General features: G+C 60.9%; 58 protein-coding genes and 10 pseudogenes (2 of these 68 running past the window's edge). 36 read left to right on the forward strand and 32 right to left on the reverse strand.

Features of this window, described 5'->3' with window-relative positions; translation table 11 throughout:
* The 3 genes in view from FJ970_RS32205 to FJ970_RS32215 are tightly spaced (each overlapping or abutting the next) and all read left to right on the forward strand, a layout consistent with a single transcriptional unit that may run on beyond the window.
* Positions 1–146, forward strand: the 3' end of a protein-coding gene (locus FJ970_RS32205) for a DUF6119 family protein (protein ID WP_140761710.1). 1,522 nt of this gene lie to the left of the window's left edge; 146 of the gene's 1,668 nt are visible here — the last part of the coding sequence; the start codon falls outside the window, past its left edge; its stop codon occupies positions 144–146.
* Positions 143–3,361, forward strand: coding sequence for a type I restriction endonuclease subunit R (locus FJ970_RS32210; RefSeq protein ID WP_140761713.1), 3,219 nt, complete (start codon positions 143–145; stop codon positions 3,359–3,361). Before FJ970_RS32205 ends, FJ970_RS32210 begins: the two co-directional genes overlap by 4 nt.
* Positions 3,358–4,074: a M48 family metallopeptidase gene (locus FJ970_RS32215; protein WP_140761716.1), complete on the forward strand. Its 717-nt coding sequence runs from the start codon at positions 3,358–3,360 to the stop codon at positions 4,072–4,074. Before FJ970_RS32210 ends, FJ970_RS32215 begins: the two co-directional genes overlap by 4 nt.
* Before the next feature lie 363 nt (positions 4,075–4,437).
* On the opposite strand, the gene FJ970_RS32220 is transcribed toward FJ970_RS32215, so the two are convergent.
* Positions 4,438–4,608 (reverse strand): hypothetical protein, encoded by a 171-nt coding sequence (locus tag FJ970_RS32220; RefSeq protein WP_227792342.1) that lies wholly within the window; start codon positions 4,606–4,608, stop codon positions 4,438–4,440.
* Positions 4,609–4,618: 10 nt separating this feature from the next.
* Between FJ970_RS32220 and FJ970_RS32225 the strand changes: the two genes are divergently transcribed.
* The 3 genes and pseudogenes from FJ970_RS32225 (at position 4,619) to FJ970_RS32235 (ending at position 6,874) form a co-directional block, all read left to right on the forward strand.
* A complete protein-coding gene (locus tag FJ970_RS32225; RefSeq protein WP_181178718.1) occupies positions 4,619–4,948 on the forward strand; it encodes a hypothetical protein in 330 nt (109 codons plus the stop codon).
* Between the two features lie 824 nt (positions 4,949–5,772).
* Positions 5,773–6,123: pseudogene (locus FJ970_RS32230) on the forward strand (sigma-70 family RNA polymerase sigma factor); the annotation flags it as partial.
* Positions 6,124–6,181: 58 nt separating this feature from the next.
* Positions 6,182–6,874, forward strand: coding sequence for an amidohydrolase family protein (locus tag FJ970_RS32235; protein WP_265336244.1), 693 nt, complete (start codon positions 6,182–6,184; stop codon positions 6,872–6,874).
* A gap of 201 nt (positions 6,875–7,075) precedes the next feature.
* On the opposite strand, the gene FJ970_RS32240 is transcribed toward FJ970_RS32235, so the two are convergent.
* The 11 genes and pseudogenes from FJ970_RS32240 to FJ970_RS32290 all read right to left on the reverse strand — a co-directional run bounded on the left by FJ970_RS32240 (position 7,076) and on the right by FJ970_RS32290 (position 20,266).
* Positions 7,076–8,059, reverse strand: a complete 984-nt coding sequence (locus FJ970_RS32240; protein ID WP_140761725.1) for a beta-ketoacyl-ACP synthase III — start codon at positions 8,057–8,059, stop codon at positions 7,076–7,078.
* A pseudogene (locus FJ970_RS32245) lies at positions 8,056–9,305 on the reverse strand (adenosylmethionine--8-amino-7-oxononanoate transaminase). Before FJ970_RS32245 ends, FJ970_RS32240 begins: the two are co-directional and overlap by 4 nt.
* Complete coding sequence (gene bioD / locus FJ970_RS32250; protein ID WP_140761728.1) at positions 9,302–9,940, reverse strand: dethiobiotin synthase; 639 nt, start codon at positions 9,938–9,940, stop codon at positions 9,302–9,304. Before bioD ends, FJ970_RS32245 begins: the two are co-directional and overlap by 4 nt.
* The gene (locus FJ970_RS32255) at positions 9,937–11,079 is read right to left on the reverse strand and encodes an 8-amino-7-oxononanoate synthase (protein WP_140761731.1); all 1,143 of its coding nucleotides are present in this window, start codon (positions 11,077–11,079) and stop codon (positions 9,937–9,939) included. The genes bioD and FJ970_RS32255 overlap by 4 nt, the downstream gene beginning before the upstream one ends.
* Positions 11,080–11,402: 323 nt before the next feature.
* Entirely contained in the window at positions 11,403–12,656 is a 1,254-nt protein-coding gene (gene alc / locus FJ970_RS32260) for an allantoicase (protein ID WP_210243059.1), read from the reverse strand.
* Positions 12,653–13,432 carry an aspartate/glutamate racemase family protein gene (locus tag FJ970_RS32265; protein ID WP_140761733.1) on the reverse strand — a complete coding sequence of 260 codons (780 nt, stop codon included), beginning with the start codon at positions 13,430–13,432 and terminating at the stop codon, positions 12,653–12,655. The genes alc and FJ970_RS32265 overlap by 4 nt, the downstream gene beginning before the upstream one ends.
* Before the next feature lies 1 nt (position 13,433).
* Positions 13,434–14,807, reverse strand: a complete 1,374-nt coding sequence (gene allB, locus FJ970_RS32270; RefSeq protein WP_140761736.1) for an allantoinase AllB — start codon at positions 14,805–14,807, stop codon at positions 13,434–13,436.
* Between the two features lie 102 nt (positions 14,808–14,909).
* Positions 14,910–16,364: a hypothetical protein gene (locus FJ970_RS32275; protein ID WP_140761739.1), complete on the reverse strand. Its 1,455-nt coding sequence runs from the start codon at positions 16,362–16,364 to the stop codon at positions 14,910–14,912.
* 174 nt (positions 16,365–16,538) lie between these two features.
* Positions 16,539–17,477, reverse strand: coding sequence for a LysR family transcriptional regulator (locus FJ970_RS32280; RefSeq protein ID WP_140761741.1), 939 nt, complete (start codon positions 17,475–17,477; stop codon positions 16,539–16,541).
* 683 nt (positions 17,478–18,160) lie between these two features.
* The gene (locus FJ970_RS32285) at positions 18,161–19,354 is read right to left on the reverse strand and encodes an IS91 family transposase (protein ID WP_140761747.1); all 1,194 of its coding nucleotides are present in this window, start codon (positions 19,352–19,354) and stop codon (positions 18,161–18,163) included.
* A gap of 3 nt (positions 19,355–19,357) precedes the next feature.
* Positions 19,358–20,266 carry a site-specific integrase gene (locus FJ970_RS32290; protein ID WP_140761750.1) on the reverse strand — a complete coding sequence of 303 codons (909 nt, stop codon included), beginning with the start codon at positions 20,264–20,266 and terminating at the stop codon, positions 19,358–19,360.
* A gap of 508 nt (positions 20,267–20,774) precedes the next feature.
* Between FJ970_RS32290 and FJ970_RS32295 the strand changes: the two genes are divergently transcribed.
* Complete coding sequence (locus FJ970_RS32295; RefSeq protein ID WP_140761753.1) at positions 20,775–21,353, forward strand: sigma-70 family RNA polymerase sigma factor; 579 nt, start codon at positions 20,775–20,777, stop codon at positions 21,351–21,353.
* Here the strand turns inward: FJ970_RS32295 and FJ970_RS32300 are convergent.
* Together FJ970_RS32300 and FJ970_RS33760 are read right to left on the reverse strand one after the other, a co-directional pair.
* Positions 21,338–21,676, reverse strand: coding sequence for a hypothetical protein (locus tag FJ970_RS32300; protein ID WP_140761756.1), 339 nt, complete (start codon positions 21,674–21,676; stop codon positions 21,338–21,340). The genes FJ970_RS32295 and FJ970_RS32300 overlap by 16 nt on opposite strands.
* Before the next feature lie 46 nt (positions 21,677–21,722).
* Positions 21,723–21,851: a hypothetical protein gene (locus FJ970_RS33760; RefSeq protein WP_265336242.1), complete on the reverse strand. Its 129-nt coding sequence runs from the start codon at positions 21,849–21,851 to the stop codon at positions 21,723–21,725.
* A 226-nt stretch (positions 21,852–22,077) separates the two neighbouring features.
* Here FJ970_RS33760 and FJ970_RS32305 point away from each other — a divergent pair, with 226 nt between their 5' ends.
* From FJ970_RS32305 to FJ970_RS32320, 4 genes are read left to right on the forward strand one after another with little or no spacing between them, the layout of a single operon-like run.
* A complete protein-coding gene (locus FJ970_RS32305) occupies positions 22,078–22,581 on the forward strand; it encodes a hypothetical protein (RefSeq protein WP_227792242.1) in 504 nt (167 codons plus the stop codon).
* A complete protein-coding gene (locus FJ970_RS32310; RefSeq protein ID WP_140761758.1) occupies positions 22,578–23,798 on the forward strand; it encodes an NRAMP family divalent metal transporter in 1,221 nt (406 codons plus the stop codon). Before FJ970_RS32305 ends, FJ970_RS32310 begins: the two co-directional genes overlap by 4 nt.
* On the forward strand, positions 23,798–24,157 hold the full coding sequence (locus tag FJ970_RS32315) for a hypothetical protein (protein ID WP_140761761.1): 360 nt from the start codon (positions 23,798–23,800) through the stop codon (positions 24,155–24,157). Before FJ970_RS32310 ends, FJ970_RS32315 begins: the two co-directional genes overlap by 1 nt.
* Complete coding sequence (locus FJ970_RS32320) at positions 24,157–24,492, forward strand: hypothetical protein (protein WP_227792243.1); 336 nt, start codon at positions 24,157–24,159, stop codon at positions 24,490–24,492. The genes FJ970_RS32315 and FJ970_RS32320 overlap by 1 nt, the downstream gene beginning before the upstream one ends.
* Positions 24,493–24,865: 373 nt before the next feature.
* On the opposite strand, the gene FJ970_RS32330 is transcribed toward FJ970_RS32320, so the two are convergent.
* Both FJ970_RS32330 and FJ970_RS32335 read right to left on the reverse strand, forming a co-directional pair.
* A complete protein-coding gene (locus FJ970_RS32330; RefSeq protein WP_227792245.1) occupies positions 24,866–25,540 on the reverse strand; it encodes a hypothetical protein in 675 nt (224 codons plus the stop codon).
* Between the two features lie 96 nt (positions 25,541–25,636).
* Positions 25,637–25,864 (reverse strand): hypothetical protein, encoded by a 228-nt coding sequence (locus FJ970_RS32335; protein WP_227792247.1) that lies wholly within the window; start codon positions 25,862–25,864, stop codon positions 25,637–25,639.
* Positions 25,865–26,192: 328 nt separating this feature from the next.
* On the opposite strand from FJ970_RS32335, the gene FJ970_RS32340 reads away from it, so the two are divergent.
* Positions 26,193–26,339 (forward strand): hypothetical protein, encoded by a 147-nt coding sequence (locus tag FJ970_RS32340; protein ID WP_181178719.1) that lies wholly within the window; start codon positions 26,193–26,195, stop codon positions 26,337–26,339.
* Between the two features lie 53 nt (positions 26,340–26,392).
* Here FJ970_RS32340 and FJ970_RS32345 read toward each other — a convergent pair whose 3' ends face one another.
* Both FJ970_RS32345 and FJ970_RS32350 read right to left on the reverse strand, forming a co-directional pair.
* Positions 26,393–26,959, reverse strand: coding sequence for a GFA family protein (locus FJ970_RS32345; protein ID WP_321575748.1), 567 nt, complete (start codon positions 26,957–26,959; stop codon positions 26,393–26,395).
* A 108-nt stretch (positions 26,960–27,067) separates the two neighbouring features.
* Positions 27,068–27,289: a hypothetical protein gene (locus FJ970_RS32350; protein ID WP_140761767.1), complete on the reverse strand. Its 222-nt coding sequence runs from the start codon at positions 27,287–27,289 to the stop codon at positions 27,068–27,070.
* Between the two features lie 494 nt (positions 27,290–27,783).
* Here FJ970_RS32350 and FJ970_RS32355 point away from each other — a divergent pair, with 494 nt between their 5' ends.
* Complete coding sequence (locus FJ970_RS32355) at positions 27,784–27,987, forward strand: CsbD family protein (RefSeq protein WP_140761770.1); 204 nt, start codon at positions 27,784–27,786, stop codon at positions 27,985–27,987.
* Positions 27,988–29,583: 1,596 nt separating this feature from the next.
* Positions 29,584–30,960: pseudogene (locus FJ970_RS32360) on the forward strand (ISNCY family transposase).
* Positions 30,961–31,310: 350 nt separating this feature from the next.
* On the opposite strand, the pseudogene FJ970_RS32365 reads toward FJ970_RS32360, so the two are convergent.
* From FJ970_RS32365 to FJ970_RS32380, 4 genes and pseudogenes are all read right to left on the reverse strand, one after another.
* Positions 31,311–31,498 (reverse strand): annotated as a pseudogene (locus FJ970_RS32365) (low affinity iron permease family protein); the annotation flags it as partial.
* A gap of 113 nt (positions 31,499–31,611) precedes the next feature.
* Positions 31,612–32,124: a ferritin-like domain-containing protein gene (locus FJ970_RS32370; RefSeq protein WP_140761773.1), complete on the reverse strand. Its 513-nt coding sequence runs from the start codon at positions 32,122–32,124 to the stop codon at positions 31,612–31,614.
* Positions 32,125–32,261: 137 nt separating this feature from the next.
* Complete coding sequence (locus FJ970_RS32375) at positions 32,262–32,858, reverse strand: cysteine hydrolase family protein (RefSeq protein WP_140761777.1); 597 nt, start codon at positions 32,856–32,858, stop codon at positions 32,262–32,264.
* A 7-nt stretch (positions 32,859–32,865) separates the two neighbouring features.
* Positions 32,866–33,408 carry an inorganic diphosphatase gene (locus FJ970_RS32380; protein ID WP_140761780.1) on the reverse strand — a complete coding sequence of 181 codons (543 nt, stop codon included), beginning with the start codon at positions 33,406–33,408 and terminating at the stop codon, positions 32,866–32,868.
* A gap of 24 nt (positions 33,409–33,432) precedes the next feature.
* Here FJ970_RS32380 and FJ970_RS32385 point away from each other — a divergent pair, with 24 nt between their 5' ends.
* Positions 33,433–33,951: a hypothetical protein gene (locus tag FJ970_RS32385; protein WP_140761783.1), complete on the forward strand. Its 519-nt coding sequence runs from the start codon at positions 33,433–33,435 to the stop codon at positions 33,949–33,951.
* 1,146 nt (positions 33,952–35,097) lie between these two features.
* Here FJ970_RS32385 and FJ970_RS32390 read toward each other — a convergent pair.
* Together FJ970_RS32390 and FJ970_RS32395 are read right to left on the reverse strand one after the other, a co-directional pair.
* Complete coding sequence (locus tag FJ970_RS32390; RefSeq protein WP_181178720.1) at positions 35,098–35,268, reverse strand: hypothetical protein; 171 nt, start codon at positions 35,266–35,268, stop codon at positions 35,098–35,100.
* A 108-nt stretch (positions 35,269–35,376) separates the two neighbouring features.
* Positions 35,377–35,691 carry a hypothetical protein gene (locus tag FJ970_RS32395; RefSeq protein WP_140761786.1) on the reverse strand — a complete coding sequence of 105 codons (315 nt, stop codon included), beginning with the start codon at positions 35,689–35,691 and terminating at the stop codon, positions 35,377–35,379.
* 89 nt (positions 35,692–35,780) lie between these two features.
* On the opposite strand from FJ970_RS32395, the gene FJ970_RS32400 reads away from it, so the two are divergent.
* Entirely contained in the window at positions 35,781–36,002 is a 222-nt protein-coding gene (locus FJ970_RS32400) for a DUF768 domain-containing protein (RefSeq protein WP_140761789.1), read from the forward strand.
* A 159-nt stretch (positions 36,003–36,161) separates the two neighbouring features.
* Complete coding sequence (locus FJ970_RS32405) at positions 36,162–36,461, forward strand: DUF1236 domain-containing protein (protein WP_140761792.1); 300 nt, start codon at positions 36,162–36,164, stop codon at positions 36,459–36,461.
* A gap of 1,010 nt (positions 36,462–37,471) precedes the next feature.
* On the opposite strand, the gene FJ970_RS32410 is transcribed toward FJ970_RS32405, so the two are convergent.
* Positions 37,472–37,714, reverse strand: a complete 243-nt coding sequence (locus tag FJ970_RS32410) for a hypothetical protein (protein WP_140761795.1) — start codon at positions 37,712–37,714, stop codon at positions 37,472–37,474.
* Between the two features lie 410 nt (positions 37,715–38,124).
* On the opposite strand from FJ970_RS32410, the gene FJ970_RS32415 reads away from it, so the two are divergent.
* Positions 38,125–38,367 (forward strand): hypothetical protein, encoded by a 243-nt coding sequence (locus tag FJ970_RS32415; RefSeq protein ID WP_140761797.1) that lies wholly within the window; start codon positions 38,125–38,127, stop codon positions 38,365–38,367.
* Between the two features lie 184 nt (positions 38,368–38,551).
* Positions 38,552–39,307 (forward strand): class I SAM-dependent methyltransferase, encoded by a 756-nt coding sequence (locus FJ970_RS32420; protein ID WP_140761800.1) that lies wholly within the window; start codon positions 38,552–38,554, stop codon positions 39,305–39,307.
* A gap of 38 nt (positions 39,308–39,345) precedes the next feature.
* On the opposite strand, the gene FJ970_RS32425 is transcribed toward FJ970_RS32420, so the two are convergent.
* Positions 39,346–39,678 carry a hypothetical protein gene (locus FJ970_RS32425; RefSeq protein ID WP_140761803.1) on the reverse strand — a complete coding sequence of 111 codons (333 nt, stop codon included), beginning with the start codon at positions 39,676–39,678 and terminating at the stop codon, positions 39,346–39,348.
* Positions 39,679–39,869: 191 nt separating this feature from the next.
* On the opposite strand from FJ970_RS32425, the gene FJ970_RS32430 reads away from it, so the two are divergent.
* Positions 39,870–40,145, forward strand: coding sequence for a hypothetical protein (locus tag FJ970_RS32430; RefSeq protein WP_140761806.1), 276 nt, complete (start codon positions 39,870–39,872; stop codon positions 40,143–40,145).
* A 319-nt stretch (positions 40,146–40,464) separates the two neighbouring features.
* On the opposite strand, the gene FJ970_RS32435 is transcribed toward FJ970_RS32430, so the two are convergent.
* Entirely contained in the window at positions 40,465–41,769 is a 1,305-nt protein-coding gene (locus tag FJ970_RS32435; protein WP_140761809.1) for a tetratricopeptide repeat protein, read from the reverse strand.
* A gap of 220 nt (positions 41,770–41,989) precedes the next feature.
* On the opposite strand from FJ970_RS32435, the gene FJ970_RS32440 reads away from it, so the two are divergent.
* Positions 41,990–43,096, forward strand: coding sequence for a tetratricopeptide repeat protein (locus FJ970_RS32440; RefSeq protein WP_140761812.1), 1,107 nt, complete (start codon positions 41,990–41,992; stop codon positions 43,094–43,096).
* Positions 43,097–43,159: 63 nt separating this feature from the next.
* Here the strand turns inward: FJ970_RS32440 and FJ970_RS32445 are convergent, their stop codons facing one another.
* The gene (locus FJ970_RS32445; RefSeq protein ID WP_140761815.1) at positions 43,160–43,360 is read right to left on the reverse strand and encodes a hypothetical protein; all 201 of its coding nucleotides are present in this window, start codon (positions 43,358–43,360) and stop codon (positions 43,160–43,162) included.
* Positions 43,357–43,749 (reverse strand): ParB/RepB/Spo0J family partition protein, encoded by a 393-nt coding sequence (locus FJ970_RS32450; RefSeq protein WP_140761818.1) that lies wholly within the window; start codon positions 43,747–43,749, stop codon positions 43,357–43,359. Before FJ970_RS32450 ends, FJ970_RS32445 begins: the two co-directional genes overlap by 4 nt.
* A gap of 47 nt (positions 43,750–43,796) precedes the next feature.
* On the opposite strand from FJ970_RS32450, the pseudogene FJ970_RS34035 reads away from it, so the two are divergent.
* The 5 genes and pseudogenes from FJ970_RS34035 to FJ970_RS32470 form a co-directional block, all read left to right on the forward strand.
* Positions 43,797–43,985, forward strand: a pseudogene (locus FJ970_RS34035) (DUF2612 domain-containing protein); the annotation flags it as partial.
* Between the two features lie 153 nt (positions 43,986–44,138).
* A complete protein-coding gene (locus FJ970_RS34040) occupies positions 44,139–44,255 on the forward strand; it encodes a DUF2612 domain-containing protein (protein WP_415752057.1) in 117 nt (38 codons plus the stop codon).
* Between the two features lie 10 nt (positions 44,256–44,265).
* The gene (locus FJ970_RS32460) at positions 44,266–45,309 is read left to right on the forward strand and encodes a hypothetical protein (protein ID WP_140761824.1); all 1,044 of its coding nucleotides are present in this window, start codon (positions 44,266–44,268) and stop codon (positions 45,307–45,309) included.
* 39 nt (positions 45,310–45,348) lie between these two features.
* Positions 45,349–45,525: a hypothetical protein gene (locus tag FJ970_RS32465; RefSeq protein ID WP_181178721.1), complete on the forward strand. Its 177-nt coding sequence runs from the start codon at positions 45,349–45,351 to the stop codon at positions 45,523–45,525.
* Between the two features lie 323 nt (positions 45,526–45,848).
* Positions 45,849–46,069: pseudogene (locus FJ970_RS32470) on the forward strand (hypothetical protein).
* 9 nt (positions 46,070–46,078) lie between these two features.
* Here the strand turns inward: FJ970_RS32470 and FJ970_RS32475 are convergent.
* Positions 46,079–46,273, reverse strand: coding sequence for a hypothetical protein (locus FJ970_RS32475; protein WP_140761827.1), 195 nt, complete (start codon positions 46,271–46,273; stop codon positions 46,079–46,081).
* A gap of 203 nt (positions 46,274–46,476) precedes the next feature.
* Here FJ970_RS32475 and FJ970_RS33765 point away from each other — a divergent pair.
* From FJ970_RS33765 to FJ970_RS32505, 6 genes and pseudogenes are all read left to right on the forward strand, one after another.
* Positions 46,477–46,659, forward strand: a pseudogene (locus tag FJ970_RS33765) (DNA ligase); the annotation flags it as partial.
* A gap of 55 nt (positions 46,660–46,714) precedes the next feature.
* Positions 46,715–46,835 (forward strand): annotated as a pseudogene (locus FJ970_RS32485) (NADH-quinone oxidoreductase subunit D); the annotation flags it as partial.
* Between the two features lie 519 nt (positions 46,836–47,354).
* Entirely contained in the window at positions 47,355–47,660 is a 306-nt protein-coding gene (locus FJ970_RS32490) for a DUF982 domain-containing protein (protein WP_140761830.1), read from the forward strand.
* Positions 47,661–47,680: 20 nt separating this feature from the next.
* Positions 47,681–47,965 carry a DUF982 domain-containing protein gene (locus FJ970_RS32495; RefSeq protein ID WP_140761833.1) on the forward strand — a complete coding sequence of 95 codons (285 nt, stop codon included), beginning with the start codon at positions 47,681–47,683 and terminating at the stop codon, positions 47,963–47,965.
* A gap of 293 nt (positions 47,966–48,258) precedes the next feature.
* A complete protein-coding gene (locus tag FJ970_RS32500; protein ID WP_140761836.1) occupies positions 48,259–48,735 on the forward strand; it encodes an Hsp20 family protein in 477 nt (158 codons plus the stop codon).
* Between the two features lie 116 nt (positions 48,736–48,851).
* Positions 48,852–49,361, forward strand: coding sequence for an Hsp20/alpha crystallin family protein (locus FJ970_RS32505; protein WP_140761839.1), 510 nt, complete (start codon positions 48,852–48,854; stop codon positions 49,359–49,361).
* Between the two features lie 44 nt (positions 49,362–49,405).
* On the opposite strand, the pseudogene FJ970_RS32510 reads toward FJ970_RS32505, so the two are convergent.
* A pseudogene (locus FJ970_RS32510) lies at positions 49,406–49,646 on the reverse strand (Crp/Fnr family transcriptional regulator); the annotation flags it as partial.
* A gap of 480 nt (positions 49,647–50,126) precedes the next feature.
* Here FJ970_RS32510 and FJ970_RS32515 point away from each other — a divergent pair.
* The gene (locus FJ970_RS32515; protein WP_246682484.1) at positions 50,127–50,363 is read left to right on the forward strand and encodes a DUF982 domain-containing protein; all 237 of its coding nucleotides are present in this window, start codon (positions 50,127–50,129) and stop codon (positions 50,361–50,363) included.
* Between the two features lie 413 nt (positions 50,364–50,776).
* On the opposite strand, the pseudogene FJ970_RS32520 reads toward FJ970_RS32515, so the two are convergent.
* A pseudogene (locus FJ970_RS32520) lies at positions 50,777–51,112 on the reverse strand (DDE-type integrase/transposase/recombinase); the annotation flags it as partial.
* A 539-nt stretch (positions 51,113–51,651) separates the two neighbouring features.
* Here FJ970_RS32520 and FJ970_RS32525 point away from each other — a divergent pair.
* The 3 genes in view from FJ970_RS32525 to FJ970_RS32535 are tightly spaced (at most 17 nt apart) and all read left to right on the forward strand, a layout consistent with a single transcriptional unit that may run on beyond the window.
* Positions 51,652–53,661 carry a CocE/NonD family hydrolase gene (locus FJ970_RS32525; RefSeq protein ID WP_140761847.1) on the forward strand — a complete coding sequence of 670 codons (2,010 nt, stop codon included), beginning with the start codon at positions 51,652–51,654 and terminating at the stop codon, positions 53,659–53,661.
* Between the two features lie 17 nt (positions 53,662–53,678).
* Positions 53,679–54,629 carry an ABC transporter permease gene (locus FJ970_RS32530; protein ID WP_140761850.1) on the forward strand — a complete coding sequence of 317 codons (951 nt, stop codon included), beginning with the start codon at positions 53,679–53,681 and terminating at the stop codon, positions 54,627–54,629.
* Positions 54,613–54,670, forward strand: partial view of an ABC transporter permease gene (locus FJ970_RS32535; protein ID WP_140761852.1) — the beginning only. It continues 830 nt past the right edge of the window; 58 of the gene's 888 nt are visible here — the first part of the coding sequence; its start codon is at positions 54,613–54,615; its stop codon lies beyond the right edge, outside the window. The genes FJ970_RS32530 and FJ970_RS32535 overlap by 17 nt, the downstream gene beginning before the upstream one ends.

Here is a 54,670-nt window from a genome sequence, read left to right on the forward strand (position 1 = left end):
ACGGCTCCCTCGGCCTCCCTTTTTTCAGCAAGGTAAGTTTTCAGACCGCCGCCCTGCGCATCCAGCAATTCGGCATCCCGGTTGCGATCGAACTGATCGAAAAGCCTGCATCTGATGCGGCCGACGAAGATGGGGGCGATGAATGAGCTTTAACGCCGCTGAGAAGTATCAGTCGCAGATTCCGGCGCTTCAGCTGCTTGTTGCCTTGGGCTTCCGCCCACTTTCGCAAGCCGAGGCCGACCAGAAACGTGGGGGGCGTCAGCGCAATGTGACTCTGGACGACGTGCTCGTAGAGCAGCTGCTGAAGATCAACCGTTTTACCCATCGGGGGCAGGATTATCCGTTCAATCTTGAGGACGCACATGAAGCGATCAGGCGGCTAAAGCCGACGCCGGACCGCATCAAGGGCCTTAAAGGCACCAACCAGGACATTTACGACACGCTGGTTCTCGGAACTACGATCACCAAGACGATAGACGGAGACTCAAAGAGCTATTCATTCAAGTTCATCGATTGGGAGCGACCCGAGAACAACGCGTTCCATGTTACGGCTGAAGTCTCATTTGAGCGCGCGGGTACGACACAAACCAGGCGATGCGACATCGTTTGCTACGTGAACGGTGTGCCTTTCGTGGTGATCGAAAACAAGCGGCCAACCGAGAGCCTAAAGAAAGCCGGGAGTCAGCTGATCGGCTATCAGAACGAGGACAACATCCCTCATCTGTTTCATTTCGCGCAGCTCCTCATGACGATGAACAGACAAGAAGCGCGCTACGCGACCGTGGGTACGCCTCAGAAGTTTTGGCAGACTTGGCGCGACGAGGAGGATCGGGACGAGCTCATTCTTCCCTTGGCTAACCGGTCGCTCACTCCAGCGGAGAAGTCGGCTGTCTTTTCCGGTGATTTCGCCGAAGCGCGCCCGTTCTTTGAGGCATCTGAAAGTGAAGGTCCGCGTGCGGTTTCGGCCCAGGATCGAACAATCTACGCGCTCTGCCGCCCCTCACGGCTTCTTGATCTGATCCGACGCTTCACCGTCTTTGACGGCGGCGTCCGCAAGGTCGCACGTCATCAACAGTTTTTCGGTATCCGTCTAGCTGTCGAGCGCGTCAAGAGGACTGACCTCAATGGCATTCGCAAAGGTGGCGTGATTTGGCACACGCAGGGCTCGGGCAAATCGCTGACAATGGTCATGTTGGGCCGCGCGCTCGCTCTTGATCGCGACATTGTCAACCCGCGCATCATAATCGTCACTGATCGCGATGATCTCGATAAGCAGATCAAGGGAACATTCAAGTCCTGCGACATGGAGCCCGTTAGGGCGAGCAGCGGCACGCACCTACTAAGCCTCATCCGTAACAAGGCTTCGCTGATTACCACTATCATCAACAAGTTCGACACCGCGTCCAAAGGGGATCATGCGGCTGACGACGATGCCAGCATCTTTGTCTTAGTTGACGAAAGCCATCGTACGCAGACCGGGCGCTATGGCGGACATGGCAAATTCGCTATGAAGATGCGGCGCATCCTGCCCAAGGCCTGCTATCTCGGGTTCACTGGCACGCCTCTCCTCAAAAAGGAAAAGAACACGCTGTCGACGTTCGGCGGCCTCATCCATAAGTACGCGATCGACGAAGCCGTCGCCGACGGCGCGGTCGTGCCGCTCCTTTACGAGGGGCGGATGGTCGAACAGCAGCTTACGGGGAACGTCATTGATCGGTGGTTTGAAAAAATCAGCGAAGGGCTAACCGACAAGCAGAAGGCGGACCTGAAGCGCAAGTTCTCACGCATGGATGCCCTGTCGAAAACAGGGCAAGCCATTCGGGCGAAAGGCTACGACATTTCCGAACACTACCGGCAGTTCTGGCAGGGTACCGGATTCAAGGCGCAGCTCGTTGCGCCGTCAAAAGCGGCTGCCGTTCGCTTTAAGGAAGTTCTCGACGAAATCGGGCATGTGTCGAGTGAAATCATAATCTCTACGCCCGACGACAATGAAGGAAACGAAGAGGTCGACAAGGAGTCCAAAGACCTGGTCCGCAAGTTCTGGGACCGGACAATGGCCCGCTTCAATAGATCTGAGGATGAGTACAACCGCCAGATTACGGAGAGCTTTAAAGGCTCCGGTGATCCTGAGATACTCATCGTGGTATCTAAGCTGCTGACAGGGTTTGATGCACCGCGCAATACGGTGCTTTACGTTTGCAAAACGCTGCGCGAGCACAACCTTCTGCAGGCGATTGCCCGTGTCAACCGGCTGTATGAGGAAGACGGGCAAGAAAAGCAGTTCGGCTTCATCATAGACTATGAAGGGCTGCTGGGTGAGCTGGACAACGCACTTACGACCTACAGCGCTTTCGATGGATTTGAGGCTGAAGACCTGGCTGGTACCGTCCACGACGTGCGGGAGGAAATTAGAAAACTCCCCCAGTTGCACAACCAGCTTTGGGATATCTTCAAGAACATTCGCAACAAGCGCGACATGGAGCAATTCGAACAATTTCTTGCTGACGAAGGGGTTCGCCAGGATTTCTACGAACGCCTTCGGACTTTCACGCGGTGCCTCCATATCTCGCTTTCGTCAGACAAGCTTTTCGACGTGTTTGCGGAGGACAAGGTTGATGCCATGAAGCGCGACTGGAAGCAGTTTTCCGAACTCAAGCGCTCGGTTCAGTTGCGCTATCAGGAAACCGTCGACCTCAAGGAATTCGAGCCAAAGATTCAGAAGCTTCTGGACGATCACGTCGTGGCAATGCCTGCCGAGACGATTATTGAGGTCGTCAATATCAACGATCCGGAGGCTCTCAGAGCCGTTGTCAATGAGACCGGCGTTTCACAGGCATCAAAGGCGGATCGTATCGCCAGTGCGACGCGGCGAAAAATTACCGAGAAGATGGATGAGGACCCAGCACTTTACCGACGCTTTTCTGAAATGCTGGAGGAGACCATCCGTGAGTATCGGGACAAGCGGATGTCTGAGAAGGATTATCTGAACAACATTATCGATCTAGCGAGCAAAGTCGCCAGCAGAGATCATGGCCGAGCCGTACCCTCCATCATCAAAGGCAATGATGACGCTCAGGCATTTTTCGGGCTTCTTCAGCCGGTCCTTTCGCGGTCCGGGAATGGGCAGGACGTCGACGCTGCGGCTGCCGACATCGCCCTAAAACTGATCGAAATTGTAAAGGCCCATCATATCGTCGGTGTATGGGCGAACGACATCGCTCAGAACAAGATGCATAACGCGATCGATGACTATTTCTTTGATATCTTGCGGGACGAAAAGGGCATCGAACTCACTCTTGAGGATATCGATGACCTGGAACACCAAATCATGGACGTCGCCCGCGCAAGGTTTCCGGCATGACGGCAGGGAGCTTCCAAATCGAGTACGGGAACCAAGCGATAAACTTCGCGATCATACGCCGCGATCGCAAGACACTGGAAATCGCGGTCGAGCCGGATATGAGCGTCGTCGTCGCAGCGCCTTTTAATGCGAAGATCGAGGACATAAAGATCAAGGTGCGCAAGCGGGCCGCCTGGGTTCGGCGCCAGCAGCGCTACTTTGCACAGTTTCTTCCGCGTACGCCCGAGCGCTTATATGTAGCGGGCGAAACCCACCTGTATCTCGGCCGCCAATATCGCTTGAAAGTCGTCCCCCATATTCAGGACGGGGTGAAGCTCATCAGAGGATTCATCCTTGTCCAGACGCATTTTCCGGATCGTGCGAATGTCACTCAACAGTTGGTGGAGGACTGGTACAGGATGCGCGCGCAAGTCAAGTTCAGAGAGCGCGTTGAGCTGAGCCTTGACAGGTTCTCCAACCCCGAAGCGTTCAGGCCAGCGGGGTTGACGATCAAGTCTCTCGCGCAGCGCTGGGGATCAATGTCGCCAGCTGGCCGTCTCCTTCTGAACCGCCGCCTTATTCAAGCGCCTGTCGATACCATCGACTATGTGATTACCCACGAACTTTGCCATATCGCGGAGCCCCACCATGGGGCCGCCTTTTTCAGCCTTCTCGGCCGAGTTATGCCGGATTGGGAGAAGCGCAAGCTCAAGCTTGAACGGTATATGGCTTAAGCGGGCAAACGATTTAGAATCATATAACACAAACAATTACATACGAGTTCTCAGTTTCATCCTGTCGGGCGCGCCCGAGAGGATTCGAACCGTTATGAGATTCGAGTCAGAACATTGAACGCTGCCCCTTCTAATTTTCCCGAGAAGGCGATCAGAGTTACATTCCTGAATGTCCGCTAACGATAACGGAAGCGCAGTAAGCTGTCGGTCCGCAATCGACCCCGTTCATGCCATTGCTGATGATCACCGGAATTGCGGAATGGGCAGCCTATTGACGTCAAAACACAGAACGCCCTCTCAACGTTCGTCCTTTGTGCTTCGAAAGTCGCATAAAGGGCAGTGTGGAATTAATTTGTGGTAGCGTTAACCGGCTCGTCGCGCTGCGGTGTTCGCCTGGATTCTCAACTTTTCAAGCCAGGCTCGGCACATCGTTTCAATGTGATCGATGAGATCGGAGACGCGCTCTGCGAGCCACTGACGCGCTTCCTGTGTGATCTCGAAATGTTGGGGGTAGCGGGCGAGCGGAGCACGCATTTTTTACTCCGTGCGATTGGCCGACGGGACGGACATCCGCGCGACCGCCGAGGCCAATCTTCTCGATGGAATGCAGCGAGGGAAGGAGCGCGTTTCGTTTCCGGAACTCGGCAATGACTGCTGTCGCGATCGGCAACCCGTGATCGCCATCGGCCGCCGCATCGATTGCAGCCAGGGCGCGTTCAAGGAAAGCGGATGGAGTGTCCAGACGAAATCCTCTGACACCGCACCCATGGATGGTTTGATCCTGCGGGCGCCAAATGATGCGGCAATCGCGGTTGCGAAGGCCCTCAAAGACGCTGGCGTCAAATTCGAAGCGTCCAAGCCAACGGGACAATAAGCGACTTCATTTTGAAGAAGGCTAATTAAGCGAAATTTGTACGCATTCGGACATGCCATTGCGCACAGATCCGCTTAGGAACATGCTCAATCTTCACCGGCTCTTGCCCTCAAAAGCCGGTGCGGCCCGGCCTGCGGAATCCTGTGTCACACGATGAGCAGGCCGGGCTATTGTCCCTTTGTGCGTGGTGCCAGATGACTGACAATTTCGGTCACGCCTTCGAGGTAGCTATGATCCTCGTCATGGCCCTTGCGGCGATTGGGATCGTCCTGGTTGTCATGGAAATCTTCTGAAGGACGCTATCTGAAAAAGCCCCGGTGCTTGGGTCTGCACCGGGGCTTTTGACATGTACGCTTTACATCAGCATGTCCGCTTATCAGCATGTGCTGATATGGTGAAGGAATGGTGAATAGACCCTGGCCGGCTTTTCATGCGCAACGTGCTAGACAGGATGATGAGCAAAAAGCGCGCCTTCGTCGTCTACTCGCCGCCTATGAAGGGATTCCCGTTCTTGGCCGTGACCCTTGATCCAAACGGAACCGCTATCGCCAGCCCATTCGGCACCGAGTATGAGGCAGTGGCGCACATTCGAGAACTCGCCGCCGCGCATGGACATGGGACCAAGCACTAGGGGCTAACCCTTAGTCTCTTCGCGCTTCCGGCGCACACGCGCACGGCACCTGCCTGATCACCAAATGCATGCTCGGCGTTTTTGACACGGACATTGATCTCAGGCGCGAATTCCTGTCGTCGATTCCAGTGTGACGAATTTTCGGGAACCCTTGTTGTCGAGACCCATCTATTGAAGGGCAAGGAGACTGCTCATGTTGTACGTTCGACGAGACGCGACCGAAATCATCGCTGCGTCTGATGACCTGGAATTGGCACAGCGCGCCATGGCGCGCGACGGCGCTGCCTTCCGCACCATCATCAAGACGCATAACCAGCGGCTTTATCGCATCGCGCGCGGCGTAGTGCGCAATGACAGCGAGGCGGAGGACATCGTCCAGGAGGCCTATGTCAGGGCCTTTGCCCACCTCGAGAGTTTTCGCGGCGACGCCTCGCTCGGCACGTGGCTGTCGCGCATCGTCATCAACGAAGCGCTTGGCCGGTTGCGTAAAAGACGGCGAACGGTGACGATGCCCGACAACCCCCAAGCCGAAATCATCCGGTTCGAGCCTCGGTCGAATTGTCGATGGCGTCGATGCAGTCCGAAAAGCGGCCCGAGATGAGATCCGTCGCGGCGCGCATCAGGTCAAGCTGATGGTCGGGGGTGGTATCGCGTCCTATACGGACCCGATCACTTTCGCCCAGTTCTCAGCCGAGGAAATTCGCGCAGCAGTGGAGGAGGCAGAAAACGCGGAACGCTATGTCATGGCCCATGCCTATACAGCGCGCTGCATTCGCCACGCCGTGGTCAACGGAGTGCGATCCGTGGAGCACGGGAACTTCCTCGATGACGAGACGGCGCAACTGATGGTGGAGCGCAACGCGTATCTGGTTCCAACCTTGTCCGCTTACATAACCATGTGGGAAGAAGGCCTCTCGATCGGCATGCCGGCCGAGCTTCACGCGAAGATCAAATATGTGCTGGACGTGGGATCAGCTTCGCTGGAGGTCGCGCAGCGGCATGGCGTCAGGATGGTGTACGGGACCGATCTAATCGGACCTCTCCACCGTCATCAGTCGCTGGAATTCGCGATACGCCGCGAGGTGCTGTCCGCAATCGAGGTGATCCGATCGGCCACCAGTACTGCCGCGGAACTCTTCAACATGGAGAGTGAGATTGGACGCGTTGCCCAGGGATTGCGAGCGGACTTGCTTGTTGTCGACGGCAACCCGCTGGATGACATTGGCCTGCTGCAGGATCCTGGCCGTCTGCTGATGATCCTCAAGGACGGCGACATCTACAAGGACGCGATTTGAAACTCGCCGAAACCCAAAGCTCTCCAGCTCAGCGATCTTGAACCGCGTCGCCTTCAAGAGCACCGGGACTCCCCTGTTGAGGGGGTTGGACGATGCGAAGCTACCTTGTCAACTCTTGTCGCGGGCCAGTGGGTCCTCAAAGGTGAGGTCGGGACGTGTTAGGAACTGCGTTGCACAGGCTTCGTGGGCGCCCTGCCGAAATCAGAAACCAATCACCAGCGCACCGCCTGTCAGGCCGGCGCCCGCCGCTGCCAGCAGCAGTTTGGCGCCTGGTCGAAGTGGATCGGCGCTGTGCGCGACCGACAGCGACAGGGGGATCGTTGCGGCCGACGAGTTGCCATAGTCGGCGATGGTTTTGACGATGAGCTCATCATCGATGCCGAGCGCCTTGCCGACCGCGTTGAAGATGCGGGCATTTGCCTGATGCGGCACGAAGCGCGCGACGTCCTGCGCCGAAAGACCAGCCGCCTCCAGCGCCTCTACGGCACAGCGACTCATCATCTCCACCGCCTTGGCGAAGACGTCGCGGCCATTCGCGATGGTCATGCGGGTTTCGGCGATGTCGATCTCGTCGGAGAAGGGACGGTTGCTGCCGCCCGCCGGGATGTGGATCAGGCCATAAGCGGAACCGTCCGAGGCTAGTGAGGCGCCGAGTATGCCGTGGCCAGGATCGCCGGAAGGGGCGAGCACCAGCGCACCTGCCGCATCGGCAAACAACACGGCGCTTGCCCGCTCAGTCGGATTGATCCTGCGGCTCAATATGTTGGCAGCGATGACGAGGGCTGGCTTGTTGTGCAGGCGCACGAAGCCGTCGGCGAAGGTCAGCGCGTAGATGAACCCCGCGCAGGCGCCGGCAAGGTCGACCGCGCCGGCCTTTTCAAGGCCGAGCCTGTGCGCCACCAGCGGCGCGGTCGGCGGCAGCAGATGATCCGGGGTCGAAGTGGCGAGCAGAAGCAAGCCGACGTTCTTGCGGTCAATGCCGGCTGCCTTTAGCGCCGTGTCGCCTGCTTGTGCCGCCAAGCCAGAGAGCGTGTCGTCGCGTTCTGCCCAGAAGCGTGACCGGATTCCGGTGCGCCCCTCGATCCAGCCTCCTTCCAGTCCGAGGCTCGCCTCGATCTCGGCATTGCCAACCTTGCGCGCCGGGACGTGATGGCCAAGGCCTATGATGCGCGACGTGCGGTTCATAGGCTGTCGCTCGCAAGCTCGGCTGCCTCGTCGATTGCATCATAGACTTGGTCGAGTTCGCCCGATGTGACGCTATAGGGCGGCAGCACGTAGATAACATTGCCGAGCGGTCTTACCAGCAACCCGCGCTCGAGGAAGAAGGCGCGCAGCCTTGGGCCGACCTCGGCGAGATAGCCGGCATTGCCGACGCTGAGGTCAAGCGCGGCAATCGTACCGGTCGTGCGCACATTGTTGAAACGCGGATCCCCATTGAACCGCGCGATCTTGTCCTTCTGCATCCTCGACAGGGTGGCCACGCGCTCGGCCACAGGCTCATCGTTCCAGATGGCGACATTCGCGAGTGCAGCCGCGCAAGCGATCGGGTTGGCCGATGAAAGAAGGTCCTGGACCGGTCCGTGGAAAAGTGAGCACGGAAGATCGCATCGGTGGCAAGCGTCGCCGCCAGCGGCAACGAGCCGCCCGTCAGCCCCTTGGAGGTGCACAATATGTCGGGCGCGATCCCTGCCTGCTCGCAGGCGAACATGGTGCCGGTGCGGCCCCAGCCGGTCATGACTTCATCGGCGATGAACAGCGTGCCCGAGCGCTCGGCGATGCGCTTGAGTTCGGCAAGAACCTGTGCCGGATACATCAGCATGCGACCCGCGCCGAGCACCAGCGGCTCGATGATCAGCGCTGCGACTTTGTACTGGCGCGCCAGTCGTTCGAACGCATCGAGCGTCTCTTGTTCGTGTCCCGCGGAAGGGAAGGGGATGATGTCGACCTCGAACAGCAGGGGCTCGTAGGCGGCGTTGAAGACACCACGAGCGCCGACGCTCATCGTGCCGATGGTGTCACCGTGATAGCTGTCCTCGACGACAACGATGCGCGAGCGTGGGAAGCCATTGTTGCGGTGAAAGCCTAGCGCCATCTTGAGCGCAACCTCGACGCTGGTCGATCCGCTGTCGGAATAAAACACCCAGTCGAGGCCCGCCGGCGTCATGTCGACCAGCGCCGCGGCCAATTGCTTGGCCGGCTCGTGGCTGAGACCGGCGAAGATCACCTGGTCGAGCGTTTCGGTTGCCTCCCGGATCGCCGCCATGATCTTCGGATGACGATGGCCGTGCGTGATGACCCACCACGACGAGATCGCATCGAGTATGCGCTTTCCGTCTCGGGTCTCGACATAGGCGCAGTCGGTGCGCACGATGGTCGGCGGCACCGGCTCGGTGGCATGTTGGGTGAAGGGATGCCAGACAGCGGAGCTCATGGTCGGATCTCCATGAAGTCGGCGGCGCTGAATGAGGTCTGCATGGCGGCGGACAGCGTGCTGGGCGTCAGGGATTCCAGACGCGGCAGACGGCCAAGCACGCGAACCTTGCCCATATCGGTGATCGTTTTTTGCGTGTCGACCACCCTGTCGCCGATGAACACCACCCCGAGCAGCGGTATGGAGCGGCTGCGCAGAGCCTCGATCGAGAGTAGCGTGTGATTGATGGTGCCGAGCGTGGTGCGGGCGCAGAGCACCACCGGCGCGTTCCATCGCGCGAAGACGTCGATGTAGAACGCGCGGCTGTTGAGCGGCACCAAAAGTCCGCCGGCGCCTTCGACAACGAGCGGCCGGCTGGTCGTTGGCAGGACAAGCGCCTGTGCATCGATCTCCACACCGTCCAACTTGGCGGCAAGATGTGGCGATAGCGGCTGGCGCAGGCGCCAGGCCTCGGGCAGCACACGATCGCCAGACAATCCGGCGAGCAGGGAGACAATTTCGCTGTCAGTTTCTTCGCAGGTACCCGACTGCACCGGCTTCCAGTAGATGCCGTCGATCAGGCCGGTCAGCCCGGCCGCGAACACCGTCTTGCCGACGCCGGTGTCGGTGCCGGTGACAACGATCTGCACTGTCACGGCGCGTACTCCCGTTCGTCAGCAAGCGCGTCAAACAGCGCCGAAACGTCATGCTCGCCAACATTCAGCGTCAGCGAAATCCGCAGCCTTGCCGTACCCTCGGGCACGGTTGGCGGGCGGATGCCCCGCACGTCGAACCCGCGCGCCTGCAACTTCTGCGCCAGCGCCATGGCGCTTGCATTGTTGCCAACGATGATCGGCAGGATCTGCGAACCGCTCGCCGGCAGGCCCAGCGCCTCAGCCCGCTTGCCGGCAAGCGCGACCAGGGTGGCCAGCCGCTCACGGCGCTCCGGCTCATCCGCAACAATGTCGAGGGCTGTCGCTGCAGCCACTGCCATCAGCGGCGAGGGCGCGGTGGCGTAGATGAAGGGGCGGCAGCGGTTGACGAGGTAGTCGCATAGCACCGTAGGCGCGGTGACCAGCGCCCCGGATACACCGAGCGCCTTGCCGCAGGTGTGCAGGACCACGACATTGTTGCGGCCTTCAAGATCATGCGCGAGGCCGCGCCCGTCCGGACCATGGACGCCGGTGGCGTGGGCCTCGTCGACGAACAGGAAGGCGTCGTGGCGGTCCGCGACGGCGATCAGTTCACCGAGCGGAGCCCGGTCGCCATCCATGCTGTAGAGGCTTTCGACTACGATCCACGGACGGCCAGTGCCGCCCATGGCTCGCCAGGCGAGAATGGCGTCGTCCACGGCGCCCGCATCGTTGTGGGCGGCTTCCACCAGTTCGGCTCGGCCCGTTCGCGCCCCCTCGTGCGCGCTGGCATGGATGAGTTCGTCCAGCACGATAAGGTCGCCTTTCTGGGGCAAGGTCGTGAGCACCGCGAAATTGGCGACATAGCCACCGCCGAAAAACAGTGCGCGCTCGGCGCCGAAGAAAGTGGCTGCCTTGGCTTCGAGCGCCTCGTGTTCGGGATCGTTGCCGCGCAGAAGCCGCGAGCCGGTGGCCCCGACAGGCGTGCCGGCTGCGAGTGCCGCCGCAACGGCCTGCGCAATACGCGGGGAGCACGCGAGACCGAGATAGTCGTTGGAGGCGAAGTCGAGCCCTGAGCGGGCGCTCAAGGTGCGCAACCGATCCTTGCGGGCAAGCCCGCTCAAGGTCGCCTTGTAGCGGTCGAGCAAGGCTCGCCCGCTCACAGGGCCTCGGGCTCCATCGGCTTAATGCCGAGCCGGCGGAACAAAGCGCTGTCCTTGTCCTCTCCGGGGTTCTCGGCGGTCAGACCGCGCTTACGCCAATTGCAGCCTCTATCCGCGCGACCCTCTTGCTTTTGCTAGAGCCGGCTTTTGGCCAATGACAAAATTGAAGGAAGGCACTTTTCCTGCCAAGCATCAGCGCTGCCTAAAGGTTCTGAACGATCCGAAGCGAAATTCCATCGCTGCGAAAATCAACTTGCGGAACTCAACAAGCGTTTTCTTGCCGGTCACTGCCTCGTTCCCCAGGATCGCGGATGAGGGGCCAGTCACGTGGCACCTCCGGTCAGCAATCCGTTCAGCGCCGCCAGAGCGGCCGCATCGGACGTCGCGCCATCGGCAAACCCGCCGATCGATTCAACGGTCAGTGGCCGAGACGCCGTCAGACGGGCCGCGAGATTGGCCGACACGCCTTGCTCCAGCACCACATGCCTCGCCTGGCCCGGCGGCAGCGCGTTGAACCAGCGGTAACCGGCGACACGGCGCGCCGCCGGACAGACCTCGCCCCACAGCCTGACGCGCGAAATGCCGCCGTCGGGATAGGCGTCGAGCCTGACATGCGAGACGATCGTGTTGTTGGTGGGCAACCCGAAGACATGGCGCGTATCAGGCTGAAGCGGCCGCCGCGACAGCAGCGGTGTCCAGTGGTCGGCACTTGGCATCGCCTCGCCAATGGCGCCGGACAGCCCGGCTTCGGCCGAGGCGTTGTACTTGAAATGCGCGGTATCGATCTCGACCAGCCTTATCTTGCCGGGCAGAGCGAGGCGGATGACAGCGTGGTCGTTGCCGTCGTCACGGCGGCGACGGGTCTCCCAGCCATCGCCCATGTTGCGCGCCTTGTCCGGTCGGTTGAGCATCGCGGCGGACGTATAGAAGCCGTCGCTGCTCGTCACCACCTGGCCGCCATGATCCTGGCTGGCGAGGTCGATGGTCAGGCGATCGAACAGGCGCGGGTCCGGCACGACATGTCCATGGACGCGCAGCCTGGCAATGCCGCCGTCCGGGAAGGCGGACAAACGGACATGGGTGAAGCGGCGGCGGTCGGACACCTCGAAGCGGTTGTGTGTATCGCCCTTGAGCGGCGCGCGCGGCACAATCTCGATCCATTCGGTGTCGAGGGTCTGCAACGCCTTCGGGCCTGGATAGCCTTCGACACCGCAGGCCTCGATCCGGCACGTGGTCGGGAAGTTGCCGGTGAAGAAGGAGGTGTCGACATCGATGGCGCTGATGGTGCCTGCCGCGCCCAGCCGGATCAACGCCCAGTCATGGCCAGGCCCTCGCCGTCGCTTGGTCTCCCAGCCATCGACAATCTCGCCGCGCGGACCGTAATTGCCGGGCACGAAGGCCGACGGCGTTGGCGTCAACAGGCTTTCCTTCTCACCGAAGGATTCATCGCTGGCGGCAAGCACGCTGCCGCCCAGCCATCGCGATGCGAGATCGACCTCTGCCGCGAAATCTTCCCGCAGCTCTGGCATCGCATAGGCGTCTTGAGCCTCGCCCGGGGTCTTGTCGATCACGTTCATCGCCGGCCTCCCGCGCGCAGCGCCAGACCGACCGGCCGCGCCTTGAGCCGCAGCGCCTCGGACAGCGGCCAGCCGGAAATCTGCTTGGGGTCCGGCCGGGCGTAGGTTGAGACCTTGCTGGTCTTCAGCCCGAGGCCAACGACTGCCTCGGCTAGCCGAACGGCGGCGGCGACACCGTCAATGACAGGCACGCCAAGTTCGGTGGTGATCATCTCCTCCAGGCCGGCCATGCCGGCGCAGCCGAGGCAGATCACTTCGGCATGGTCCACTTCCACGGCCTTACGCGCCTCGTCGACGATCGCGCGCATGGCGGCCGCCGGATTCTGGTCGACTTCAAGCGTGCTCATGCCATTGGCCCGCACCGAGGCGCAGCGGTCGGCAAGGCCGGAGAGCCGTAGCCGGTCCTCGATCGGCGGCACCGAGCGCTGCAAGGTGGTGACGACCGAATAGCTGCGGCCGATCATCATCGCTATATGGGCGGACGCTTCGCAGATCTCGAACACCGGCTCGTCGATAAGCTCCTGCAGCCCATCGCGGCCATGCTCGCCGAAGCCGGCCATGACCACCGCGTCAAACGGCTCATCATAGGCAAGCACACGGTCCATGACGGCGACCGCCGAAATATAGCTCTCGAAATTGCAGTCCACGGCCTCGGGGCCGAAGAACGGTGTCAGCGTGATGATATCGGTGCCGGCGGAGGCGGCGGCCTTGGCGGCGACGTCGATGACATCGGACATGGACTGGCTGGTGTTGACGTTGACGACGAGGATCTTCATTTCAGGCGCTCCTTCTCAATTCTTGGGGCTGGGCAGCTGATGCGTCCTTTGCGATCAGCGCGCCGCGCGGCCGGCCAAACAGATCGATGCGGTGGCCGCGCAGGAAAGTCTCCTGCACGACGCCTCTCAGCGGCCTGCCGGCATAGGGCGTGATAGGATGGCGATGATGCAGGCTCGCCGCATCCACGACGAACTCGGCATCGGGTGAGAACACGGCGAAATCGGCGTCGCAGCCGGGCGCGATGCGGCCCTTGTGCGAAAGCCCGGCAAGGGCAGCGGGGCGCTCGGCCATCCAGCGCACAACCTCGACCAGCGAAAGGCCGCGCTGGTGCGCCTCGCTCCAGACCAGCGACAGGCCGAGCTGCAGCGAGGAGATGCCGCCCCAGGCGGTGCCAAAATCACCTGACACCGGCTCCTTCATCGCGGGCGTGCAAGGAGAATGATCCGAGACGATCATGCTGAGCGTGCCCTCGGCAACTCCGGCCCAGAGCTTCTCGCGGTTAGCCGCTTCGCGGACCGGCGGGCCAACCTTGGCGGCGGTCTCGCCGTCGCCGATCGCCTCGGCCGAAAGCGTGAGGTAGTGCGGGCAGGTCTCGACGCTGAGCTTAACGCCGTCTGCGATGGCCGAGGCAAGCATAGGCAGCGCGTCGGCGCTGGACAGGTGCAAAATGTGCGCGCGGGCGCCGCTGGCGCGCGCTGCCTCGATGACCTCGGCGATCGCCAGGTTCTCGATGCCCTTTGGGCGCGAGGCTAGATAGTCGACATAGCGGCGCGTATGAAGATCGGGCATGGAGGCCATCGCCTCTGCGCTCTCGGCGTGGACGATAAAGAGCGAGCCGAGCCCGGCCACCACATCCATCACCTTTCGCATATGTTGAGGCGTGATGCCGGGAAAATCCTCGGTGCCGGTGTCGCAGAGGAAGGACTTGAAGCCGAACACACCCTCGGCATGCAGCTTCGGCAGATCGGCAAGATTCGACGGGATGGCGCCGCCCCAGAACCCGACGTCGACATGGCACTGGCCTTCGGCGGCGGCGCGCTTGGCGGCGAGTGCGTCGAGTGTCACCGTCGTCGGAACGCTGTCCAGCGGCATGTCGATCAGGGTGGTGATGCCGCCGGCTGCTGCCGCGCGGGTCGCTGTCAAAAAGCCTTCCCATTTGGTGTTGCCAGGCTCGCAGATATGGACGTGGCTGTCGACGAGCCCAGGCAAGAGCACGGTGTCGAGATCGAGCCTGGCCGTTTCCTTGGCGTTGGCGGGGGCGTCGAGCGCTCCGATGCTGACGATCCTCCCGCCGGCAACGCCGACCGAGACGGCGCGCTCGCCATCAGGGAGGACGGCACGCGGTGCCCGGATGATGAGATCGAGGGATGTCATGGCAATTCCTCCCCGCGCGGCCTACCGCGACGAACTTTGGAATGTGGGGCTTTAGGACCGTTGTCCGGAGGCCAGTCGCGGCCTCCGGATAGTCACGCCTACTCAGATGCTGGCGAAGCCGAGCAGCGCCTTCACGTTCGCGCGCTTGTGGACGAGTGTCACGCCGATCAGATAGACGACCGCGCCGGTCAGCCAGGACTGCAGCGCCGGGAAGCCGACATAGTCGCTGTTGAGCATCGGGATCAGGCCCGCTGTGTAGACGCCGACCAGCGTTCCGGCAGCGAGCGCGATGACGCCCGGCCAGTTGGCGATGCCAAGCTCGCTCCAGTTGGCGACGCGGAACATCGGCCGCTTGATGCCGAACAGCCATGGCAGCAGGAACAGGTCGATGGCCATGATCGTGCTGGCCACAGGCACGGTCGTCGAGCCGATGCTGGTTGTCAGGTTGAACGTGTCCTGCAGGTTAGGCAGGTAGAAGGTCAGCACCGAGGCGATCAGGCCAAGGCCAACGACCGTGTACTGGCGCTTCCAGCCGCGGATACCAGAAAGGACGTTCTGCGCGCCATTGACAGCGATATAGAGGTTGCCATCCTGCACCGCCCATTGGTTGATGACGATGACGATGATGCCGAGCAGCGCGCTGCCGAACATGGTGAAGTTGACGAAATAGCTGATGCTCGGGCCGAAATCCGGCTGGTTGGACAAGGCGGCGATCATATACCCCATGACTGGGAACAAGAGCGCACCGACCAGGTACGAAATGACGATGGTCGGGATATTCCACCACGCGGCGCGGCCTGCCGTCGCATAGCGGAAGAAGTCCGGCTCGTTGCCCCAGGTCGATAAACCGACCATGCTGCCAATGACCATGATCATCCCGGTTTTCGAATCGACATGCGGCACCGCCGCCAGCACGCTGCTGGATACGGTGGTGAAGGCCAGGATGGTGGCGAAGATTCCCCACACCAGGATCACCGGCACGGCAACGAACTGGGCGAAGCGTTGCACGCCCTCGAAACCGAAATAGGTGTTGATGATCATGACGATGGCCAGGAGCGCGGTGATGGCGCCGACCGCCGGCACCGTCATCAGCCCGCCGGCGATGTCGATGATGAACTTCACTGTGAACAGGTAAAAGGCCATGCCGTTGACAATCAAGAGCAGCGAGACCAGGCCGCTACCGATGGTGCCGAAGATGCTGCGCGCCATGACCGAATGGGTCTGGCCGGTGACGGCGCCGGCATTGGCGGAGCCGATGCAGTAGAGGCTCATCACGGCGGCCGCTATCAGCATCGCCACCGTCAGTTCGGAAAGGGTAAGACCTTGGAACCGGGCGCCGTAGCCGACGAGCACGGTGCCGAACACTGCCTGCATGGACAGGAACTGAGCCAGCATGCGGAAGTTCGAGCGCCGCTTGGCTTGCGGCACGACGGATTCAGTGTAGTCGGCAATGTCCGTCTCGGTGACGGACAGGATGGTCTCGACGCCGTCAGCAACTGCTGGCTCAGCGTCGTTCGGCAACGATTGCCGTGGCGATGTCGGAGTTTGCAAGGTCATCTAAATATCCCCTTTGCGAGGTTGTTCCCCTGGTCGACACGCTGCTCGCGCCTTGCCTTAACGGCAGCATCAACGAGACCGATGCGATGTCGCCATGCTTGACCTTGGAACGCCCGTTCTTCGGCAACAACGCCCAAAGAACGAACGTGATGCATTAATCAGATCAATGCATCTTCACGCCAGCCGTGTCTGGTCGACCATCTCGGCGAGAAACAGCTCTCGCGCCGTGTGGGATGGGCTTTGCGGATCGGTGACCACGAACATGTTGTTGCGCGGCACGTCGGCACCCGTAAGCAGCGGCCATAGCCGCCCGGCATCGACATCGGGCTGGGCGTAGCCCTCCGGAAGGAAGCAGAGGCCGATGCCGAGCACCGCGAGCCGCTTGGCCTCCTCCAGATGGTCCGACATGCCGGCGATGTTGCGGCCAAGGCCGTGCTCCAACCGGAACTGGGTGAGTTCGTCACCCTCGTCAGCGCCGGTGAGCACGAAGGTTTCGTTCGCCAGATCGGCCGGATCGGCAACGCGCTTGCCGAAGAGCCGGTGCGGGCGACCGCAATAGGGCCGGTGAACCTCGGTGAACAGATGCAGATAGGCAAGCTCGGCGCGTTTGACCCGCGACGGCGAAATGCCGACATCGATCCTGTGCTGGATCAGTGAATTGACCACCTCGGTCCAAGCTGCAACCTCGACGATGAGTTCGACGGCGGGATATTTGGCATGGAACGCAGCGATCGCTTCGTCGAGCGGCGGGGCAACGAGATTACTGACCAGCATGACCCGCAGGTGACCGCGAATTTCGGCCTTGATGTCGGACAACCGGGCGGGGATTTCGCGGATCGCGCCGGTAAATTCCCGACAGCTCTCGGACAGAATGCGCCCCTCCTCGGTCAGCTCGAAGCCGCCCGGGCCGCGATGGCATAGCTTCACACCCAGCCGCTCCTCCAGCCGCCGCAGAGCGAGGCTCAACGCCGGCTGCTTGCGGTTGAGCTCCTGCGCCGCTTTGGTGACGCTGTGGGCAATAGCTATCTCATGGAAGAATTTGAGCAGGTTCCAGTCAAGATTTCTGGCAAACTGCAGGTCCCGCACCGTCGCATCCGCTTGCTTGCGCCCCAATGGCTTGCCCCTTGATGTTTAGCTGTCGCGCCTTCAGCCAACCTTTTTCACGCCGACGTCCTTTGCAAGCACACCCGAAAGGGCGGACTAGAACCTACGCCAGTTTAAGGGTTGAAATGGAAGGCGGCAACGCATCGAAGTTGCGGCGCGTCACGGGCGATCGGGAGACTCGACGGACTGGTGCGAGGTAGTCGGCCCACGGTCGTCCAACCAGTCCAACTCGGCCAAGGGAGGTTAGTTAGTTCGGAAGAGAGGGCTCACATCACGAATTGGAAATCTTTGTGCCGATTTTGACCCACTGTCTGCAGCGGGTCAGTCCAGACACCGGCCGACCTAAATGTCTGCTTTGGCAGGCCCAGTTCTTGAAAGCTGCCTAGCCGACTTCGTGAAGAGTTTCGGGCGCCGGCAGCGTACGAAAGTCCCCGAGGAAGGAACCCGCGGGCCACAGGTCGATGACTATGGAGATTTCGATCTGTAGCTGGTGTCGGCGATGGCGCGACTGCCGCCAGGAAGTGCCGAGATGGATGCGGACAGGCCGCTTCGTTGCGCTTTCGCGCGATGTTGCCGGCTCGGCGCAGGTCCGGACGCGCGCCTTTCGGCGACGGTAGTCACCATGGACACGCGTGGATCCGTAGCCGGCGGCTGAGCGCCTGCAGCTGAAGGCTCGACCATGCCATGCCGGGTCATAGAGCGGTGTCCCGGTTCGTCGCCGTCGCATCTGGCGGTCCACGTGGCTGCTTCCATCGTTCGAACACCTCGATGACGATCATGCGCCCGCCACAGCAGGGGCATGCCGGGCGGAAGTCGCCCGGTTCATCCGGGGTGTCGTCGTCGGATGGCCCAGCGACGTCCAGGAGCTCGCGGGCTCGCGCGAGACTGTCTTTGCGGGCGGAGCCGGCGAGCAGGCCGTAATGCCGGATACGGTGGAAGCCGCGCGGCAGGACATGGAGCAGGAAGCGGCGGATGAACTCGTCGACCGCGAGCGTCATTACCTGTTGACGGTCGGCGCCGTCGCGTCGGTAATCCTTGTAGCGGAAGGTGACGCCGCTCTCGTCGAAGGCGATCAGGCGGCTGTTGGAGATCGCAACCCGGTGGGTGTAGCGCGATAGGTAGGCGAGCACCGCCTCCGGGCCGGCGAAGGGCGCCTTGGCGTAGACCACCCAGCGCTTCTTCCTGACGGGAGCAAGATGGCGCAGGAAGGCTTGGCGGTCGGTTAGGTGCGCCATCGATCCGAAGAAGCTGAGCCGGCCGGCGTCGTGCAGAGTGACCAGGCGGGTGAGGAATAGGCGGCGGAACAGCTTGCCGAGTACCCTCACCGGAAGCAGGAAGGCCGGCCGTGACGATACCCAGCGACTGCCGTCCGGCGCGATGCCGCCGCCGGGCACGATCATGTGGACATGCGGATGGTGAGTCAGCGCGGAGCCCCAGGTGTGGAGGACGGCGGTGATGCCGATCCTGGCTCCGAGGTGCTTCGGATCGGCCGCAATGGTCAGCATCGTTTCCGATGCCGCCTTGAACAGCAGGTCATAGATTGTCGCCTTGTTGTGGAAGGCGATATCGGTGATCTCGGCCGGCAGCGCGAACACGACATGGAAGTAGCCGACCGGCAGCAGGTCGGCCTGGCGCTCGGCCAACCATGTCCGCGCCGCTGCGCCTTGGCACTTCGGACAGTGCCGGTTGCGGCAGGAGTTGTAGGCGATCCGCCATTGGCCGCAGTCCTCGCAGGCCTCGACGTGACCGCCGAGGGCTGCGGTGCGGCAATGCTCAATCGCCGACATCACCTTGAGTTGGGCGAGGCTCAGATGACCTGCATGGGCGGCCCGGTAGGGTGGCCCAGCAGCACGGAAGATGTCGGCGACCTCGATCGAGGTGCGCACGGCTCAGCCGTCGGGCGAGGTCTCTCCCGGCTTGAACAGCCCGAGCTTGTCGAGCGGGCTCGTTACCGTTCTCACCGTCCGGGTCGCGACCTTGGCGTAGAGGGCGGTGTTGTTGAGCTTGGCGTGCCCGAGCAGAACTTGAATGATACGGATGTCGGTGCCGTCCTCCAGAAGATGGGTGGCGAAGCTGTGGCGCAGCGTGTGCGGCCCGACCCGCTTGGCGATGTCGGCGGCATGTGCCGCCTCGACGACGATGCGATAGAGCTGCCGCGTGCTGATCGGCTTCATCGCGTGCTGCCCCGGGAACAGCCAGCCGTCGCGGTGCATCACGCCCTGCTGCCGCCCGACCTTCCACCACTCACGCAGAAGCATGAGCAGATCGTCCGAGAGCATGGCGTTACGATACCGCCCGCCCTTGCCGCGCTCGACGCGCAGCAGCATGCGTTCGCTGTCGACATCGGCGACCTTGAGCATCGACACCTCCGCGACACGCAGGCCGGCGCCATAGGCGACCGAGAGCGCCGCCTGGTGCTTGAGGCAGGTGGTGGCGTTGAGCAACCGGGCAACCTCGTCGCGGCTCAGCACCACGGGCAGGTTACGCGGATGCGCCAGCCGGACGAGCCTGCGCGCCAAGTCGGGGCGGTCGAGCGTTTGGGTGAAGAAGAAGCGCAGCGCCGACACGATGCTGTTCATCGTCGGCACGGGAACGCCATCCTCCTGCTGCTCGATCTGGAACCGGCGCAGGTCGTCGGCGGTCGCCGTGTCCGGTGAACGCCCAAGGAATGTCGCCAGGCGTCCAATGTCGCGGAGATAGTTGCGCTGCGTCTCTCGTGAGAAACGCCGCATGTTCATGTCGTCGATCAGCCGCTGGCGCAGCGGGCTGATCGGTGCATCGAGAACGGGATGGTGCATGGTCAGGCTCCTTGTTGAAGAAGCCCGTCATGCTCTGCCGCTGCCGGGCGACGCTCAATGCGAGCGCGACGCCCGGCCCGTAACCGCTACCTCAACCGTAGGCGCCCTCCCGCGCAGCGGGTTCGTTCTGCGGCCCCATCCCAGCCATTGGTAATGCTCACCGGAGCCGCGGAACGGAGCTAGCGCTATTGACCTCGAAAACGGACCATGTTCGCCTTTTGTGCTCCGATTGGCGTGCTGAGAGACGGGCGGATTTGGTCATGGCAGGTCCTCGATCGTTGCTGGATGCTTGAAGCACTCCGGGCGTCAACTGCCGGCCCACGGCCTTCCCGCAGAAGAATGGCGCGGGGCGCACACTCTGTCGATGACAGATTCGCCGCCTGAGCAGAACCTCCGAAGAGTTGTCCTCAGCGCGAGGAACGAACCAAACTTCCATGCATTTAGCAGGGGCTGCGTTCGTACACTCTTTCTTCTGGGAGCTGGACCATTGTCATCCGGAGGCTACCTCTTGGCCGATCAGGTAACCAATGAAGTTTCCATCGTTGAGCTGATCCCCGCCCTGCGGGCTTTCGCGCGAACCTTCTGTCGCGTCCCCGACGATGCCGACGATCTGGTGCAGGAGACGCTGACCAAGGGGCTCGCCAATATCGACAAGTTCGAACCCGGCACACGCATGAAATCGTGGCTCTTCACCATCATGCGCAACACTTACTATACCCGGATCAAGATTGCTGCCCGGGAAGCGCCAGGCCTGCTCGACTGCGCGTCGTCCAGGCCGATTTCGGAAGCCACCCAGGAATGGAGCGTCCAGAGCAAGGAAGTGCACGGCGCCATTCAAAAGCTACCCGAGCACCAACGCGAGGTCCTGATGCTGATCGGCGTTCTGGGAGTGAGCTATGAGGAAACGGCCGAGATATGTGGCTGCGCGGTGGGGACGGTCAAAAGTCGGCTGAACCGTGCCCGCGCCAACGTTCTTGAATTGCTTGGGGAGAGTTCGCTGCAGACATTGATGGAGAGACGAAACCATCTGTCGGACGGTCAGCTCGATATGACGGTGACGGCCGCAGATAGTCAGTTCTTCACGTGACGTTTACGTCTCTCGACCAGCGCGTTTTGCAACTCCATCGCCAGTTTGGTCAGCCGGTCCGGTATCCTTTCCTGCTCAATCGCAGATAGGAGAGAAGTGATCTCCCGATCCATAGCCAGACCGAATTCTGGGTCCACCGTATCATCCCTCGAACGAGACATCATATTCTCTGGACAATAGATGGCGATTCTTAATCCTAGGTGGCGATCAGCGAGTTCACCGATGCGGGTGCGGATCTGCCGGGGCGGTCGTTGAAACCGTCGACCGGCTGATGCCTGAAGCGCGCGAAATAGTGAGAAATCAGGTTTCTCGGCATGGTCCACGAATACAGGATCGAGAACCCTCCAAGCCCGGCCGAGCAGGATTGAACTAGCCGTTCTGGTCTATCGCGTGGGGCGCGGGTTGGCGCCCGTTTTGCGCTTTGTGGCCGCTGAACCACAACCAGGCGGCGATGATCACGACCGCCATGATCGCTATCCAGGCTATGAGACGAGGCATTGCGGAATCCTCCGTGCCAGCAGTCCATCCATCGATGCGGTGATCAGGACGGGTTGAGGTCGGCTCGCCGCCACCTCGTATTCCAAATCCCACAAGCGAGCCTTTGTTCCGCTTGAGTTGGTTTGTGTCGTGGCCGGCGGTTCCCTGTCACGGTGCATATCTTGCGATCGGCACCCGTGCGATCGGCGTTGATTTGACGGGCACGCGGGGCACACTAGATCAATTCATGCCGATCACGATTTGCTTCGGTTGCGGGGAGACTATTTTTGTGCCGCACCAAATGCCGGCTTTGACCTTCAGTGCCCGTCATCTCAGGCTGGATTATCTGTGCGCCCTGTTGCTTCTGGGCGTTTCGGCGGGATGCTCGTCTTCCGATCGGATCGAGCAGCAATCACAAACTGCGGCCTCCGCCGCACAGACCGTATCGATGGTGCTTGATGCCTGGACAAGCGGTGGGGCGCCGTTCGCATACACCGCCGGCACGCTGCAATCGATCGGCAAGACACTGGCCGATGCCGAGGCGCAAATCCAATCGGCCGAAACGGCCGAACCCGCCGAGCAGGCTGCGTTGGCGGCAGCGGTCAAGGATCTGTCGGTCGCGGTGGCTCACGCCGAGGCGGGATTGCAGGCAGGCAATCGAGCGGGGGTCCAAAAAGCACAACAGGATCTTCAGCTAGCCTCGCGCTCGCTCGCCACCGCCTATGCGAAATATTTGGCCCCGAAGCCATGAAGAAGCTCGTGGAAATATCGCTCGGCGTCGTTACCAGCGTTGGCGGCTTCCTCGAAGTCGGATCGATGGCGACTGCCGCGCAGGCAGGTGCGACTTTCGGGTTCCAACTGATCTGGGCCGTCGTCCTCGGCACCATCTGCATCATCTTTCTGGTAGAAATGGCCGGCAGGTTCGCGGCGGTGAGCCATCACACGATCTGCGACGGCATCCGCGAAAGATTTGGCTTCAATGTCTTTGTGTGGCCGTTGCTTGCCATCTTCTTGCTCAGTCTCATGGTGCTCTCCGCCGAGATCGGCGGCGTTGCCATCGCACTCGAACTTGCCACCGGCATAGGCTTCCAGTGGTGGGCGCTGCCGGTGGTCTTTCTGGCGTGGCTGCTGCTCTGGAAAGGCACGTTCGGCCTCATCGAGAAGGGCGTGTCCATGCTCGGCCTGGTGACGTTGTGCTTCGTCGTCGCGGCCGCAATGCTGAAACCCGATTGGACAGCGGTCGCAACTGGCGCCGCGCCTTCGCTGCCAGCCCACGATGCCGCCAGTTACTGGTTCATGGCGGTCAGCATTCTCGGCGCCTCGATATCGCCCTACCTGTTCATGTTCTATTCCTCCGGGGCCATCGAGGACCAGTGGGACAAGAGCTATCTCGGTGCCAATCGGGCCATAGCGGGACTGGGGATGTCTTTCGGCGGCACCATTTCGGTCGGCGTGCTGATCGTGGCCGCCCTCGTGCTGGCGACGCACGGCATCGACCAGGTGGACGATTATCACCAATTGCCGTTGATGCTGATCCCGGTATTCGGCTTCTGGGGTTTCGTCCTGTTCGTAGTCTCTCTCGCCATTGCCTGCTTCGGCGCTACACTCGAAGTCGGGCTGCAGCAGGCCTACATCGTGGCTCAAGGTTTCGGCTGGACGTGGGGCGAGGACCGCAAGCCGCGCGACAGCCCAGGGTTCAGCGCGGTGTACACGGTATCGTTGTTTCTTGCCGCTATCCCCATCATGCTTGGTCTCGATCCGCTGAGGCTCACCATCTTTTCCATGGCGCTGACGGCGGCCAGCTTGCCGATGACCGTGGTTCCATTCCTGTTTCTGCTGAACGACAAACGCTATGTCGGCGAGCATCGCAACGGTATTTTCTCCAATGCCGCGGTCATCTTCATTATCGCGCTCGGCTTTGTGCTGGCTGTGGTGACGATTCCGCTGCAGATATTCGGAGGCACATGATGAAATTGCTGCGTGATCTCCTGGACAAGCAGGTGGTTGACCGCGAACAGGTCAAGATAGGCAAGATCGATGGGCTGGTGGCCGAGTTGCGGCAGGGCAAGCCGCCAAGGATCATTGCGATCGAGCTCGGCTCCATCACTTTGGCGCGCCGCCTCGGCGCAGGACCCGGGCGGTGGATGGCGCAACTCGCGGCAAAGCTGGGCGGCAAGCGCCATGGCGAGCCGCATCGGATCGCCTGGCATAAGGTGAAGGATATCGGCATCGACATCGAGTTCGATGTGGATGTGCGTCAGACGTCGATCTTCGCCTGGCAGGACTGGCTGCGCGATCATGTCATCGGACGCATCCCGGGAGCTTGATGATGACCAACGTCAATCTCGAACATCTAGCTGGGCGACGCGTTCTACCGCAACGAGGCAAGAGCATCGGCTATATCGAGGAAATCTGCGCCGAACGGGATGACGACGATTTCGTCGTTACCGAATTCCACGTCGGCATCTACGCTGCTTTCGGGCGTCTTTCGGCGTCGGCCATAGGCGTGGCGGTGCTCGATCTGTTTCGGCTGCGCCGCCGGGACGGTCTGTACCGCATCCCTTGGGACAAGCTCGACATATCCGACCCGGCGCGCCCGCGGCTGCTGTGCCCGATGACCGAACTCTCTGGCATGAAGAGCGCACCCGATCTTCGCGAATAAGTCATCGCCTCGCATCGTCGTGAACTTTCAGCGCAGCATGCTCGCGGCCAGAAAAACCGCGGCTGCCATCAAAACGACAGCTGCTATGACCAGGAGCGGCCCGTCACCGCGAGGCCGCAGTTCCGGTTCGCTTTCGATCGGCCGCATCGCATTGGCGAAGCTGGCGTCGTTCTCGAATTTTGGCCGGGAACGTGGCGGCTCTGCTTCAGCGACCGGATTTTGTGTGTCGGCCGCCTCGGCGTCGGTTTCCAGCGGGGCAATGGCGGGATCGAAGCCCGGCGTTTTGTCCTGCGTCGCCCCCGCGTCGATCTCGCCTCGGGCGGAGGCGGGGTAGGATTTGACATCTTGGCCATGACCTCCCTCTCTTTCGAACCTAACTCTGCCAAATCCGCAGCGGCGGTTTTGAAACGACTAGGTATGCTCGAGCAGAATCCTGGCGTCCTTGGCCGCAACGATGAACGCCTGTCTCGCGACCTTTTTTTTCGCCACCCATCACGGCAAGGCACGCCCTGATCGCGGCAAGACGCATTTTTTCCCAGAATCGTGCACTGAAGCATGGCGCAGCTTCGATTCGCCCCGAAGATGTCGCACGCGGGCGGTGATGCCAGTGCCGAGCTCTCGCCTGCTCGACGCACCGCCATAGCCGTTCCTTGATGGAGCGGTTTACCGAGAGGGCTGCCTTGCCGGCAATACTCCCGTCCTTCGCGAACAGGCCTTCGGCGATCTTCGCCGGCTCGCGTTTGATGCCCAAGAGCTCGAGATCTGCGACATCCCAGCATTTCGTCTTGACCCAGGAATCGCCCTTGCCGCTGTGGCAGGCCGCGCTCTGCCGCTTCGAGACGATGCCTTCCAGCCCCCTTTTGTCGGCCGCCGCGTAGAACTCGGCGCCGTTTCCCTCGACATTCTGGCTGTATTGGATGATGCCGGTGGCCGGCTTGACCAGGTCCCACAGGATCGCCTTGCGCTTGATCGTCGGCAGGACGCGCAGATCCTGGCGTCCTTCCACAGAATATCGAAGGCGACGAAGGCGAGCAGCTCGGCGTTCCACGCCATGCGCGAATGCATGGCATGAAAATTCGGCCGGCCGTCGGGCTCGGGCGCGATCATCTCGCCGTCGATGATGAGGGATTTCGCGGCGAGTTTTTCAGCGGTATCGATGACCGGCCAATAGCGCTTTGACCTCGACGCCGGTCCTGGTGAAGGCGCGCGCGCCGGCCCAATCGAGGATGAGTTGGGTGCGGAAGCCATCGTATTTGATGCGGAAGCCATCGTATTTGATCTCGTGCAGCCAGTCGTCGCTGACTGGCGCTTCGAGCACCAGCATCGGTTCCTGCGGCTTGATGAACTTGAGCCGGGGTTCGGCGTTACGCATGCACTCGGTACTCCAACGCGAACTCAAACGCCGCACGGTGCTTTGGTTCCGGCATTTTAGCTAAAGTGTATATAAGGAGGTTATGAGAAAAATCGACGAAGTGGTAGACGAGTGCTGCACTGCGCTGGCCATCATCAGGAGGACTATCGAGGACCACTGTCCGCCCGGAGTGTTGCCCGACGAAGAGATGGTCTCCGGGCTCTATGCGCCACCCTGATGGCGAGGCGGAGGCGATCTCCCGCGCGATCGTTGCCAGGGTGGAAAAGTTGACCAGGAAGGACTGACGCCGGCATGTTGCGGTCGGTGTCACAGACCCGCCAGAGCCACAATGAACTATGGCATTGAACACCGCTTCATGGACGCTGCCGGGGTCCTGTTCGATTTCGGTGCTGCTGATCCCGACCCGACCGCCTTCGCGTCCGCAAAAACCTTCTGGGCAGCTTCCGCAACTGAAAGCACGTCCGCGCTGGGGTGAGGCTGCGAACGGCCTGAGTCACTGCAAAGGCCTCGCTAGCGGCGGAACATAGGCTAACCTTCCTGTTCTTGGGGGAGACCATCAGTCAGATCGTAGAAATCAGATTTCGAGCCGACGAAAATGTGTTTGCTGAGATGAAGGCCCGTCGGCGGGTCGAGCGTGCCCGCCGAGATGAAGATTTCCCCGCTAGAAGTCGCTCTCCAGAATAGGTTGCCGCCGCAGCGTGAGCAGAAGCCGCGCTCGACATTGTCCGACGACCGATACCAGCGCAATGTGGACGAAGTCAGTAGCTTTAGATCGGCCGATCGGCAGGCTGCCATGGCCGCGAAGTTGCCGCTGGTGCGCGCGCACTGGGTGCAGTGACAGGCGATAGGCTCTGCGAGCTCGCCCGCGATTTGGTAGCGCACACCTCCGCACAGGCAATGTCCCGATGACATGGAAACCTTATTCAAATCGAGGCTGACACGGGGCTTCGCAGGCCCCTGGCGGCCCGCTGTGGCTGCAAGGCACCGCTCAGTCGCCGCCGCCCGATATCGCGCCAGCGCCTCTTGCTTCTCAGGCTCGCGCTCGAGGCGAAACACCTCGGGCAATGGCCGCCAGTCGGCCGGCTTCTGCTTCATGCACGATCGCGGCCGACGGTAGCCCCAATGCTCGATGGCGACCAGATCTGAGCCGTCGAACCATGTCGAGGTATTGCTTTGGATGCTTTGCTGCGAGAGTCGATCAGTTTACTTGCAGGCAGGCAGTTCCTTCATCGCCTTTTCGGCATCGGCCTGGGTGCTATACGTCTGCTCGCCGGCATCAGTCTGTTTTGTGCCGTCGGGCTTTGTGGTCACTACCTCGCATTTTTTCGTCGCTGCATCCATGGCCACCCAATATTCCGTGGCTGCAAACGCAGGAATGCTGAAAAGGGCGACAAGTGCACCAGCTATTGCGACTTTGCGTACCATTGCTACCTCCATTCAATGTCAGCCCCAAAGGAGCCCTGCCTAGAATCAAGGCGCGATGGCTGCTTTAGTTCCCTCGCATTTTAGGAGAATTGTATATAGACGTCGTTGATGAAGATCGACGCAGAAGACTGCCGGGGCGCTAACCATCATCAGAAGGACGATTGAGGAGCACTGCCCGCCTGGCGCTCTGCCGAGCGAAGAGATGGTGAACGGGCTCTATGGCCCAGGGTTGATGGATGAGGCGGCGGCGCTTGCAGCTGCAATGATCGCTACGGTCGAGAAGCTGACGGACAGGGGAAGCAATGAATAGCAGTGCCCGCGCATGATCACAGACCTTTTTCTCACTGGTGTCGCCGCTTTCTCACTCCTCATTCCGCTTTATTTCGTCCTCAAATAAAATCCGCTGCCGGCGCTGGGATCTGGGAAGCCGTTTCGGTTGGAACTTCGCGCCAGAGCGCCCGTTTGGCCCTGGTGTTCAACAGGAGATCACGGACATGGATTGGAACCGCGTTGAAGGAAACTGGAAGCAGGTCAAAGGCAAGGTGAAGGAAAAATGGGGCAAGCTCACCGACGATGATCTCGACCGCATCGCCGGCAAGCGCGACCAGCTCGAAGGCAAGATCCAGGAACGCTACGGCCTCGAGAAGGACCGCGTCCGTCGAGATGTCGATGACTGGTATAGCATGCAGAGCTGGTAAATCCTTACCGGCCCGCAGATGGGACGCTGCGGTAACGCAGCGCCCTGCTTCCCGCCCATCAAGGGCAAGCCACACGAGCCACCGACGAGGGCGACCATTTCTATAAGGGCAAGATCTGCGGACAGGTCGGTCGACATGCGCGAAGCGTCAGGTGATGTGGCACGAGCAGCCGAGGCATGAGCGGCTGAAGCCGGAAGTCGTCAGAGACTCCTGAAATGCGACTGGGGCAGTGTACGCCGACCCAGTCAGACCGGGATCATGCACTATGGCATGAAGGATCGTGCGGTAGAGGCTGTCGACATCCTCATCGATCTCTACCCGCTTGATGCCGATCGCCTTGGCATTCGCCTTAGAAGGAAGGATAGCTCCTGCAATGCTCGCGGACGAACTCTAGTCGTCCAAAACGTATACGCATGTAGAAGGTGACGTATACGGCCTTCGGCCAAGAACATGTGACCATGTTCGTGCTCTCCGCCGGGATGGTCCCCGGTTAACCGAAACGCAGGATCGCGCCCCGCCGGTTTCAGGGCGGGTCCTGTGGTCGGTCTGGAGTTGACTAAAACGCGAACTGCCCGCGTTCATCCGATGGAACGGGACAGTGCCGGTTGTGCGATGAGGGCGCCCGGCCTGTCTGGAGTTTGGGGGGACTAGAGGGGGGACAGGCCGGGCCCTTGCCCCATTGCGGGGTAGAAAGCCATCATGCTCCGCCTTTGCGGCGACTGACATTAACATTTTCTAAGGCTTAGCTAGAAGCCCGTCGAGGCTGGCCTAGCGCCGACGATTTACCATTCGTTCACGATATTAGCGCACGTTCATAAGCAGACATGCTGATGTAGCTCGTACGTGTCAAAAGCCCCGGTGCAGACCCAAGCGCCGGGGCTTTTTCAGATAAATCACGGCTAGGCGTCCTTCAGAAAATTCCCATGACAACCAGGATGATCCCAATCGCCGCAAGGGCCATGACGAGGATCATAGCTACCTCGAAGGCGTGACCGAAATTGTCAGTCATCTGGCACCACGCACAAAGGGACAATAGCCCGGCCTGCTCATCGTGTGACACAGGATCCCGCAGGCCGGGCCGTACGCCGGCTTGAGGGCAGGCCGGTGAAGGAGGAGCATGTTCCTAAGCGGACCTGTTCGCAATGGGATGTCCGAATGCGTACACGGCATACCAGCACCGCACCCCAAGTGAGCACCGCAAGGTGCTGATCAGTTCCGGCGCCAGCGATTTGGTTGCCGATCTCCTGCTTGGGATCGACCGACTGTTCAGGGAATCGAGTCCTTGCTGAAACTACCGCGACTTTTACCGACCTGACCGGCAAGGCGCCGCGATCGGTCAGCGCGTGGTTGAGCGAAAACATATCGACTTTTCAGAAGCCCTGAGCTCAAACGTCGCCAACTACCGATCGGCAACAGTCCCGCCTTGGGCGCAAGGCTGGTTGATGGAATAGAGCAGGGCCGCTTTAAAGGCTGTCGTCGCCAACAATTCGGGGAAGCAACCCAGTTCGGCATGCCATTGCCGCAAAATAGAAATGTCTTGATTCTGCAAAGTTGGAATGTCGCCCTTGCTCGTCGATGAGCGAGGGAGACGGCGGGTTGGGACTGATTTTGATGAGCGAGCGCGAGCTGCAACGCATCGAGGTGCTGTCGAAGGTTTTGGAGCGGCGCATGACGGTTCTCTCGGCCGCGCATGTCCTGGATATGACGACGCGTCAGGTCCAGCGTCTGCTGAAGGTGTTCCGGGCCAAAGGCGCCGCAGCACTTCGGCACAAGGCTCGAGGACGACCGTCGAACCATCGATATGTCGCCGGTGTCGGCGATCTGGCGGTTCAGTTGGTTCGAGAACACTATGTCGACTTCGGGCCTACCTTGGCGGCCGAGAAGTTGGCGGCGAACCACGGCCTGGTCGTGTCGCGCGAGACGTTGCGCAAATGGATGGCGGAAGCAGGAATCTGGCTGTCCCGAAAACAGCGCAGGACGTTCCATCCCAAATTACGTCGGGAGTCATATGGCGAGCTGGTGCAGATCGACGGCAGTGATCATCGTTGGTTCGAGGAGCGGGGCGATCCATGCACCCTGCTCGTCTTCATCGACGACGCCACGAGCAAGCTCCAGCAGCTTCGCTTTGTGAAGTCGGAGAGCACCTTCAGCTACTTCGAGACGCTCGAACTCTATCTGAAGGCGCACGGTTGCCCGGTAGCGTTCTATTCCGACAAGCACACGGTGTTTCGTGTCGCCAAGAAGGATGCCAAGGCAGGTCGCGGCATGACTCAGTTCGGCCGCGCCTTATCGGAATTCAACATCGAGATCCTGTGCGCCAACTCGAGCCAGGCCAAGGCCGGGTCGAAAGGGTCAATCGGACGCTGCAGGACCGCCTCGTGAAGGAACTGCGCCTCGCCGGCATATCGGACATCGAGGCGGCCAACGCGTTCCTGCCGATATTCATGGCTGACTTCAACGAGAGGTTCGCCAAGGTCCCTGCCCGACCGGACAATCTGCATCGCGCATTGAATGTTGCGCCGGATCGGCTGCGTGACGTTCTGTGCAAGCGGGAGCAGCGCTATGTAGGCCAGCAATTGTCGTTCTCCTACGAACGCAGGCAAATCATGCTAGGGAAGAACGAGCTTTCATGCGGGCTGGTCGGCAAATACGTCGATATCTACCAGTTCGCCGACGGTCGGCTGGACGTTCGCTGGAAGGCGTGTTGTGTTCGACAAGGAGCAGCGTATCACGCATACGGCGGTCACCGAGAACAAGCGGCTCGGCGAAGTGCTGACCTGGATCAAGGCTCAGCAGGACGAGGCGCGGCCTGCGCCGAAGATCAAGACCAACAGCGAGCAGACCGCCTACAAGAAGCGCGGAACGAAACCGGGCCGCAGGACGGATTTCATAAACGATCCTGCAGTTATCGCGCGACGAGAACAGGCGTTGGCAAGGTTGACCGCTGCCGAGTGTGATGGCTTTCAAAGCTAGACGCGGGCTAGCATCTCCACTTACGCGTGCGACCGCTTCGTCGCCGCCGATATCCTGCAATTGCTTGAGCGCCTCGCCTTCCACCTGCTTCATCCGGCGGAGGGCGATGTACAGGAAATTCCCAGTGCCACATGCGCGATCGAGCACCCGCACTGATGCTAGGTGCCCAAGCAAGTCTTCAACCTCGTGAATGGCGGCCGCCTTTGAGCCGTTGCGAATCGCACGCTCGGCTGCCTAGTCGTTGCTGAGGGGTTCGATGAGCGTGGCATCCACAACCCGTTCGACATAGGCGCGGGGCGTGTAATGTGCGCCGAGACACTTAACGAAGGTGTAACGGCACCGGAGGAAATCCGGCGCCGCGTGTTCTGGATCAGCAACACCATCAGGAAAGTGACGATCGTGGTGCCGGTGTTGATGACGAGTTGCCAAGTCTCCGAATAGGGGAAGACCGGACCAGTTGCACCCCACAGCAGAACCGACCCCAGGCAAAGGGCAAAAGCCCACGGCTTGCCATGGCATGAGCGACGGCCGCCGCCATGCGATTGAACGCTTTTTCCAAGGGATGGGACTCAAAGGGTGCAACGAGCCCCGGCAACCTGCCAGGGCTCGGCGGATGCTGGACCGAGGGAAGATCCAGCCGCTGGACCGCCGCTATGCGGCCTCGGCCGCTATATTGACGGCGGATTCGGCGAGCTCGGTGAGCGCCGCGTCCGTTTCCTTTTCCTCGCCCAATGTCTGGTCGAGCAGGTTGACTGCCTCGGTCAAGCCGAGTTCGGAAGCCCACGTCCGGAGCGTGCCGTAGCGTGAGATTTCATAATGCTCGACGGCTTGGGCGGCGGCCAGCAGGCCGACGTCGAGCGAGGGCGAGCCCTTGTACTCCTCCATGATCTCGGCGCCTTCTTCGGTGATGCCCATGATGGCGGCGCAGGTCTTGCCGACGGGCTTCTTGTCGATCACCTCGAACACTTCCTCGAGCCGCGCGACGTGCTCCTCGGTCTGGACGCGATGCTTCTCGAAGGCCGCTTTCAGGTCAACGCTCTGCGCGGCCTTTGCCATCTTGGGCAGCGTGGCGAGAATCTTCTTCTCGGCGAAATAGATGTCTTTCAGCGTGTCGTGGAAAAGTTCGTTGAGGCCTTTCTTCGAGGCCGCCTTCGTCGTCGCCATGTGCGCATCTCCTGGTGGGGTTGGATCATTCTCAACACGGTCGACCGCAAGTTGTTCCGAGCAGATTTTTGGCCGGCGAGGGCCGTGAACGATCATTTGTTATTGACGAGGTCCGCGCTGATCTTCCGGCGCTTCGACTAGGCCCAGGATTCCAGAATTTCGTCCACCGGAGCGACTTCGACATGGTGGGAATATCTTTTGGTGAACAGCCTCACGATACTGTCATAGGCTTCGTCGGAGGTGCTGCAGATCGCATCCTCGGCCAGCACCGTCCGAAAGCCGAAATCGATGGCTCCAAGCAGGGTCGCCAGAACGCACATGTCGGCCTCGCCTCCACTGACGACAATGGTGTCGACATCCTCCGCGGTGAGCGCGCGTTTCAACCTGCCTCCGAACCAGGGCGAATAGACCGGTTTGTCGAACTGTCGGGCCGGCGGAACGAAATCCTTCAGCTCCGGCGCCAGCTCGATGACGTCCGTCCCCGCTTTTTCGAGTGTCATCTCTGCCCAGTGTTGATAATACCCGCGCCACTGGCCATGCCCGTCTCCTGCCCGTAGCGCCGGAATGAAGCGGGTGAAGATGGTTCGCCCCGGCCGCCTCTCGGTGAGCCGAAGCACTTTGGGCAGAGTCTGGGGAAACCACTCGACCGCCCACGGCCCGGGAGGCATGAACATGCGCTGCATGTCGACACAGATGTGCACGGCGTTTGGAGGAATGGGGCGCAACACAGGCATCCGCCGTTCACCGGTCGGCGAATTTTCGCTTGAAGGATTTCATCTCTTTCGTCAGCGAAAGCTTGGCCTCGGCAGCGTCCTGCCAGCCCTTCAGCTTGATTTTCTTGCCGGTACCCAACACCGACGAAAGGAAGAATTGTTCTATTTCCCGGCGAAGATCCTGTGAGACATCGGCGGCAGCCACTGGCTCGTCCGGCGCGTCTTCCTTGTGAGGGCAGAAGATATACCTGTCGTTACGGACCTTCGTGCCATCGGGATCACGCTGCTTCACCCTCAGTGCGCCCAGAAGGTCGCACTTGATGACGACGCCCGGCGCCGCGGCCGCCTGGTGGATGACCAGCCCGTCCAGCGGATCGCCGTCATCGCCCAAAGTCGAAGGTACGAAACCCCAATCGTAGGGATAGGTGTTCCCGACAGGAAGGAGCCGAGAATATTCAAACACCCCGGTCTTCGGCTCATAGGCAAGCTTTGCAGCGGACCCGCGCGGCGTTTCAACGATCACACGAAACAAATTTCGGCAGGTTGCCGGGAGTCTCAGATAGTCCGCCATGGCCAAGCTCGATCGCAGTCAGGTTTGGCAAGAGAACCTTGCAGCGGCGCGAATGTTCCCTACCGTCCTTTGCCGCCCCAGGGCCGTTCGCCAAGCGGCGACGCCGGGGTCTTATTTTTCCGCATCGCCGCCTCCGGCGATCCGAACCGTGACGCTCAGGAGTATGGCGACCGCACCGTGCTCATCACCATATCCACGACGGCGTCGATCACCGGCGGCGCCATCACAGACCCGTCGGGCGGTGTCCAATTCTTTGGCGGCGAGTCGACCAAGGATTCCAAGTTCGATTTGGGAACCGGGAAGATCCTGACCGGTCTGCATTGGCTTCAGGATGGCACGAATTTGCACGGAACCTGGGTGTTTGAAGGTTCCAACGACGACAGCACCTATACAGGGCAGGGCAGCAGCTTCACGCTTGGCGGCGCGCTGATAACGGAAGTGACGTGGTCGAATTCCACGGCCTACCGATACTACAAGCTTCGGCAAATCTCTGGCTCGACGTCCACGCGGGTCAACCTTGAAACCGAGTTCAGGATCACCTGATCAGAAAAAGAACGAGGGCCGGCGCGACGAAACGCCTTTTCACAGACCGCGCCGTCATGGCTTGGGGCTGACTATGCGCGATCCGTCAGCCGTCGCGGGAGCACATGGAACATTGTTGCGTAGAAAAACTTAGGCGGTTGCACTGTCGTACTCCCATTACAGTGCGTTCCCACGACTGTTGACTGGCCCGCTGCCATGCCCCCTCCGGCAGCGGGCCTTTTTATCGTTCGGTCGGGAACAGCCCCATTAGTCGCAAGTTCCGGCAAAGGCGGCGGCGCGTCCGGGTCTTTCGCGACGCTGGCCGGCCCGCGCCCTCCTTTTGCGGGGTGGGGCGCGGGCCTCAGTGGAACATACGTCAGAGACAAAGGTCGGGAGCCAGCCGCCTACTCCGGGCGGCCCTCCACCTCCGTCAGTTGCCCGCTGGCTCCGGCCGGCGGGCTTTTTGTGCGCTATGTGGGAACTTGGTATTTGTCGGCAGGTTCGAAAGGTAGCAGCCTCCCGTGCTGCTGGTCAGAGTCCCTCCTGGCCGGGCCCGCTTCCCCTTCCTGTACTGCCAGGAGGCGGGCCCACGGGGTTCGCCGGCCCGGGAACATTCCGGGCTAACGACTGTTGGACGAACTTAACAAAGAAAGGTCGTCTCATGTTTTCCCTGTTACGCGCGCTTCATGTCCATGCCGCGAAACGCGGCGATGGGTTATTGCCGAAGCTGTTGACCATGCCGCAGTGGCCCCACGAAAACCCCATGAATGAGAATTCCGCCGCACCTGTGGAGCCGCCCGTGACAGCCTTACCGGCCACGCAGGGCACCATGACGGAACCTAATATCCCCATGCGCCGGGGCTTTTTCACGATTGTACGCGACTAGCGTCCTTCAGAAAATTCCCGTGACAATCAGGATGATCCCAATCGTCGCGAGGGCCATGACGAGTGCCATGGCTATCGCAAAGGCATGACCGAAATTGTCAGTCATCTGCGCACCAGACGCAACGGACAACGGCCCGACCGCTCATCATGTGACGCAGGATTCCGCAGGCCGGGCCTTACCGGCTTTTGGAGGGCAAGAGCCGGTGAAGGTTGAGCATGTTCCTAAGCGGATCTGTGCGCAATGGCATGTCCGAATGCGTACACAAATACCGGTCTCTTCGGCTACTTTTTTGCCAGCAAGAGGGCTTCACGCAATAGCGATGGCGGACTGCCTACGCCCAGCAAGTCGATAAGCTCGCGTGCCTGGGTATGGGTGATACCGGTTCTGTCTACCAGCCAATTGACGTGCTTTTCCTTGGCGGACTGATGATCGCTCTCGCGCTCGTTGGGCACGGCTTTCCTCCCGTTGGGGCGAAAGCCTGATGTTCTCTTCCAAGCGTCCCGATTGCCAGAATTGTGCGCAGACGACCAGATGACCCTACGCCTTCTTTGGGTTGCTGGCTACGTGGCGCCGCCCCTGTCGACCGGCGGCTTCTTCCTCGTCGGCGCCTTGTACGCGTTCACCAGCCTGACAACTGAGGCATCCACCGTGATGGGTATGCCCAGGTTCACCGTCACGCGCTTTCCGTCGAGTAGGTGCATCACGTTGCCAATCAGCTCGATGTGCTGCCCCTTCTGAAGGTTCGACGTCATGTCAATGATCGAATGGGGCCGACCATAGGACGGGATGGAAACGCTTACGCGGTCGTCAGTGACGCGCCTGCGCACGGTCGCAGTTATCGCAACCTCGTCGCCGATGTTGATGCCCTTCGCCATGCCAAGAGTCTGGAGCGGGCAACAGCTTCGTCAAGCGGAGGCTATTATACGGACCCGGAACCGAAACCGCAGATCGAGCTTATGGTTCAATGAGCGCGCGTGGCCTCGATTTCCTGCATGAATGGATCGCGAACAACATCCCCGAGACGGCGAAACCAGACGTCATCTGCGTGGATGAACTTACCGATAAGCTAATTGCGGATGCCAAGGCGATCGGCATCAAGCGGGTCGAGCTCGACGAGGAAGTGGACAGCCTCTACCGCACCATTATCGAAGCGATAGTGCATCACGAACATGGTCGGCCTGAATGACGGCGGCTCGCCCCCGACTGTTGCTATGTCGGGTGGGGCGGAGGAATTAGGTATCACTGACGGAACAACACCTGGCCGGGGGCGTTACCGGGGCTCTAATGTTCGACTTGCATTTGTTTCCGCCCTGTCAAGGTTCTTCATCAACAACAGGAGAGTATATTGAAAACTACCCTCATCCCCGCCGTCGCCGGCCTGGCCCTTTTGGCTGGTCTAGGCTTTGCCCTCGCCGACGAGATCATCGTCACCCCGGAACAGCAGACCGTGGTCAAGGAATATGTCCACAAGCACAAGATCGCTTCGGTCAACGTGCTGGGACTCGAGCTCGGCATTGGCTCGGCGGTGCCGGACACGGTTGAATTGCAGACGGTGCCTGACGTCAAGTATCGCTATGCTGTCGTCAATGATCACACCGTGCTGATCGACCCGAGCACCCGCAAGGTGATCCAGGTAATCGAGTGACCTGATGTTCAAGCCTTAACCGAAGCTTTCCGCCATCTTTCGGTGCCGGAAAGCTTCGGCTTTGTGAGGCTCTCGGACGGTTCGGAAATTTCCATTAAAATTTCAGAGAGGCGAGGTCCCAATGTGTTCAATCGTAACGAATTGCTGATGATCGAAGGCGTGCTTGCCGCAATCCTGCCTGTCGCCCTTGGTCTGCTGATCCTGACGTGGGCTTTGTAAACATGAATCCAGAGCCCGCACTTTGGATGCTCGCGCACCGCGCGTTCCGTCGGACGGCATGAGCGCCTCCGTTGCGGTTCCTTCTTTGCAAGATTGGAGAAACGTACCTTGGGGCGGCCGGAGGCTTCGTCAATCGATCGCTAATGTGAGGTGGTGCCTTTGAGGCGACCCGGCTGCCAGGAGGGATCTGGGGGATACATCCACAGCAGCCGGGTCATGCCGGCGATCCTTGCCGGCGGCTTATCATGGGGCTTATATTAGCAACAGCGCAAATACCCATTCGGTATCTCGAATACCAAATAAGCATAGCAAGGCGGCCCGATCTAACCGGCGGGTGCGCGGAAATGTGTCTAAAGCCGCTTGCTCCGGGTCAACGGGCCTTTTTGCCAGCGTATAGGAACCTGATATTCGTCGGCAGGTTCGAAAGGCGGCAGCCCCCCGTGCTGCTGGTCAGGTCTCCCCGAAGACTTGGCCGGGCCCGCTTCCACCGCCAGTGAGGCGGGCCCACGGGAACTGTCCGGCAGGTGCGCTTGCGCAACGTCTCCCGGCACGACTTCAGGGAAGACAATTAACATTTGTAAGTGACCTCACGAGGCCGGCACGCGACGATTGGTGGCGTATGTTGGGGATCATCCATAATGTCGGACAAAGGGAATGGCGGTGGCCCGTTCGAGGCCGCAATGGTCGTGATCATGGCATTGGCGGCACTCGGGATTGCCGTGATCTTCGCCACAGCCGCGTTGTGGCCCGGATAGCTTTGGGCCTAGGAACAGCGGCCATCTTCAGAAACACTAGATGGAGAGCCGTTTTTTGTTGGCCCTGATTTTCCTCCGATAGACGCCTGCGACCTTGCCTGCGGAGCCGGTAGCGAAGAGCATGCCGGCGAGCGCGGCCGCCTCGACTTTCTCAGTGACCATTTGCTTCGCTTCCCGCTCTGCCAATTTGCCTCCCCCGGCAATCCGTAGCGTTCGAAGCCAGATCACCTGTTGTGCTTCCAGCGCCGACGAATAAAAATCGAACCACGGATTGAACATCGGACCCTCCAAATTGGCTCAGGAGAACGAGTGCGTCGAATGTCGGTTCCGAACTAGCCAGCATTGCCGCACAGGCATTGCCCAAATTCAGGCCACAGCCGCCGCCAGGACCCGAACGGCGCCTCGGCGGTGTAGGAGGGCGGCCGACGAGAAAGCGCGCTGGCGGCGCTGCCACGGCGGGGGCGGGGTATTCGAAATCACCCAAACCTAAGGCGAAGACCGCTTGGCTCCAGCGTTCGCACTGTGCTGAAATTTCGGGAGGGGGGATGTCGCGAAAATCGGGCTGTATGCCGTGCGCCCGAAGGCGTTGAGGTGCCAGCGTCTATTGACGATAGGACTTGCCAACCATGTCGAGACGAGGAATATAATCCTCCGTTGCGGCGACCCTTCAACGAAAATGGAGATCGCCAATGGCCAGGTCCAAACCATCAAAGCAGCTCTCGACGGAAGAGATCGAACGCTTCCTGACTGCCGCGGAGGCGCTTCATAAGAGCATCATCAAGCCGTTTATATCGCCCCATTGCGACCATTACCGCTCAACGCGGATCCTGCACGAGGCGCTGTTGAAAAGCGTGCGAGAGGTGACCGGCAAGGAAGTCGAGTTCATCCAGTGGAACACTACGGGACCGGTACGGCCTCCGACGGCTGGGTAGGAGGAGAAACAAGAAGCCCCACCGGGCTTGGTATCGCCGTGGTGGGGCTCGCCTCGAGGCCCGTGCCAAGATCAGGCTCGCCGAGGAATGGACGTCGGCCCAGGAAGCCGGCGAGGCATCGACGGGCGGCCGGCCGAAAAAAGCGTTCCCGTCTGAGAACGGTTTCACGGCGACCGACGCCGGGTTGACCCGCAAGGAAATCCACGCCGCGCGCAAGCTGGCCGATGCCGAGCGGCGGGATCCTGGCATCGTGGAACGCGCCATTGCCGGCCGCATCGCCGCCGGACTCGAGCCGAGCCGTGCGAACCTGCGCGTGGCGATCGGCACCGACAGCGCCAGCGCCGCCGATCGCGGCCACAATCTCTACGAGACGTGCCCCGAAGCGATGCACACGCTTCTGGCGCTGGAGACGTTCGGCGGCCGGATCAAGGAACCGGCCTGCGGTCGGGGAGCTATCTCACGCATGCTCGAGTCGGCGGGCTATGACGTCGTGCTGGCCGACCTGGTCGACTATGGCACCCACGACCGCCACGGCGTTTGCCAGGAAGTGCGCGATTTCCTCACCAGCGAGCCTGATGAGAGCTGCGACGACATCGCCACAAATCCGCCCTACGGCGCCACCCTCAACGCGTTCGTGGCGCATGCGCTGCGCGTGCACCGGCCACCGAAGATGGCGCTGCTCCTCAACCTGAATTTCCTCTGCGGCTTCGAGGATCCTGACCGCAACTACGCCATGGACGAGTGCAAGCCGGCGCGCGTGCATGTCTTCACGCGACGCCTGCCCATGATGCATCGCGACGGCTGGGACGGTGACCTTGCGTCGAGCCGCATGAACCTAGCGTGGTTCGTGTGGCAGCAGGATCTCGTCGGCGAGTATGCCGGGCCGACGGTGATCAATCGCGTCGACTGGAAGGACTATCAGCCGGGAAAGTCGGCATGAAGCACTCCGCTCGTCAGCAACCGCAGCCGACCTGCCTGTCAGTACCCGCAAACCCGAACGCGTTCCAGCACCCGGTGGTGATGGTGCCAGTGTCTCACCCACTTCACTTGGCAACGCCGATAGTCAGGATGTCGGTAGTAGTAGCGATGCGGGTAGCGGACCACGTACCCGGGATAATCGTCGCCATAGTAGCGGGGGCCGTAATAGCGGCCGCCATAGTCGTAGAACGGGCCGCCGCCGTAGAACGGGCCGCCCCCAAACGGGCCGAAGCCGCCGAACGGGCCAAGACCGAAGAACTGTGCATTCGCAGGCACGACCGTCGCTGCGGCAGAGGCGATCGCAATCACCGACGCAAGGAACAGTTTTCTCATAGCAACCTCCGAGAGGTCCCTTCAGCCGACAAACTTCCCCATGAGCCGTATGTTCCCGTCGCTAATATTCTCTGCGAGCCATCTGCTAGCAACCGTCACGCCAGGACGTTCGCCGAGGCGGACTCGCCGATCGAGGGGGAGCGCAAGGTTGTGCCGCCGCACCCCGATTCCATCCGCCAGGAGAGCATGCTTTGAACCACTTCGCGGGATTTACCGTGCCGGTAGTCGGCGGACACCACGCCATGCTGCGGTTCGCGGAAGACGGCAAGCCTGAACCGGTGCTCGCACCAGGCGGCAAGCCGCAAGTCTTCACGACCGAACTCGAGGCGATGAAGGCTGTCACCGAAAACCTGTTGCGCTACATCAATGGGAATATGCGGCGCGATGGTGCAACGATCACCAGCGCCCGTGACGCGGCCGAGCGCATATTTCGCAAAGGCCGGATGATACCGGTGGAGCATCGATAACAATGGCAAAGAAGGGTTTCAGCGAGGGCTGGGCGACCAGGCGCGCCGACGGGACGCCTCACTTTTTCCGCCGCGACGGACTCGGTCTCGCTCGCTCCATCTGTGGTGCGCAGGACGCGCCCGCCGGCTGGCTCTCGATGGGCATCAATTTGCGCTGTTGTGAGCGGTCCGCGAGGCTGAGGGATAAGGAACTCTCGAAACTAGGCGCTATCCCGCCAGAGGCCGGCCAGGACGCGCGCGGCGAGTTTGGCGAGTAGGATGGAAGGGCCGTTGCCTGAGGTCGCTTCCACGGGCCGCTGAATGAGAAGGCGGTCAGAAATTATTTGAGTAGTCTTTGCAGATTTTCTTTGGCTTGGGGGACGCCCCGATCCGCCGATCTCCTGTAACAATCGATTGCTTTTGAACGGTCCGCTCCTACGCCTAAGCCCCTCTCGTAGAGACTTCCCAAATCGTTGAGCGCAATGGCATTGCCCAAGTCCGCGCTTTTCTTCAGCCAGGCGAAGGCCTCCGCGTAATTGACAGGAGTGCCGCGACCCATTGCGTACATGAGGCCCAAATTGTGCTGGGCTCCGGCATGATTTTGCTGAGCCGCCTTTCTAAACCAATACAAGGCCTGGGCGTCGCTTTGCTGGACACCTTTTCCCTTGAGGTAGCATACTCCCAGATCTTGTTCACCTTGGGCGTCGCCCTTTGCCGCCGCGACTTCAAATAACCTTGCGGCACGATCATAGTCCTCTGGGACGCCTCGGCCGTCGGCGTAGAGCTGGCCAAGGTTGGTGTCGGCCGCGGACAGTCCCCGTGCAGCCGCCTTTTCGAACCAAATGGCGGCCTGTGCGGGATCGGATGCGACGCCTTTGCCGCTGTCATAAATTCCGCCTAGATTGTTTTCGCCGATAGGGCTGTCTAGCGCAGCCGCAGCCCGATACCAGCCGGTGGCAGCGGCGAAGTCCTGTGGGACACCTCGGGCATATTCATACAAATAGCCAATTGCCGCCAGCGCCGTGGGATCGTTCTGGGCTGCCGCCTTCTGATACCACATCATCGCTTGCGCATAGTTGCGCTCAACGCCTTCTCCGCTCTCATAGGCCGCGCCCAGCTGAAATTGGGCGTGGGCAAACCCTTGATCCGCCGCCTGGCGGAGGAGTTCGACGGCCCTGACTGGGTCCTTGGGTACTCCTTGGCCAATCTGATACATTGTTGCCAGGCTCAATTCCGATTGAGCAAAGCCCTTCGCGGCCGCCTTGCTGTACCAGGCAAAGGCGAGAGCGCTGTTCTGAGCCAAGCCGATCGCGCCCTTGTCGTATAGGTATCCTAGGTTGTGCTCTGCTTGCGGGTCGCCCTTGGCGGCGGCTTGCTCGAAATACTCCCTGGCCCGCTGGGCGTCCGGTTTCACGCCGCAACCCAGTTCGTACACAAACCCGAGATTGTTCAGCGCCGACGCCTTGCCTAAGGCGGCGTCCTTTTCCCATTCCTGCCGCTTTGCGGCGAGATCACCGACGGCGTCACACGTCATTTGCTCTGTTATATAGAAATCGCCTGCAAACGCGCAGGAAAGGTGGGTAAATATCCCGGCGCAAGTTGCAGCCAGAATCACTACCGGAGTATTGCATTTCACACTGCTCATCTTGTCTGATCGCCTCAATGGGGTAAATCAATGATTCAGGCCAGTTCAAAAAACGATGCTCGGTGGACGGCCGCAAGACACAAGAATTTGACTCGCCACCAACTAGCGCGCAGCGCCACATGTCCCCGCCCTCAGGAACCAGGACTGGGCTCCGTACAGGGGATCGCTGGATCGTGTCTATATGGTCCGATTAAGGCGGTAACGAGAGGGATAAGTGTTTATGGAGTTTCCTAAGCCTTCCAAGGTGAGTTGCTTAGTAGTTGACCTAACCATTGCTGTTCTGGCGGTTGGCGCATCGTTCTTGGCACCTTTGAACCCAGCTGCAGACGCGGCCGAAGCGCAAGCGTCTTATAGTGCCGAAAACTACGGCAAGGCTTTCACCCAATGGAAGTTGTTGGCGGAGCGAGGGGACGCCGCCGCCCAGTTCAATCTCGGCATGTTGTACGCACATGGCCAAGGAGTTGCGCAAGATAAGACGCACGCTGTTTTCTGGTGGCACAAAGCTGCCGACGCAGGAAATCCGGATGCCGCTTACTATCTTGGCTCTTGCTACGCCATTGGTTCGGGGGTTGAGAAAGACTTTTCCATGGCGGCACACTGGTTCGGCGAGGCGGCAGAAAAGGGGCACGCTCAGGCCCAAAGCCAGTTGGGGAACTTGTATTGGCAAGGTGACGGTGTCGCGCCTGACAATCGGCTGGCATTCAACTGGTGGTCGAAGGCCGCAGTGGCGGGTGTCGCTGAAGCTCAGTACAATGTTGCCGCTTCATATGCTGCAGGACGGGGCGTTGCCAAAGACGACAACCAAGCATTCGTATGGTTCAGCAAGGCGGCGAGCCAAGGCTATGCTCCTGCTCAGTATGAGCTAGGTGTGATGTATTCAAAGGGCATTGCCGTGGCTGTGGATGAAGTCAAAGCGGCTGCCTGGCAACGCAAAGCAGCCGAGCAAGGATACGCGATTGCACAAACGGTGTTGGGCGCCAGGTACGCGCAAGGCGCCGGGATGGCTCAAAGTGGCCCCGATGCGATCATCTGGTGGCTCAAAGCCGCAAATCAGGGAAATGTCGATGCCCAACTGAGTTTGGGATTCGCGTATGCCACGGGAAAAATTGTGCCCAGAAACGAGGTAACCGCCATGGCTTGGTGGCGTGCTGCCGCTGAAAAGGGGAATGTCGACGCGCAGTTCAATCTCGGTTTTCTGTACTACAACGGTGTAGGTGGTCGCCCTGATTATACTCTTTCTGCGCTTTGGCTCGATAGAGCAGCAAAGAATGGTAGCACAAAGGCGCAGTTTTACCTGAACATCATGAAACAGAAGGGCCTATTGTAGGCTCGAATAAATGTGAAATTGTTGGCGGGCACCGGCACCATTTTGGGAAGCGGCCGCCCGGAGCTACATCAGCATCGTGCGGGCATGTGCCTCGCGCAGTTGAGCCTCCATCGAGCGGATGGTGCGCGACGCTGCAGCCAGCGTGTCGGCCCATTTGTCCGCCTTGGTCGGGTCGACCGACTTCAGAGCGACACACTCGCCGTCCTTAAACCCCCCGGCGATCGCGGTGATGATCCGCTCGACCGTCTTATCCATCCTGCTCATGGCGGCGACATCGTCCTTCGATGGCTCGTCTCGGCGGTCATTGTCGAACATGCCGCCCTGGTCGATGCGGTCGCGCACAGATTGCGCCGCAGCCCTGACGCCGGACCGTCTTTCAGCTTGCCAGTCGTGAAAAGCTTTACGATCTGCACCTGGTCGTTCTTAGGGAGATCGACCAGATAATTTGCGTGTCCGAGCGGGAAATGGTTGCTGTCGACCAGCGACTGGATCGCCTCGTCCAGATTGAGCAACGCCGTGCGGGCGGTAATGCGCGCCTGCTGGACGCCGATATCCTTCGCCAGCTTCTCAACCGTCCAGCCGCGGTCGAGCATGGCCTGAAACGCCCGGGCCTCCTCCATCGCCTTGATGTCGGCGCGGGCGAGGTTCTCCAAGATCGCCTGGGCTCGACGTCTGGGGCCGCTTCGTCGGCGTCAATCGCATCCTCCAGGTCACGTCCGGCGACTGGTTCGGCTTCGGTGAAGCGAACCCGGGGGCTGATCCGTTTGGTCAGGGCGCGTTCTATTCCGGCGCTCCCCTGACGGGAAATTTCGCGCTCTCGGATGAAGCCTTCCGCCTGCTGATCTTCGCCAAGGCGGCGGCCAACATCACGAACGGCTCGATCCCGGCGATCAACCAGATCCTGCTCGGCCTCTTTCCGAATAGGGGCAACGCCTACGTCACCGAGGGCAACGATCCGGGGACCTGGTTCGGCTTTGCGGAATCGCTGACTGCGGTCGGCTTCAACCAGGCATCGTTCTACGCGGGGTCGAGCATCTCGACGATGACGATGACCTACTCGTTCGCGTTCCAGCTCACCCCGGTCGAACTGGCGATCGTCCAGAATTCCGGCGTTCTGCCGAAGCCGACAGGCGTCAAAGCGTCGATCGTCATCATCTAAGGATCTCGCCATGAAGATTTCTGCCCTGCCGTCGAAGTTCTCCGCACCTTGGGGAGCCTCGGCAGGCCCAAGCTATATCCGCAACATCCCGCTCGGCTCGCAGATCGGGATCACCAATGGCGCGGCTTCGCTGGCCGACGGCTTCCCGCCGCTGAACTTCCTGCCGGTAGGATCGGGCGGCGTGCCGCCATTCGGGCAGGACATGAACGGCATTCTGCGGCAGATCACGCAATGGTCGCAGTGGCAGAACGCGGGTGGTCTTGTCACCTATGATGCGAGTTTTTCAGCATCGATCGGCGGCTACCCCTTCGGTGCGCTGCTGGCCGGCACGACGGCGGGCGTCGTTTGGCTCAGCACCATCGACGACAACACGCCCGACCCGGATACCGGCGGCGCGCACTGGAACAACATCGGCGCAGCTCCCTCCACCATCATGGTGGGTGTCGATACCGGTTCGGCCAATGTCGTTACGGCCAATGTCGTGCCGGTGCCGAGTGCCTATGCCGACGGCCAGGTCTTCATCATCCAGAAGATGGCAGCCGACAACAACGGCGCGATGACCGGCAACATCGAGTCGCTTGGCTCGCATCCCATCGTCAACATGGACGGCACCGCACTGACGGCAAAGCAATGGCCGGCGAGTGCGGCGGGCATCCTCGAATACAACAGCGCGACGACGTCGTTCCGGTTGCTCAACCCGGCAGTCACCGTGGCGCTTAGTGTTCGTTTCGGGAACAGCTCGACTAGTCGCAAGTTCGGGCGAAGGCGGCGGCGCGTCCGGGCTTTTCGCGACGCTGGCCGGCCCGCGCCCTCCTTTTGCGGGGTGGGGCGCGGGCCTCATGCTGTGCGCTGGCTCCGGCCGGGCTTTTTGTGCGGTAGGTGGGAACTTGGTATTTCTCGGCAGGTTCGAAAGATGGCAGCCTCCGTGCTGCTGGTCAGGATGTCCCAACCACCTGGCCGGGCCCGCCTCCCCCGCCATCCGGGGCGGGCCCACGGACGGGCGCAATTGTCTGATTTTTCCCATTTAACTAAGCCGGCTTGCGAGTCATTTTAACGGGGGATATTTTCCAGTTTCGCCATGGAGCATTTTCCCATGAACGAACTCGATGGAGCGAAAAGTCCGATCCAGTCCGCCAAGGAAAGGCACCCCAACTGGCTTGTCGACAAAACCGGGATCACCCATAGCCAGGCACGCGAGCTTTTCGATTTGCTCGGCCTAAGCAATCTGCCATCGCTGATCCGCGAAGCTCTATTACTGCTGAAAAAGTAGCGTCCTGCGTCAGAACCAGTTGGCAGCGAGCAGGATTATCCCGATAGCCGCCGAGGCCATGACGACGGCCATAGCTATCTCGAACGGGCCGCCGCCGTTCCCTGCGCTTTCTGCCATAATGCACTCCCCAGTCGCCCCGATCTTTTTGTTTTCCCTTCCCCAAAGGAAAGATGATGTCCACACCCAGTGGAATAACATATGTTAATAGGGAGGAAAAAAGCCTGCTTCGCGCGCAGGCGTGACGCTCGACACGCGAGCCCGCGGTCGCGACAACGCAGGGCACCATGAGGGGAACCTAATATCCCCAAAAGACTTGTGTCGGAATGAGCACGCGTGGCATCGACTTCCTGGACCGATGGATCGCGAACAACGTCCCTGAGACCACCAACGCGGATTCATCTCGGTCGACGAACTGACGCACAAGCTCATCGCCGATGCCAAGGCAATCGGCATCAAGCGGGGGGAGATCGACGAGGAGGTAGACAGCCTCTACCGCACCATACTCGATGCGATAGTGCATTATGATCCCGGGTTGACAGAGTAGGCGTACCCTTCAAGGCTTTTTGACGAGTTCCGGCTTCAGCGGCTTGTGGCGCGGCTGTTCGTGCCAGATTACCTGACGCAGGTCGCGCATGTCGACCGGCTGGCCGCAGACCTTGCAAATATAGAAGTTTTCGTCCTCATCATCGGGCTCGCCTTCGTGCCGCTTGCCGGGGATTGATGGTCCAGGGTCTGAAAGCTTGGTCATAACCTTTCAAACATTCAATTTAGCTAAAATGTTCCGGAACTGAACCGTGGCTCAGCCCTTGAATCGCGTCCGGAGTAGCGTGCATGCGCGCCGCAGAGCGTTTGAAATTCATCAAGCCGCAGGAGCCGATCCTGGTGCTCGAAGCGCCAGTCAGCGACGACTGGCTGCATGAAATCAAATACGATGGCTTCCGCACCCAACTCATGCTCGATTGGGCCGGGGCGCGCGCCTTCACCAGGACCGGCATCGATTGGTCGAAGCGCTATTGGCCGATCATCGATGCCGCTGAAAAGCTCCCCGCGAAATCCTTCATCATCGACGGCGAGATGATCGCGCCCGAGCCAGACGGCCGCCCGAACTTTCACGCCATGCATTCGCGCATGGCCTGGAACGCCGAGCTGCTGGCCTTCGTGGCCTTCGACATCATGCTCCTAGACGGGCATCCGCGCGCCTTCCTTCGCCCACTTGCAGGCAATGGCCTACCTACGCCGGGGATATGTCTGCCGAGGTCTCAGCGATCATCGGTACGCTCGACATCGTCTTCGGTGAAATCGACCGATAGCTGCGATCGGTCAGGATGGCATGTCCGAACCTGGCGCCTTCGGCTATGAATTCCGCCGCCGCATGAATTCCTCGGTGCCGGCCCCCGGCCGAAAACAGCGACATCGTTGCCTGCGAAACCGCTTGAGCGTCAGGACTGCCCTCCGCGAACCCATGCTCGCGGCAAACGCGATCGAAAAACCTGCTTCAGCAGTTTCATATCGTCCGCATAGGTAATGCCGCTGTCAGAAATGAAAGGGCCTTTCAAGGCTCCTCCCTTTGTCGGGGTGGAAGCACGTTCGTCGCTCACAGCCAGAAGCGTCCTTTGAATTTGCCGCCGATGGGGTGAATTTGCCGCCGATGGGGAGGCATAAGCGCTTGTCAGGCCATGTTGTGCTCGGTCGAAGCTGAAGAACCCCCGGGGCTGCCATCCGGTCTTGACGCTGAAGGCCGACCTTCACATATTTTTTCGCAGGTCGTCGCCGCTTGTTGGGACGACCATCATCAACCACCAGAAATCGTTCAAGAATTGGAGGTTTCTATGAGCGAGAAGACATTCGAGAGCCCCGTATTCGTGAGAGCCGCGGAAGGTCTCATTCGGGAAATAGCCTGCCTTGAGGATGCCTTCGACTTCCTTGATGAATGGCCTTCGCACCGGCGTGGCGTGATCTACGAGACTGCGAAGCGGGCGTGCTGCCGGGCCTTCGACGGCAGTGTGCCGTTGAAAGTCGCCCGCGACGCGTTCGCTGGCTTTGCCCGTTCGGTGAAAATCCTCGAGGATGTCGCCACGGCGATACCTTGGATGGCCGGCGCGCAGACGGGCCGGACCGGCGGCTTTGCCGCCTGACCGTTCGGAGGGAGGAAAAGATGCTATCCCAACCTTTCGAAAAGCCCGTTCGCGTTTGGGTCGGGCTTGGTTTTCCGCGGCAGCTCAACTCAGTTGTCGATGCATACCAGTTCGTCACGGATTGGTGTGGCAACAGTCCTGAGCAAAAGGCGGCGATCCGCGCCTGCAAAGCTGCGCTGGCCGGCGACATCGACGCAGAGACCGCGCGCGGTATTCTCGTGCAGTTCGCCAGGAAGAAGGACATCTTGGTAGAAGACGGAATGATCCCGCCAGTCAGAACCACACAGAAACCGTTGCATGTCTAATCAGCAATCGATCTCGGGGCGACGGCCATTTGGCCGCCGCCCCGCATCGCCAGCCGAAGCGCGCTCCATCCGTGGCGCAGCACAGTCTTCGAGATCGATATCTATCCGCCTGGCATCCCAGCCAGGATCTTTCCGGGCGGACTAAGCAGACTGCCTTTCAAGCCTTGAACGGCTAAATCGCCTAACTAAATCCTAAGATGCCGGAGGCCCATCTCGGGACCGGCATGTCGAACGGATGCAAAAAGCGTCCGACGGCAACCTTATACCCATGTTGCTCAAGGGAGGATGTGGCTATGAGAAACACTTTCGACTTCACCCCCCTGTTCCGGTCGGGCGTTGGCTTCGACCGAATGTTGAACGCGCTTGAGGCCGCGAGCCGTGTAGAGACGGTCGACAACTGGCCTCCCTACGATATCGCCAAAAATGGCGAGGACGACTACCGCATCACCATGGCGGTGGCCGGCTTCTCACAGAATGAGTTGGACATCACGCAGGAGCAGAACATACTCATGGTGTCCGGCCAGAAGGCGGCGGAGGACAATGCCGAATACCTGCATCACGGCATTGCCGAGAGGGCCTTCCGTAGGCGTTTCGAACTGGCCGATCATGTCAAGGTCCTGAACGCCAGTCTGGTCAACGGTCTTCTGACGATCGATCTCAAGCGAGAGATTCCCGAAGAGATGAAGCCGCGCCGGATCGAGATCGGCAGCGCCAAGGCAAAGCCGAAAGCCGAGGCAAAGCAGATCGAGGCCAACAAGCAGGCCGCCTGACGCTGCCCGGTGACCCAACCGGGACAAGGCGCCGGACGGTGTGTCCGGCGCACCGGAAAGCATTGTGACCCATGAAAAAGCATTGTGACCCATGAACGAACAGAAGGAGATGAACTATGAGTGTCCGTGATCTTATTCCCTGGAGCCGCGGCAATGGCGACCAGCTTCCGAGCGTCTTGCGCGACAGTGATCGCGACCCGTTCCTGTCCTTGCATCGTGAGGTTAACCGGCTGTTCGACGACGTGTTCCGTGGCTTCGATTCCAGCCTGCCGGCCTTTGGCAGGGCTTCTTCCTTCGGCGGCGGCTGGCCGAGCGTCGAGATTTCCGACGGCGAGAAGGAGGTGAAGGTGACCGCCGAGGTACCCGGTCTGGATGAGAAGGACATCGAGGTCCTGCTCGACGACGGCGTGCTGACGCTGAAGGGCGAGAAGCGTTCCCAATCGGAGGACCAGAACAGGCAGTTCTCGGAGCGGTACTACGGCCGATTCGAGCGCCGTATCCCCCTCGGTTACGAGATCGAAGAGGATAAGATCGACGCCCGCTTCAAGAACGGTGTGCTGACGGTGATGCTGCCGAAGACCGCGAAAGCGCAGTCACAGGCCAAGCGCATCGAGATCAAGCACTGAGGCGATTATGCCGGCGGCTGGCCCTAGCCGCCGCCGGCACCGTCCTTAGCGGTCCGTTGCTCGATCGAATGGGCCGCGTTGCAGGCGACCGGCTTGAAGACCTGTGCCATCAGGCAGTCGGGCGTAGCGCGCGAACAGATAGCGCAGGGTAAGCGAGCGCGTCTGCACCTCCTCGAACTCACGCAGATCGGCGCGGAAGAAGGATCGGCCCAGTTGCACTTCCGCGCGCGTATAGGCCGGGAGATGGCCCTGGCTCACGAAGCCGCCGATGGCGCCGTCATGGCCGGATGGGCTCGCGGGGCCCCAGATCGCAAGGGAGCTGTCACGCGATAAGGGCATGACCGTCGTCTTCGTGACAGGAAGCCCTGACCAGAGTCCGCCTGACTACGCTACGCCGGCGTGATCGGCGCATCACGAAGCCTTGGTCTCCCGAGGCGCTGGGAGCAGGTGGTGTTCCTGGTGCGCACACAGGGCGGGACAAGCCGACACCTGCAATTCTGAAATTCCAACAAATCGGCCCCAAAGGAGTAGTCACTCTCTTGAACAGAAAATAGGCGCTTCCAATATTTTTCACATAAAAGCGCTCAAAAGGGCCGGGGCAGGAATATTCCGTCTCCGCTTGCGGTTGTTCCCGTCCGACGGGATCGCTGACATGCTCTGACGCGCTCCACGGTGAGAAGGGAGGTTGCTATGGAAAGTGGAACGTTCAAGCAGCCGATTTTCGTAAGGGACGATGGCTTCGTTCTCCGAAAGATCGAGTGTGTTATGGATGCCATAGAGTTCTTGGAAGAATGGCCCATCGAAAGGCGTGGCCTTCTTCACGCGGCGGCATGTGAAACGTGCTGTTCCGCCTACGACGGCCGGAAGTCTGTCGAGGCGGCGCACAAAATCTTTACGACTTGGGCTCGCAGAGTCGGGCTGATCGAGGATGTCCCCGTGGCGCCGCCTTGGATGACGGGACCGAAGATCGGCGGCCTAGACCATTTGGAAGCTGGTGCTTGAATTCGCTGCGACGGCCTCCGTACCGCCGCAGCACCGGTCGATAGCGGAAAGAGGCTCGGTACAGAGCTGCCGGAGAGCGACATGGTCTCTGGTCATCTGGAACCACCACAAGCGTAAGTCCTTGGAGCGTTGGCTGGGAATGCGAGTTGGCAAGGGAGAAGTTGCCCCCGCCAGACAGGGCTTCCTGCCGACGCGGATGGTGACCGGACTACCAGCCGCTATCGGCAGCGCTCGCGTCCGGCCGTTTCGCAATGACCAATGACGGGTTGGATCCAGGCTCGCGCTTGGTCACAGTCGCTGGAGAAGCAACTTGGCAACTGCATATCAGGCGTCGTGGTTCTGTTGCAAACTCTGAATTTGGTACGTGGCCGCCGGGTCCGACCGTTGTTCAGATCGCGGTGGCCAGGAACGGCCGCGGCGGCAAAGGATTTGAAGCCGAGCATCGATCGCACACGGCGCTTGATGCGCCGATAATCCTGCTCGATGCGATTGTTCAAGTATCGACTTTTCCGGATTGTGATCGGCTTCACCCGGTGCCGGGAGCGTTCCTGCAAGCGATTTGTCGTGTCGCAGGACACGATCGCCTCGTGGTTGGTCTGGCTGCCGTCGATGACGACGCGATCGGGACGGCCATGGCGGTCCAGCGCCTTGCTGAAGAAGCGCTTGGCCGCAGGCAAGTCCCGGTTCTCGCTGAAATAGAATTCAACCGTGTCGCCCACGCTGTCGATGGCACGATAGAGATACATCCACCCCCGCGGATTGGAGCGCGTCTGCGCGGAATCCGATCGACATCCCTCCAGGTTGCGGCTTCCGCACCGCGACGCTAGGCGCTCCTAATCGCCGCTCGCAGGTGCATTGATGGCATTCGCGGCGACCATGAGCGCGAGGAAGACCACGACGCCGAGCCGGAACAAGACGGCGAAACCGTCAAGTGGTCACACGATCCACTTGAGTCACAGGCACGGAACTGCGCGTCTCATGGCGAGCGACTGCCATTTCACAGGTGTCGCGGGTAGGTGCATTGATAAGATGCCAAGCATTACCGGCAGCGCTTTGTGAACGGTCTGCTCCACTGCCGGTTGAATTCCTTCTTGCGCGCTCGGTGCGCCGCGGCCATCCCGGATGGCGGAGACGGGGACTATGGCTTGGCGATCTGCTCACGGGAATCTCGCTGGCCGCCCGCGAACAGGGCTGTCTTGCATTAGACATCAAAAACATCAGATGCGGGATTGCGCCGCAAATGCTCTTGTTGTACGAACGTTCAACAAGACATTTGTGGGTACCTGCCGTGGTACGAACCGAATTTCCCTTTGCCGTAGAAACCGTCGATCCGCTCTGGATCACGCTGGCTGACGGCACCCGCATAGCCGCCACGCTGTGGCGTCCCCGGACCGAGGGCAGGGTGCCCGTCGTCGTCGAGATGGTGCCTTATCGCCGCCGCGACGGCACCGCGGCTCGGGACGTCGATATCCACCCCTGGCTCGCCGGGCACGGCATTGCCTGCGCCCGCATAGACATTCGCGGCAGCGGCGATTCCGACGGCGACCTGGCGGACGAATACCTGCCGCGTGAGCAGGAAGACGCCTGCGAGATCATCGCCCAATTCGCGGCATTTTCCTGGTGCAACGGCAATGTTGGCATGACCGGCATTTCCTGGGGCGGCTTCAACGCGCTGCAGGTCGCGGCACGGCGGCCGCCGGCCTTGAAAGCTATCATCGCCAACTGCGCCGCAGACGACCGCTATGCCGACGACATTCACTATATGGGCGGCGCGCTGCTGACCGAGCAGGAGATGTGGTCGAACTTCATGCTGGTGAAGAAGGCGATGGCACCAGACCCGCAGATCGTCGGCGACGCCTGGCGCGGCATGTGGACGAGCCGTCTCGAGGCGACAAGCTCGTTGTCGGAAATCTGGCTCGCGCACCAGCGCCGCGACGGCTATTGGCGGCAGGGCTCGGTCTGCGAAGATCATTCCGCGATCGAATGCGCGGTCATGGCCGTCTGCGGCTGGGAAGACAGCTATTCGAATTTCGTGCCGCGCCTGCTCGAGCATCTGCCGGGGCCGAAGCTCGGCATTGTCGGCCCGTGGTCGCATGCCTATCCGTGCCGTGGCGCGCCGGGACCACTGATCGGCTACCTGCAGGAAGCGCTGCGTTGGTGGCGCCATTGGCTCGCCGGCGAAGACACCGGCATCATGGACGAGCCGCCTTACCGTGTCTGGATCACCGGTGAAGAGCGGCCGCGGCCTTTCTACCTGCCAGATCATGCCGGAAGCTGGGCCGCCGAGGATGCGTGGCCGTCGCCGCGAATCGAGCGCCGTGTGCTGCACCTGAACGCCACCGGATTGAGTAGCGAACCCGTTGTGGGCGCCGTGCTCCCGGTGCGCTCGCCCGCGACCGCTGGTCGCGACTGCGGCCGCTGGGGCGGCTATGGCGGCTCCTGTCCGGACATGCCCATCGACCAGCGACGCGAGGATGGGCTGGCAATTTGCTTCGATACGCTACCGCTGGACGATGACCTGACCTTGCTCGGCGCACCGGAACTCGATCTGCTCGTCACCGTCGACCAGCCGCATGTCAACCTTGCCGCCCGTCTTTGCGATGTCTATCCCGACGGCACTTCGGCGCTGATGACCTATGGCGTGCTCAACCTCAGCCATCGCGGCAGCCACGAGCATCCAACCCCCTGTCCGGTCGGAACACAGTTTCGAGTCCAGCTCAAGCTCAACGATTTCGCCCGCACGGTGCCCAAGGGCCACCGCATCCGGCTGGCGCTGGCCAACCAGCACTGGCCGATCCTGTGGCCGCAGCCAAAACTGTCGACCCTGTCGGTGGCGAGCGGTGACAGCACGGTGATGCTTCCGGTGCGCCCGCCCTCGCCACGCGACCGTGATGTCCGCTTCGAGCCGGCCGAAACCGCGCCACCGGTTCCGACCACGACGCTGGATGAAGGCTTCGACCGTCGCGTCGTCACCGACGATGTCGGCAGCGGCATTCAGACCATCGCGCTGACCTCGGACCATGGACGCAGGCGCTATGACGATCGCGGAATCACCGTGTCCTCGGCCAACAGCGACACGATGAGCATCAGCAGTGGCGATCCCCTGTCGGCGAAACTCGTCACCGAATATCGCTGGGCGATTGCCAGCGGCGATGCCGATACCGAAGCGACGGCGGTGACCGAGCTGACATCAGACGAAACCCATTTCAATCTAAGCTGGCGTCTCGAGGCGCGAGAACGGGGCAAGCTCGTCCACAGCGCTTCGGCAACGCGGCGCATCAGGCGCGATTTCGCCTGAGGCGAGGGGAGGAGGCCATGCTTGCATATGCAGTGAAGCGCATCGGTCTCGGTATCCTGATCCTCGTCCTCGTCATGGTCGCGATGTACTCGGCCGTCTTCCTGGTTCCGGGCGATCCGGCAACCGTCGCACTCGGTCCGCGCGCAACGCCGGAACTGAAGCGGCTGCTGATCGAGCGCATGGGCCTCGACCAGCCAGTCTGGTGGCAGATCGTCGCCTTCTTCCGCAACGCGCTGACCGGCAATCTCGGCTACGACGTCTGGTCGAACCGGCCCGTTTCCACGCTGGTCCTGGAGGCCCTGCCGAACACGCTGATCCTTGGCCTGACAGCGCTGGCCGTCGCGCTTCTCATCGGCGTGCCGCTCGGCTGCCTGTCGGTGATGCGGCGCGGCACCTCGGCCGATGCTGTCATCGGCGTGCTCTCGGTCGGCGTCATCGCCGTGCCGTCCTTCGTCGTTGCCATCTATTCGCTGCTGCTGTTTGCGGTGACGCTGCGCTGGCTGCCGGCCATCGGCGCCGGCGAGGCAGGTGACTTCATCAGCCAGGCCAAGGCGCTGGTCATGCCGGCCGCGGCCATCGCACTCGGCTGGATCGGTTATATCGCCCGCATGGTGCGGGCCTCGATGATGGAGGTGATGGGCGAACCGCACATCCGCACCGCGCGCTCCTTCGGTCTGCCGGAGTGGAAGATCGTCTCCAAATACGCGCTGCGCATCGCCATCATCCCGACCATTTCGCTGGTCGCCGTCGGCCTCGGCAGCATCCTGTCCAGCGCCGTCTTCGTCGAGGCGGTGTTTGCCCGGCCCGGCATCGGCAAGCTGATCACCGACGCTGTCAACACCCGCAACTATCCGGTCGTCATGGGCACGGTGCTGATCATGACCGCCATCTACGTCTCCATCACCATTGCCGCCGACCTGTTGATTGCGCGGCTCGATCCGAGGGTGCGCGATGTCTTCCGTGGTTGAGACCTCTATTTGCGCGCCCGATCGACAAAGGTTTCCGCTGC

This window comes from Mesorhizobium sp. B2-1-8, from assembly GCF_006442545.2.
In the GTDB taxonomy this organism is placed as follows: Bacteria; Pseudomonadota; Alphaproteobacteria; order Rhizobiales; family Rhizobiaceae; genus Mesorhizobium.

Excerpts from the sequence above, each read along its gene's own strand:
- FJ970_RS32210 (WP_140761713.1), top strand. The coding sequence starts at position 143 with ATGAGCTTTAACGCCGCTGAGAAGTATCAGTCGCAGATTCCGGCGCTT.
- FJ970_RS32215 (WP_140761716.1), top strand. The coding sequence starts at position 3,358 with ATGACGGCAGGGAGCTTCCAAATCGAGTACGGGAACCAAGCGATAAAC.
- FJ970_RS32220 (WP_227792342.1), bottom strand. The coding sequence starts at position 4,608 with ATGCGTGCTCCGCTCGCCCGCTACCCCCAACATTTCGAGATCACACAG.
- FJ970_RS32240 (WP_140761725.1), bottom strand. The coding sequence starts at position 8,059 with ATGAACCGCACGTCGCGCATCATAGGCCTTGGCCATCACGTCCCGGCG.
- alc (WP_210243059.1), bottom strand. The coding sequence starts at position 12,656 with ATGAACGTGATCGACAAGACCCCGGGCGAGGCTCAAGACGCCTATGCG.
- FJ970_RS32265 (WP_140761733.1), bottom strand. The coding sequence starts at position 13,432 with ATGAAGATCCTCGTCGTCAACGTCAACACCAGCCAGTCCATGTCCGAT.
- allB (WP_140761736.1), bottom strand. The coding sequence starts at position 14,807 with ATGACATCCCTCGATCTCATCATCCGGGCACCGCGTGCCGTCCTCCCT.
- FJ970_RS32275 (WP_140761739.1), bottom strand. The coding sequence starts at position 16,364 with ATGACCTTGCAAACTCCGACATCGCCACGGCAATCGTTGCCGAACGAC.
- FJ970_RS32290 (WP_140761750.1), bottom strand. The coding sequence starts at position 20,266 with ATGCACCATCCCGTTCTCGATGCACCGATCAGCCCGCTGCGCCAGCGG.
- FJ970_RS33760 (WP_265336242.1), bottom strand. The coding sequence starts at position 21,851 with ATGCCTCGTCTCATAGCCTGGATAGCGATCATGGCGGTCGTGATCATC.
- FJ970_RS32305 (WP_227792242.1), top strand. The coding sequence starts at position 22,078 with ATGCCGATCACGATTTGCTTCGGTTGCGGGGAGACTATTTTTGTGCCG.
- FJ970_RS32310 (WP_140761758.1), top strand. The coding sequence starts at position 22,578 with ATGAAGAAGCTCGTGGAAATATCGCTCGGCGTCGTTACCAGCGTTGGC.
- FJ970_RS32315 (WP_140761761.1), top strand. The coding sequence starts at position 23,798 with ATGAAATTGCTGCGTGATCTCCTGGACAAGCAGGTGGTTGACCGCGAA.
- FJ970_RS32320 (WP_227792243.1), top strand. The coding sequence starts at position 24,157 with ATGATGACCAACGTCAATCTCGAACATCTAGCTGGGCGACGCGTTCTA.
- FJ970_RS32335 (WP_227792247.1), bottom strand. The coding sequence starts at position 25,864 with ATGCGTAACGCCGAACCCCGGCTCAAGTTCATCAAGCCGCAGGAACCG.
- FJ970_RS32340 (WP_181178719.1), top strand. The coding sequence starts at position 26,193 with ATGAACTATGGCATTGAACACCGCTTCATGGACGCTGCCGGGGTCCTG.
- FJ970_RS32345 (WP_321575748.1), bottom strand. The coding sequence starts at position 26,959 with ATGAAGCAGAAGCCGGCCGACTGGCGGCCATTGCCCGAGGTGTTTCGC.
- FJ970_RS32350 (WP_140761767.1), bottom strand. The coding sequence starts at position 27,289 with ATGGTACGCAAAGTCGCAATAGCTGGTGCACTTGTCGCCCTTTTCAGC.
- FJ970_RS32355 (WP_140761770.1), top strand. The coding sequence starts at position 27,784 with ATGGATTGGAACCGCGTTGAAGGAAACTGGAAGCAGGTCAAAGGCAAG.
- FJ970_RS32370 (WP_140761773.1), bottom strand. The coding sequence starts at position 32,124 with ATGGCGACGACGAAGGCGGCCTCGAAGAAAGGCCTCAACGAACTTTTC.
- FJ970_RS32375 (WP_140761777.1), bottom strand. The coding sequence starts at position 32,858 with ATGCCTGTGTTGCGCCCCATTCCTCCAAACGCCGTGCACATCTGTGTC.
- FJ970_RS32380 (WP_140761780.1), bottom strand. The coding sequence starts at position 33,408 with ATGGCGGACTATCTGAGACTCCCGGCAACCTGCCGAAATTTGTTTCGT.
- FJ970_RS32395 (WP_140761786.1), bottom strand. The coding sequence starts at position 35,691 with ATGGCGAAGGGCATCAACATCGGCGACGAGGTTGCGATAACTGCGACC.
- FJ970_RS32400 (WP_140761789.1), top strand. The coding sequence starts at position 35,781 with ATGAGCGCGCGTGGCCTCGATTTCCTGCATGAATGGATCGCGAACAAC.
- FJ970_RS32410 (WP_140761795.1), bottom strand. The coding sequence starts at position 37,714 with ATGTTCAATCCGTGGTTCGATTTTTATTCGTCGGCGCTGGAAGCACAA.
- FJ970_RS32415 (WP_140761797.1), top strand. The coding sequence starts at position 38,125 with ATGGCCAGGTCCAAACCATCAAAGCAGCTCTCGACGGAAGAGATCGAA.
- FJ970_RS32425 (WP_140761803.1), bottom strand. The coding sequence starts at position 39,678 with ATGAGAAAACTGTTCCTTGCGTCGGTGATTGCGATCGCCTCTGCCGCA.
- FJ970_RS32435 (WP_140761809.1), bottom strand. The coding sequence starts at position 41,769 with ATGAGCAGTGTGAAATGCAATACTCCGGTAGTGATTCTGGCTGCAACT.
- FJ970_RS32440 (WP_140761812.1), top strand. The coding sequence starts at position 41,990 with ATGGAGTTTCCTAAGCCTTCCAAGGTGAGTTGCTTAGTAGTTGACCTA.
- FJ970_RS32445 (WP_140761815.1), bottom strand. The coding sequence starts at position 43,360 with ATGAGCAGGATGGATAAGACGGTCGAGCGGATCATCACCGCGATCGCC.
- FJ970_RS34040 (WP_415752057.1), top strand. The coding sequence starts at position 44,139 with ATGACGATGACCTACTCGTTCGCGTTCCAGCTCACCCCGGTCGAACTG.
- FJ970_RS32460 (WP_140761824.1), top strand. The coding sequence starts at position 44,266 with ATGAAGATTTCTGCCCTGCCGTCGAAGTTCTCCGCACCTTGGGGAGCC.
- FJ970_RS32465 (WP_181178721.1), top strand. The coding sequence starts at position 45,349 with ATGAACGAACTCGATGGAGCGAAAAGTCCGATCCAGTCCGCCAAGGAA.
- FJ970_RS32475 (WP_140761827.1), bottom strand. The coding sequence starts at position 46,273 with ATGACCAAGCTTTCAGACCCTGGACCATCAATCCCCGGCAAGCGGCAC.
- FJ970_RS32490 (WP_140761830.1), top strand. The coding sequence starts at position 47,355 with ATGAGCGAGAAGACATTCGAGAGCCCCGTATTCGTGAGAGCCGCGGAA.
- FJ970_RS32495 (WP_140761833.1), top strand. The coding sequence starts at position 47,681 with ATGCTATCCCAACCTTTCGAAAAGCCCGTTCGCGTTTGGGTCGGGCTT.
- FJ970_RS32500 (WP_140761836.1), top strand. The coding sequence starts at position 48,259 with ATGAGAAACACTTTCGACTTCACCCCCCTGTTCCGGTCGGGCGTTGGC.
- FJ970_RS32505 (WP_140761839.1), top strand. The coding sequence starts at position 48,852 with ATGAGTGTCCGTGATCTTATTCCCTGGAGCCGCGGCAATGGCGACCAG.
- FJ970_RS32515 (WP_246682484.1), top strand. The coding sequence starts at position 50,127 with ATGGATGCCATAGAGTTCTTGGAAGAATGGCCCATCGAAAGGCGTGGC.
- FJ970_RS32530 (WP_140761850.1), top strand. The coding sequence starts at position 53,679 with ATGCTTGCATATGCAGTGAAGCGCATCGGTCTCGGTATCCTGATCCTC.